This window comes from Nocardia panacis, from assembly GCF_003598715.1.
In the GTDB taxonomy this organism is placed as follows: domain Bacteria; phylum Actinomycetota; class Actinomycetes; order Mycobacteriales; family Mycobacteriaceae; genus Nocardia; species Nocardia panacis.
In genome coordinates this window covers 56,009-113,679 of sequence record NZ_QZFU01000019.1, presented here as the reverse complement: position 1 = coordinate 113,679, position 57,671 = coordinate 56,009, and the positions used below count along the sequence as shown (strand labels likewise).

The window sequence follows — 57,671 nt, the reverse complement described above, 5'->3', positions numbered from 1 at the left end:
CCGCGCCGCCTCCGAGCGCGCGTCATTGGCATGCTGCGGTGCGACCGTGCACAGCTTGGCGGCCTGTTCCTGGATGGCCGCGATCACCTTCGGATGCTGGTGGCCGATATTGGTATTCACCAGCTGCGAGGAGAAATCCAGCAGTCGATGCCCCGCGCCGTCCCACACGTAGCAGCCCTGGGCCGCCGTGATCACCATCGGTGTGAGTGCCTTCTGGGCCGACCACGAATGGAATACGTGGCGTCGATCCAGTTCGTAGGCGCGGGCCGCCGCTTGCCCGGCCGCCTCCTGTGTCAAGCCATTCGGGAGCGTCATGCGCGAAATCCTTTGCTGGACAGCATTACTTGTTCTGCGGGAAACCCAGTTCCAACCCGCCGTGGCTGGGGTCGAGCCAGCGGCTGGTGACGGCCTTGGCGCGGGTGAAGAAGTGCACTCCCTCGGTGCCGTGCGCGTGCGAATCGCCGAACAGGGAGTTCTTCCAACCGCCGAAGCTGTAGTAGGCCATCGGAACCGGGATCGGCACATTGATGCCGACCATGCCGACCTCCACCTCGTTGTGGAAGCGCCGGGCCGCGCCGCCGTCATTGGTGAAGATGGCGGTGCCATTGCCGTAGGGGTTGCCATTGATCATGGCAAGCGCGTCATCGTAGCTGTCGACCCGCACCACCGACAGCACCGGACCGAAGATCTCATCGGTGTAGACGCTCATCCCGGTGCCCACGTGATCGAGGATGGTCGGGCCGAGCCAGAAGCCGTCGGCCGCGCCGTCGACCTCGATGCCGCGTCCGTCCAATACCAGTTTCGCGCCCTCGGTCTCGCCCGCGGCCACGTAGGCGGCCACCTTGTCCCGATGGGCGCGGGTGACCAGCGGACCCATATCGGTGCCCCTGGCGCCGTCGCCGGTTTTGATGGTCAGCGCGCGCTGCTTGATCTTGTCCACCAGTTCGTCGCCGACCGTGCCGACCGCGACCACCACGCTGATCGCCATGCAGCGCTCGCCCGCCGACCCGAAGCCCGCGTTCACCGCGGCGTCGGCCGCCAGATCGAGGTCGGCGTCCGGGAGCACCACCATGTGGTTCTTCGCGCCGCCCAGCGCCTGCACCCGCTTGCCCGCCGCCGTGCCGCGCTCGTAGACATAGCGCGCGATCGGTGTGGAACCGACGAACGAGACCGCCTTGATACTCGGATTTTCCAGCAGTTCGTCGACCGCGACCTTATCGCCCTGCACCACATTGAATACGCCCGCGGGCAGCCCGGCCTCGTGCCACAGCTCGGCCATCCACAGCGAGGATGACGGATCCTTCTCACTCGGCTTGAGCACCACGGTATTGCCCGCCGCGATGGCCAGCGGGAAGAACCACATCGGCACCATGGCCGGGAAATTGAACGGCGAGATGATGGCCACCGGACCCAGCGGCTGGCGGATATTGAACACATCCACCTTGCTCGACGCGTTCTCGGTGAAACTGCCCTTGACCAGATGCGGTATGCCGCACGCGAATTCCACCACCTCCAGACCTCGGGTCACCTCGCCGAGCGCATCGGAGGCGACCTTGCCGTGTTCGGCGGTGATGAGCGCGGCCAACTCCTCCTTGCGGGCGTTGAGCAGTTCCCGGAAGCGGAACAGGATCTGGGTGCGCCGGGCCAGGGAGGTGTCGCGCCATTCGGGGAAGGCCGCGGCGGCGGAGGCTATCGCGGCCTGGACGTCGGCGGCCGTGGCGAGGTGCACCTGACCCGTCACCACGCCCGTCGCCGGATTCGTCACCGGCAGCGTGGCCGAACCGGTGCCCGTGAACGCCTTGCCGTCGATCCAGTGCGCGATTGTCTGCATATGTCCCTCGTTTCGGTCTGAGGGTCGCGCGGCGGCTGGCTGCCGCGACGACCAGATCTCACTGTGCCGCATCGAGCGTGCGCCTCCAGCCGACGATCTGTACGTGTTTTCCGAGTTCGTATTACGATTCGTCGGGTGTTGCCCTCCGTCGCCGATGTGCTCGCCATGCCCGTGGTGCGGGCGGGCGCGCCCGAGGTGGTCGGCGGTGGTCCGCTGGATCGTCCGGTGCGGTGGGTGCATGTCATCGATGTGCCCGAGGTGGCGCGACTGCTGGTCGGCGGGGAATTGGTGCTCACCACCGGGCAGGCGCTCGGTCGCGGCCATGGGGCCACCGTCGAATATCTGAACGCCCTGGCGGCGGCAGGGGTTTCGGGCCTGGTGGTGGAACTCGGGGACTATGTGCGGCATTTGCCGCCGATCGTCGCGAAAACCGCCGACGCGCTCGGTCTTCCGGTCATCGCACTGCACCGGGTCACCCGGTTCGTGGAGATCACCGAGGCGGTGCACCGGATGATCGTGGCCGACCAGTACGCCGAACTCGAATTCGCCCGCACCGTGCACGAGACCTTCACCGAATTGAGTGTGCGCCGCGCCTCGCTCGCCGAGATCGTCAAGACGGCGGCGGGCATGCTCGACGCCTCGGTGGTGCTCGAGGATCTCGCGCATCGGGTGCTGGCGGTCGCGGCCAAGCACACCACCGCGTCGGTGCTGCTGGAGAACTGGGAGACCACCTCCCGGCTGCTGCCAGAGAATGCCGATGTGGTGGCCGTCGGCCCGCACACGCAGCCGTGGGGTCGACTCATCCTGCGCGCGCAGGGAATTCCGACGCCGCGGGCCCGCATGGTGCTCGAGCGGGCCGCGCAGACCCTCACCCTGCACCGCATGATCGACCGGGACCGGTTCGGACTGCACCTGCAGGCCCAGACCGGTCTCATCGACGATCTGGCCAACGGGCGCGTCATGGACGAGCGCGAGGCGCAGGCCAGGGCCGCAGCGCTCGGGTTGGCACGCCGCGCCGCCTATGTGCCCGTGGCGATCAATGTGGCCGCCCGCGCCGAATCCGATCCGGTCGCCGCGCAGCGGCGCGGCGCGGGCATTCTCGACGCCGTCACCCACGGGCTCGGCCTCGCCGGAGCCACCGCCCTCACCGCCGCCGAGCACGGCGACCGGGTGGGCATCATTCTCGCCGTGCCGCGCACCGCCGACGTGGAGGCGAGTCTGCGCGCCGTCTGCACCGCCCTGCTCGGCGAGGTGCGTCGCGTCGACGGGGTGCGGCGCGCCGTCATCGGCGTCGGCGCCGAATCGGACGCCCTGCTCGACACCGCCCGCGAACTCCCGCAGGCCGCCCATATCGCCGAGGTCGCGCTCTCGCTCGCCGATCCGGTGCCCCGCCCCTTCTACCGCAGCGGCGATGTGCGGCTGCGCGGGTTGCTCTCGCTCATCCGCGATGAACCCGGTGTGCAGCGCTTCGCCGAGACCGAACTCAGCGCCCTGCTGCGGCACGATATCCGCCACCGCGCCGATCTCACCCGGACCCTGCGCGAATTCCTCGATCTGGCGGGCAATAAGACCGAACTGGCCCGCCGCCTCAATATCAGTCGCCCCACCCTCTACGACCGACTCTCGCGCATCGAACGCATCCTCGGCGTCGACCTCGACAGCGGCGAATCGCGCACCTCGCTGCACACCGCGCTGCTCATCCGCGACCTCACCACACCCCGGAACCCGTAATCCCAACCCCACCAACAAGTTCCCAGCGAAACCCCCTGGCAATCCGCCTCTTTCGCCTCCGATTTCCGCTACCTTGTTCGCAGGCCGCGAATCGCGACCGGAAACCTTCTGGACCACATCGTGTCGTCCGCCGCCAACACGGAGTTCGGATGATGAAACGCCTCGTGCATTGGCTCTGCCGAGTCACCCGGCCCCGCGACACCACCGTCTCGGTCCTCTGGCTCCGCTGCTGACGCCCTTATGTCCGGATGACCCCGGTAGTCGCGGCAGGTGATTTCAGGCGTCGTCGAGCAGGTCGTGGATGGAGTCGGCGTAGGTTTTGAGGGCGGCGCGCAGGTGGGGGGTGTCGGCGTAGTCGGATTCGGCTTGGGTGAGCAAGCGGCGCATATCGTCGGAGAAGTGTTGGGTGCCGGGGGATTCGGCGTAGCGCTGGGTTTGATCGGATTGGGGGGACCAGCGCAGGGTGGTGGCGGCGAGGAATTGGTCTACCGCGAGCAGGTGGCGCAGTTGGGGGGCGAGGGTGGTGGCGTGCGGGCCATAGATCTCGGCGGTGGGGGAGTCGGTGAGGAGGGCGGCGAGATCGTTTGGGGTGGCGTGGGATTCGGCTGTGTCGATGGCGCCGTCGCCGGTATTGATGTCGCTATCGGCGAAGGCATCCCAGATGGCGTGGGCGATGAGGGCGAGGAAGACAGGCTCGCCGTCGAAGGTGGCGACGGCGGCGGATCTGTCGTCCAGTGCGTCGTAGTTGCGTTCGAAACACTGGAACAGTTCTTCGATGTGCAGGCGTTCGGTGGCGCGGGTGAATCCGGTCCACTCGGCGCGCACGGCGAAGCGGCCGTCGCGTAGCCGGGCCAGGAAGTAGTCGGCGAGCACCTCGGTGCCGTGATCGGCCAGCACGCCGTCGACGCAGCCGTAGCGATCGTATTGACCGATCACGCCGAGACTCAGTGGACGGTAGCCGTTTTGGACCGGGCGCAGCGCGACCGCCACCGCCTGCGCCCCGCGCAGACTGACTCCGCTGATCATGCACCGGTAGTCGTAGAAACCCACGGCGGCAGAATACTGTCGGATGCGGTCCGGATCAAAGGTTCTGCGGGGGAGCGGATTTCGGCGGGTCGAATCAGGTGAGGACGAGCAGTTGATCCGGTGCGGCGATCTCCACCCGCAAACCGGCCTTGCTCGCCACCCGCGCGAGGCCGCGAATATCGTCGGGTTCGGCCCTGGTCAGCACCAATGCCCTGGCCAGCAGCCCCTTGTGGTGTTTGTTGAAGTGGCTCACCACGGTTCGGCTGCCATCGGGATGTTCGGTGAGCACATTCGCGGTGACGGCGCCGGGCACCCGACCCAACTGCTGATACACCCCGGAGCGCAGGTCCACCACCAACTCGCCCGCGGCCTGTTCGGCCAGCGCCGGTCCGAGCTCGTCGCGCCAGATCGCCGAAAGGGTGGGCAGGCCGGGCAGTTTCGTCCCACCGGAGAGGCGATAGGCCGGAATCGGATCGCCCGCCCGCACCGCGCCGAACAGCGCGGAGCCGATACCCAGCCGGGCCAGCGCCTTGGCGCGCTGCGCCTTGGTGAACCCGCGCGCGTCGAGCGCGGCGTAGAGCACCCCGGTGTAGCGCTCGAGCGCGGGTCGAGTCGGCGCGGTGCGCAGCGCCGCATTGCGCGCGATCTCGACCTCGGCCCCCTTGCCCAGTCCGAGCACGGCCCGCGCCGCCTCCGGGTCGGCACTGAGCTTGCCGAGTTCGTCGAGCAGTCGCGCGCGGGTGGCGGTGAGTCCCGGCATGGCCAGCGCCGCCAGGTCGAGGGGTGCGGCGGATCCGCCGTCGGACTTGGTTTCGGAGGGAGGCAGCAGCACCAGCACGGGGAATAACGGTAATGCGCTGCGAAGACCGCTCGGCCGGGGACTACCCTGTGCTGTCGTGATCACCCGCCTGTCCCGCCTGTTCCTGCGCACCCTGCGCGACGATCCCGCCGACGCCGAGGTGCCCAGCCACAAACTCTTGGTGCGCGCGGGCTACGTCCGCCGCATCGCCCCCGGTGTCTATTCGTGGCTGCCGCTCGGGCTGCGGGTGCTGCGCCGCATCGAGGATGTGGTGCGCGCGGAGATGGATGGCATCGGCGCGCAGGAGATCGCGCTGCCCGCCCTGCTGCCGCGCGACCCGTACGAAGCCACCGACCGCTGGACCGAATACGGCCCGAACCTATTCCGCTTGCAGGACCGCAAGGGTGGAGACTACCTGCTCGGCCCCACCCACGAGGAACTGTTCGCGCTCACCGTCAAGGGTGAGTACAGCTCGTACAAGGATCTGCCGGTCACGCTGTACCAGATCCAGACCAAATACCGCGACGAGGAGCGCCCCCGCGCGGGCATCCTGCGCGGGCGCGAATTCGTCATGAAGGATTCGTACTCCTTCGACCTGGACGAGGACGGCCTGAAGGCCAGCTATGCCGCGCACCGCGAGGCGTACCGGCGGATCTTCGACCGCCTCGGCGTCGACTACGTGATCGTGGCCGCCACGGCGGGCGCGATGGGCGGCAGCGCCTCGGAGGAATTCCTGGCCGACAGCCCGGTCGGCGAGGACACCTATGTCCTCTGCCGCGAATCCGGTTACGCGGCCAATGTGGAGGCGGTGGTCACGCCCGCGCCCGCACCGCTGCCCATCGAGGGTCTGCCCGCGTCGGTGGTGCACGACACCCCCGACACCCCCACCATCGCGGCCCTGGTCGAGTGGGCCAATGCGGCCGCGGTGCTGGATCGTCCGGTCACCGCCGCCGACACCCTGAAGAACGTCATGGTGAAGCTGCGCCACCCGGACGGCAAGACCGAGATCCTCGGCATCGGCGTCCCCGGCGACCGCGAGGTGGACGGCAAGCGGCTGGGCGCGGCCGTCGAGCCCGCCGAGGTGGAACTGCTGACCGAGGCCGATTTCGCCGTGAACCCGTTCCTCGTCAAGGGCTACATCGGCCCGAAGGCGCTGCGGGAGAACGGTGTTCGCTACCTGGTCGATCCGAGGATCGGCACCGGCACCGCGTGGATCACGGGCGCGGACAGTCCGGGTCGGCATGTGGTCGGCTTGGTCGCGGGTCGCGATTTCACCCCGGACGGCACCATCGAGGCCGCCGAGGTCCGCGACGGCGATCCCTCGCCGGACGGGCGCGGCGCGCTGGTCGCGGCGCGCGGTATCGAGATCGGCCATATCTTCCAGCTCGGCTACAAGTACACCGACGCCTTCGAGGTGGATGTCCTCGGTGAGAACGGCAAGCCGGTCCGGTTGATCATGGGCTCCTACGGCATCGGTGTCTCCCGCATGGTCGCGGTGGTGGCCGAGCAGCGCCACGACGACAAGGGGCTGCGCTGGCCCGCCGAGATCGCCCCGTACGACGTGCACGTGGTCATTGCCAATAAGGACGCGGCCGCCCGCGCGGGTGCGGAGCAGGTGGTCGCCGGACTCGACGCGCAGGGCCTGGATGTCCTGTTCGATGATCGTTCCGCCTCGCCGGGCGTGAAGTTCAAGGATGCCGAATTGCTCGGCATGCCTTGGATTCTCGTCATCGGTCGGGGTTGGGCCGAGGGCAAGGTCGAACTGCGCGACCGATTCTCCGGCGCGAGCGTGGAGATCCCGGCCGAGACGGCGGTCGAGGCCGTCGTGGCGAGGATTCGGGGCTGAGCGAGCCGTCACTGTGATTGGGTCCCCGCCGCCCGCGCGGGGACCGTCGCCGCTGCGCCGCGTTTGTTACCCACTGGTAGTTTGACCGGCATGACAAGCACCGACGCGCTGTTCAATCCGAACACCTACGATCCGGCGCATTTCGACGCCGAGACCCGACGGCTGCTGCGGGCCACCATCGAGTGGTTCGAGTCGCGCGGCAAGGTGCGCCTGCTCGCCGACGACGCGGCGGCGGTGTGGACCGGGGAGTTCCTCGACTTCGTGAAGAAGGAGAAGCTGTTCGCGACCTTCCTCACGCCCGCCGCCTACGCGGACGGCGACCCGAATCGCCGCTGGGACGCCGCCCGCAACGCGGCCCTGTCCGAGATTCTCGGCTTCTACGGTCTGGCCTACTGGTACGCCGAGCAGGTCACCATTCTCGGTCTCGGTCCGATCTGGCAGAGCGACAACGAATCCGCCAAGCGCCGCGCCGCCGACGATCTGGCCGCGGGCGAGGTGATGGCCTTCGGATTGTCCGAGCAGACCCACGGCGCCGATATCTACAACACCGATCTGGTGCTCACCCCGTCCGAACCGGGCAGCGCCGATGCCGAGGCGGGAATCCTGTTCCGCGCCAACGGCGCCAAGTACTACATCGGCAATGGCAATGTGGCCAGCATGGTCTCGGTGTTCTCCCGCCGCGCCGATATCGAGGGCCAGGACGGCTACATCTGGTTCGCCGCCGACAGCAGGCACGAGAACTACCGCCTGCTCGACAATGTCGTGCACCAGCAGATGTATGTCAGCACCTTCCGGCTCGAGGACTACCCGGTGCGCGCCGAGGACATCCTGCACACCGGACCCGAGGCGTTCTCCGCCGCGCTGAACACCGTCAATGTCGGCAAGTTCAATCTGTGCCACGGCGGTATCGGCATGGTCGAACACGCCTTCTACGAGGCCATCACGCACGCGCACAACCGCGTCCTCTACGGCAAGCGGGTCACCGAATTCCCGCATGTGCGCACGAATTTCGTGGACGCCTATACCCGGATCACGGCGATGAAGCTGTTCAGCGATCGGGCCGTGGACTACTTCCGCGACGCGAGCCTCGAGGATCGTCGGTACCTGCTGTTCAATCCGATGACCAAGTCCAAGGTGACCTCCGAGGGCGAGACGGTGATGACCCTGCTGCTGGATGTGCTGGCCGCCAAGGGATTCGAGAAGAACACCTATTTCGCCGAGGTGCAACGCCTGATCAACACCCTGCCCCGGCTGGAGGGCACGGTGCACGTCAATGTCGGGCAGATCCTCAAATTCATGCCCAACTACCTGTTCAACGCGCAGGACTATCCCGAGGTCGGCACCCGTCTGGACGCGGCCGACGACGCGTTCTTCTGGCGGCAGGGTCCGGCGCGCGGCGCGGGCAAGGTGCGCTTCGCGGACTGGACCCCGGTCTACGAAAAGCATTCGGACCTGCCGAATGTCGCGCGCTTCTACGAGCAGGCGCTGGCGTTGCGCACCCTGCTGACCACGGCGGCCCCCGATGCCGAGCAGCAGCGGGACCTCGATTTCATGTTGACCATCGGCCACCTGTTCTCGCTGGTTGTCTACGGGCAGTTGATCCTGGAACAGGCGGCGATCACCGGTCTGGATCGCGATCTGCTCGACCGCGTCTTCGACTTCCAGATCCGCGACTTCAACGCCCACGCCACCGCGCTGCTCGGCAAACCCGCCGCCACCGCCGCACAGCAGCAGTGGGCGCGCGATGCGCTGCGCACCCCGGTCGCCGATCGCGCGGCCTTCGATCGGGTGTGGGCGCGCGTCGAATCGTATGACGGTGCTTACGAGATGCGTCCGTAGCGCCCGATCCCGGCCGGGCGCGGGTTACTGCGCCCGACCGGGGAAGGGGATCGTCGGCGGGTTCGCGCCCAGAATCGACTGCCAAGTCGCAAGCCGCACAGCGCATTCCGTCAGCGCGTCGAGCGCGAGTCGACGGACCTGCGTCGAGGCGGTGCTGTCCAAACCTTCGATGACCGCGCGCCAGGCGATGGCCGTATCCGATTCCACCGTGGCGGCGAGCCGGGCCGCCGGAATCGGATCGTCGATCGGGAACGGTGTCAGATAGGCCGCGTCCGGCGGCGGCACGCTCACCCCGGCGGTCTTCAGGGTGTCGATCGTGGTGTCGCGGCGCGCCCGATGGGCCGCGCCCGCCTCGGCGATGAGCCGGGTCCGGTCCGGCGCGGCATAGGCGGCGATCACGCCGTAGGCGTAGACGGCCGCGTATTCGGCGTGCAGCGCGGCCAGCAGAACCTGCTTCTCGGCGTCGGTCATGACTCCATCTCACTCGTGCGTGATCGGGGTGGTCCCGGTCAGGCCAGCAGTACGGCGGTCTGCGCCGCGCAGGCCGCGCTGATCGAGGCCAGCAGGGCGGCCCGGTAGCCGGATTGGGTCAGCGCCAGGTCGGCGGCGGCGCGGCGGGATCCGGTCAGCCGCAGGCGCACCGCGTCCACGGTCTGCGGTTGGGTCGGCGCGGTTTGCTGGGACGTGTCCGGCGCGGCGGCGCCCTCGACGGCGGGCTCGACCGTGCGGGTGCGGTGCACGGGTGTGGTCCCGTCGCCGTACACACCGATGACGCGGTTGATCTCGGCGCGCAGCGCCTCGGCGTGTTGGGTGCGCTCGGCGGCGATGGCGCTCAGCGCGGCATGCCGCTGCGGTGCGACCGCGATCGCCGCGGTGGCCGCCTGCGCGTCGGCGCGGGCCGCGATCTCTTGGGCGGCAAGCGGATCCGGTTCGTGCACCACATCCTCGGCGCCGCATCCGGCGACAGCCCCGAGTGCGAGCGCCCCCGCGGCCGCGCCCCCGGCCAACCGCAATACGCTGCGACGATTCGGAGTCTCGGCGGGGATGCCGGAAATGCACCCGGCGCGCGGCGGGGCGGTGAGGCGGAGGGGCACGCACCCATCGTGCCAGATTCATCCCTTCGGTCCCGCATGCGCACTCGCGGCGGCGGCCGTGGCGGGTGCCGGGCCTGCCCGCTGGTCCTTTACACTCTCCGGGCGCGTTACGCTAGACCTCCGGTAGAGAATTTTCCCGCCGCGTCACAACTGAACCAGGAGCCGCCCATATGCCGATGCCGACCGAGGAAAGGGTGAGCCAGCTCGTTGCTGAGCTCGTCGAACGCCGGGGATTCGACCTCGAGGGCGTCGAGATCTCGACGGCCGGAACTCCCGCCAGGGTCAAGGTCGTCGTCGACAGCGATACCGGCTCGAATCTGGACACCGTCGCCGAGTTGAGCACCGAGATGTCGCTGGCACTGGACGACGCGGGGGATTTCGGCGAGACGCCCTACCTGTTGGAAGTGACCACTCCCGGAATCGACCGCCCGCTGACGGCCGACCGCCACTGGAGGCGCGCACAAGGGCGCAAGGCGCGCATCGCCCTGCGGGAGGGTGTGGTTGCGCCCGATCCCGGAATCGAGGGCGCGTTCGAGGCCAGGATCGGCGCGCTCGACGGTGCGCGAATCACCCTCGTCCTACCCGACAGACGCGCCCCGCGCGCCATCGGTGTCGCACTCGACGATATCGACCGCGCCGTGGTCCAGGTGGAGTTCAATCCGCCGAACGCACGGGAAATGGCGTTGGCGGGCGGCGTGGCCCCCGGCAGGCCCGAACCCGGCCAGGGCGCCCAGTCACTCGACGAAGAAATCTCGGAATCAGCTCTTTCAAACGAAACAGCGTCCGATTCGACCGAAGGGATCGTGGAATGAACATCGAAATCGAAGCCCTGCGCGCGATCGTCGCCGACAAGGGGATCTCGATCGAGACGGTGATCTCCGCGATCGAGTCGGCGCTGCTGACCGCCTATCGGCATACCGAGGGCCACCAGCCGACGGCCCGCATCGACATCAACCAGAAGACCGGCGTGGTGCGGGTGATGGCCCGCGAGATCGACGCCGACGGCAATGTCATCTCCGAATGGGACGACACCCCGGAGGGTTTCGGCCGCATCGCCGCGACCACCGCGCGCCAGGTGGTGCTGCAGCGGCTGCGCGACGCCGAGAACGAGAAGTCCTTCGGCGAGTTCGCCACCCACGAGGGCGATATCGTCGGCGGTGTGGTGCAGCGCGACGCGCGCGCCAACGCCCGAGGCACCGTGGTGGTCCGCATCGGTAGCGAACTGCACGGCACCGAGGGCCTCATCCCGCCCGCCGAGCAGGTGCCGGGGGAGACCTACGAGCACGGCGACCGGATCAAGTGCTACGTCGTCGGTGTCTCGCGCGGTCAGCGCGGCCCGCAGATCACCCTCTCGCGCACCCACCCGAATCTGGTGCGCAGGTTGTTCGCGCTCGAGGTGCCCGAGATCGCCGACGGATCGGTGGAGATCGTGGCGGTGGCCCGCGAGGCGGGGCACCGGTCCAAGATCGCGGTCCGCAGCATGGTGTCCGGTGTGAACGCCAAGGGCGCGTGTATCGGCCCGATGGGGCAGCGGGTGCGCAACGTGATGAGCGAACTGGCCGGGGAGAAGATCGACATCATCGATTACGCCGAGGATCCGGCCACCTTCGTCGGCAACGCGCTCTCGCCCTCGAAGGTCGTCTCGGTGACCATCGTCGATCCGGAGGCTCGGGCGGCCCGCGTGGTGGTGCCGGACTTCCAACTGTCGCTGGCGATCGGCAAGGAGGGGCAGAACGCCAGGCTCGCCGCCCGGCTCACCGGATGGCGCATCGATATCCGCAGCGATGCGGCCCCCGATGTCGGTGGCGGTATGCGCACGGAAGCGCACCGGAGTTGACTCGAACGAGTCTGCCCAGGTCGCGCGGGGTTGCCCGGCGTCGGGATGACATCTCGGTAACTTCGAGAGGGGACGGGTTCGGCGATCCGAGCGGGTCGGCGGTAGAGTGGTCCAAGGTTCAGCACGCGTCGCCCATCCGGACCTGTATCGGATGTCGCAAACGCGAGTTGGCCGCCGATCTGTTGCGGATCGTGGCGCAGGAGCGGGAATCCGGAGACGGTGCCCGCATCGTCGCGATCGTTCCCGATCCGTGGCGCAGACTTCCCGGACGGGGTGCCTGGTTGCACCCCTTTTCGGCTTGTTTGAGCACGGCAGAGCGGCGCCGAGCTTTCGGCAGAGCACTACGAGTGTCCGGACATCTGGATATCTCAGCCCTGGAGCGTTACCTCGAGAACAGGCACGAGCACTCATGAGCACACCGTGAAGTACCAACGATGAACGTCCATCGGAGATAACCCGAGGTCGTGCGGGTCACCCGTCCCAGCAGACGGGCTGCCGCGCTCGACCTCTCAGTAGAGGAGAGCAGTGGCAGGCAAGGCCCGCGTGCACGAGTTGGCCAAAGAACTCGGTGTCACGAGCAAGGAACTACTCGCGAGGCTCAAGGAGCAGGGCGAGTTCGTGAAGTCGGCGTCCTCGACGGTGGAGGCACCCGTCGCGCGTCGACTTCGGGAGTCGTTCGCGGCGAAGTCCGCCCCGCAGAACGGCAATAAGTCCGGGTCGCGTCCCGGTCCGTCCGGGGGCCGCCCGTCCCCGAAGCCCGCCGGTGAGGGTCCCCGTCCCGGCCCGCGCGTGCCCTCGCCCGCCCCGGTGCAGGCGCAGGCCGCCACTCCGGCGCAGGCCGCCGTGTCCAGGGAGCAGCCCGCCCCCGCACCGCGTCCGGCCGAGTCCGTGCGTCCCGGCCCGATGGTCAAGCCCGGTCCCAAACCCGCGCCCGCTCCGGCCCCCGCCCCGGCGGCCCCGGCCGCGAAAGCGCCCGCGCCGTCGGCTCCGCATCCCACACCGGGCGCCCCGCGTCCGCAGCAGCAGGGCGGTCCGCGTCCCGCAGGCCCGAAGCCGGGTCCGAAGACCCCGCGCGTCGGCAACAACCCCTTCACTTCCGCCCCGGAGCAGGAGCGGCGTTCCGCGCCGCGTCCGGCCCCGCAGGGCGAGCGCGGCCCGCGTCCGGGTCCGGGCGAGCGCGGCCCCCGTCCGGGTCCGGGCGATCGTGGCCCGCGTCCCGGCCCCGGTGATCGCGCTCCGCGTCCCGGTCCCGGTCAGGGTGGTCCGCGTCCGCCCGCCGGGCAGGGCGAGCGTCCCCCGCGTCCCGGTGGCCCCCGGCCGAGTCCGGGTTCGATGCCGCCGCGTCCCAATCCCGGCGCCATGCCCGCGCGTTCGGCGCGTCCGGGTCCCGCCGGTGCGGGTCGACCGGGTGGCGGCGGCGGTCGTCCGGGTGGTCCCGGTGGTCGTCCCGGCGGCGGTGGCGGTGGCGGTGGCTACCGCGGCGGCGGCGCGCCGGGCGCAGGTGCGGGCACGGGTGCTCCCGGTGCCGGTGGCGGTGCGGCCGGTGGTTTCCGCGGTCGTCCCGGTGGCGGTGGCGGCGGTCGTCCGGGTGGTCCCGGCGGTCGCGGCGGCGCGGCGGGCGCGTTCGGTCGTCCCGGTGGCGCGCCCCGGCGTGGCCGCAAGTCCAAGCGGCAGAAGCGCCAAGAGTACGACTCGATGCAGGCCCCGTCGGTCGGCGGCGTTCGGCTGCCGCGCGGCAATGGCGAGATCATCCGGTTGGCCCGCGGCGCCTCGCTGTCGGACTTCGCCGAGAAGATCGACGCCAATCCGGCCTCGCTGGTCCAGGCCCTGTTCAACCTGGGCGAAATGGTCACCGCGACCCAATCGGTGAACGACGAGACCCTCGAGCTGCTCGGCAGCGAGATGAACTACGTCGTGCACGTGGTCAGTCCGGAGGACGAGGACCGCGAGCTGCTGGAATCGTTCGACCTCACCTACGGCGAGGACGCGGGCGGCGAGGAGGACCTGCAGGTCCGTCCGCCGGTGGTCACCGTCATGGGTCACGTCGACCACGGCAAGACCCGACTGCTCGACACCATCCGCAAGGCCAACGTCCGCGAGGGCGAGGCGGGCGGTATCACCCAGCACATCGGCGCGTACCAGGTGTTGACGCATGTCAATGCCGATGATCGGCTCATCACCTTCATCGATACCCCCGGTCACGAGGCGTTCACCGCCATGCGTGCCCGCGGTGCGAAGGCCACCGATATCGCGATCCTGGTGGTCGCCGCCGACGACGGTGTCATGCCGCAGACGGTGGAGGCCATCAACCACGCCCAGGCGGCCGACGTGCCGATCGTGGTCGCGGTCAACAAGATCGATAAAGAGGGTGCGAACCCGCAGAAGATCCGCCAGCAGCTCACCGAATACGGCCTGGTCGCCGAGGAGTACGGCGGCGAGACCATGTTCGTCGACATCTCGGCCAAGCAGGGCACCAATATCGAGCAGTTGCTCGAGGCCGTGGTCCTGACCGCCGACGCGGCGCTGGATCTGCGGGCCAACCCGGATATGGACGCCCAGGGTGTCGCCATCGAGGCGCATCTGGATCGCGGTCGCGGTCCGGTGGCCACCGTCCTGGTGCAGCGCGGCACGCTGCGCGTCGGCGATTCGATCGTGGCGGGCGACGCCTACGGTCGCGTCCGGCGCATGGTCGACGAGCACGGCGACGATGTCACCGAGGCGCTGCCCTCGCGTCCGGTCGAGGTCATCGGCTTCACCTCGGTGCCGGGTGCGGGTGACAACCTGCTCGTCGTCGACGAGGACCGCATCGCCCGCCAAATCGCGGACCGGCGCAATGCCCGCAAGCGCAACGCGCTGCAGGCGCGCAGCCGCAAGCGGATCAGCCTGGAAGATCTGGACGCGGCCCTGAAGGAGACTTCGGAGCTGAACCTGATCCTCAAGGGCGACAACTCGGGCACCGTCGAGGCGCTCGAGGAGGCCCTGATGGGTATCGAGATCGACGACGAGGTGCGCCTGCGGGTGATCAGCCGCGGCGTCGGTGGCGTCACCGAAACCGATGTGAACCTGGCCTCGGCCTCGAATGCGATCGTGATCGGATTCAATGTCAGGGCCGAGGGCAAGGCGACCGAACTCGCCAACCGCGAGGGTGTCGACATCCGGTACTACTCGGTCATCTACCAGGTCATCGACGAGATCGAGAAGGCCCTCAAGGGCATGCTCAAGCCGATCTACGAAGAGGTCGAGCTGGGTCGCGCCGAGATTCGGCAGATCTTCCGCTCGTCCAAGATCGGCAATATCGCGGGCTGCATGGTGCTCTCGGGTTCGGTCAAGCGCAATGCGAAGGCGCGTCTGCTGCGCGACAACGTGGTCGTCGTGGAGACGATGACCATCTCGTCGCTGAAGCGGGAGAAGGACGATGCCACCGAGGTCCGCGAGGGCTACGAATGCGGTATGACGGTCACCTACTCCGATATCAAGGAGGGCGACGTCATCGAGGCGTTCGAGTTGCGCGAGAAGCCGCGCGACTGATCGGTCGCTAGTTCCGTGCCGGGGTCGGGATCTCCCGGCCCCGGCACGGAATCCGGCGCGGCGTGGTTTCGTCGTGGAGGTGGGGAAATGTATTTGGGTGCATTGGAATTCGACATCCTGCTCGGGGATGTGCATTCGCTCAAACAGAAGCGGTCGCTGATCCGACCGGTGCTGGCCGAACTGCAACGTTTCGGGGTGAGCGCGGTCGAGGGCGGGGAGCAGCAGCTGCACAGGCGGTCGCTGCTGGGCGTGGCCATGGTCAGCGGTGAGATGAGTCACCTGACCGAGGTGCTCGACCGCTGTGAGCGGCACGTCGCCGCCCGTCCGGAGCTACAGTTGCTGGCAGTGCGCCGCCGGATCTTCGGACCCGAAGACTGACAATAATTGGGTAGTGAGGAGGAACAGCCATGGTGGATCAAGCCAGGGCCCGCCGACTCGCCAAGCGGATTTCCTCGATCGTGGCGACAGCGATCGAGTACGAGATCAAGGATCCGCGGCTGCGTTTCGTGACGATCACCGACGCCAAGGTCACCGGGGACCTGCGCGAGGCGACGGTCTACTACACGGTCATGGGTGAGACCGTCGACGCCGAACCGGATCTGACGGCCGCGGCCGCCGGTCTGGCCAAGGCGACGGGTGTGCTGCGTTCCAAGGTGGGCGCGGGCACCGGGATCAAATTCACCCCGACGCTGAGCTTCGTGCTCGATACCGTGCCCGATGCGGCGCGGCAGATGACGGAGCTGCTCGAGCGTGCCCGTGCCTCCGACGAAGCGGTCGCCAAGGTGGCCGCCACGGCCACGCACGCGGGCGAGGTAGATCCGTACAAGGTCGAGTCCGACGAAGAACAGTGATGCGGTAGCCCCATGACGACGACGCCCGATGCGGTCGGACTCGATCCGGTCGACGTCCAGGCCGCGGTGGCCGCCTTGGCGCGGGCGCGTTCGGTCACCGTCGTCTGTCATGTGCAGCCCGATGCCGATACCGTCGGCAGCGGGCTGGCCTTGGCGCTGGTGCTGCATCGCCGGGGTGTCCCGGTGTGGGTGTCCTTCGCCGAACCCGCCGAATTGCCCGCCTCCATGCGGACGCTGCCGGGTGTGCGGTATCTGGTGCCGCCCGCCGAGGTGCCGCGCGCGGTGGACGTGCTGGTGGCGGTGGACTGCGGCGGAGTCAATCGACTCGGCGCGCTGGCCGACCGAATCGATGGCGCCGCAACCACGTTGGTCATCGATCACCATCGCTCCAACACCCGTTTCGGCGCCATCAACCTGATCGATCCGAGCGCGGAGTCCACCACCAGCGTCATCACCGGACTGCTCGATGCGTGGGGTGTGCCGATCGATGCCGAAGTGGCGCACTGCCTCTACGCCGGACTGGTCACCGACACCGGTTCGTTCCGGTGGGTGCGGCCCGGTACGCACCGGTTGGCCGATCGATTGCTGGCCACCGGTATCAATGGCGCGGAGATCGCGCGGGCGTTGCTCGATACCCACCCGTTCGGGTGGTTGACCATGCTGTCGCGGGTGCTGGGTGGCGCCCGGTTGGCGCCGGGGGTGCGCGGGGTCGGACTGGTGTACGCGTTCGTGCGCGCCGCCGATGCCGGCGAGTTGGATTCGGAGGAGGTGGAGAGCGTCATCGATATCGTGCGCACCACCGCCGAGGCCGGAATCGCCGCGGTTTTCAAGGAATCCGGCACGGTGCCGGGCAGGTGGACGGTTTCGCTGCGGTCGCGCGATACCGGTCCCGGTGCGGCGGATGCCGTCGATGTGGCGCGAATCGCGACCGGCCTCGGGGGCGGTGGGCATCGATTCGCGGCCGGATATACGGCTTTCGGTTCGCCTGAGGATTTGATCGCCGGGTTGCTGAACGCACTCGGTTGAGTGCGCCGGGTATCCCTCATCGGTCGTTCCGGTCGGGATTCATGCGATCTGCTGTGTCCGGCAACGTCATTGGGCGCGATGACCGCGATGGCTGTGGGGGTGGACGACGATATCGGGGTCGAATGCGGAGTCGTCCGGCTCCACGTGGGCGGCGAGGTGCTTACCGGCGGAGATCGCGCTGGAATTGTCGTGGGTCCGTGCGAGAGTGGTCGGATACGTGCGGAGGGACGGCTGACCTATGGGCGCTGAGAGTAGTAACGGGACGGTCGGGCCGAGACGGATGCTGGCTCTGGCCCTGCCCACGCTGGGCGTGCTGATCGCCGAGCCGCTGTACCTGCTGTTCGATATGGCGGTGGTCGGTCGGCTCGGGGCGTTGGCGCTGGCCGGGCTCGCGGTGGGCGGTCTGCTCTTGGCGCAGGCGAGTACGCAGTTGACCTTCCTGTCCTACGGGACAACGGCGCGGGCGGCGCGCAGACACGGCGCGGGGGATGAGCGCGGCGCGGTCGAGGAGGGGGTGCAGGCGACGTGGCTCGCGCTCGGCGTCGGCGCGGCGATCCTCGTGGTGGCGCAGTGCGTCGCGGCGCCGGTGACCAATGCGGTGGCTGGCGGCGGGGATATCGCCGCGGCGGCGCTGGACTGGGTGCGGATCGCGCTGTTCGGGGTGCCGCCGATTCTGGTGTCGATGGCGGGCAATGGCTGGTTGCGCGGGGTGCAGCAGACGCGGCGTCCGCTGCTGTATGTGGTGGCGGGACTGGCGGTTTCGGCAGTGCTGTGTCCGGTCCTGGTGCACGGGTTGCTCGGTGCGCCGCGCATGGAGCTGCCAGGTTCGGCGGTGGCCAATCTGGTCGGTCAGTTGGTGATGGCCGGGTTGTTCCTGAACGCGCTGGTGCGCGCGCGGATTTCGCTGCGCCCGCGCTGGTCGGTGATGCGGGCGCAGTTGACGCTCGGTCGGGATCTGATCGTGCGCAGCCTGGCTTTCCAGGCGTGTTCGGTGTCGGCGGCGGCGGTGGCCGCCCGGTTCGGCGCGGCCACGGTGGCGGCGAACCAGTTGGTGCTGCAACTGTGGTTCTTCCTCGCGCTGGCATTGGACGCGCTGGCCATCGCGGCGCAGACGCTGGTGGGCGCGACGCTCGGGGCCGGTGACGCGGCGGGCGCACGGGAACTGGCGCGTCGGGTCACGCTCTGGTCGGAGCTGTTCGCCGTGGCGCTGGCCGCGATTTTCGCGGCGGGTGCGGGTGTGATCCCGCACCTGTTCACCGCCGACCCGGACGTGCTGGATCGGATGCGGGTCGCCTGGTGGTTCTTCGTGGCTCTGATTCCGGTGGCAGGGCTGGTATTCGCCCTCGACGGGGTGCTGCTCGGCGCGGGCGATGCGGCCTACCTGCGCAATATCACCATGGGGTCGGCGCTGCTCGGCTACCTGCCGCTGACCTGGCTCGCTCTCGTCTTCGGCTGGGGTATCGCCGGAATCTGGTGGGGTATGGCGGGATTCATGGTGCTGCGGGCCGCGGCCGTTGCGGTGCGGGCGCTTTCGGGTCGCTGGGCCAGGGTCGGAGCCGAAGTTCCGGTCGGCGCTTAGGGCCTGCGCCTTCGCTGCGGCCATGCGCGGGTGCAACGACGGCTTCGCCTGCAACGTCTGTTGGGGGCGGAGGTCAGGGTCGGCCTGCGGGCGGTGGGGATGGTGTGCCAAGGTGGATCCGGTGATACCCAAGTTGATGGCGGTGAGCGATATCCACGTCGGCCACCAGGGGAATCGGCCCGTGGTGGAGCGCATCCGGCCGGACTCGCCGGAGGATTGGCTGATCGTCGCGGGCGATGTCGCAGAGAAGTCCGACGATATCCGATGGGCGCTGGAACTGCTGCGCGGCCGTTTCGCGAAGGTGGTCTGGGTGCCGGGCAACCACGAACTGTGGACCACGCCGAAGGATCCGGTGCAGTTGCACGGCGCGGCGCGCTATGACCACCTCGTCGGGATCTGCCGCGACCTCGATGTGCTCACTCCGGAGGATCCGTTCCCGGAATGGTTGGGCGCGGGCGCGGAGCAGTTCGGCGGCCCGGTGACGATCGCCCCGATGTTCCTGCTCTACGACTACTCCTTCCTGCCGGATGGTGCGCGCACCAAGGCGGAGGGGTTGGCCATCGCGCGCGAGCGCAATGTGGTGGCCACCGACGAGTACCTGCTCAGCCCGGACCCGTATCTCACCCGCGACGCCTGGTGCCACGCGCGGGTGCAGTACACCCAGCGCAGGCTCGACGCGCTGCCTTCGGGCGCGCCGGTGGTGCTGATCAATCACTTCCCGCTGCTGCGCGAACCCACCGATGTGCTGTTCTATCCGGAGTTCGCGCTGTGGTGTGGCACCGATCTGACCGCCGACTGGCATATCCGCTACAACGTGGTGTGCTCGGTCTACGGGCACCTGCACATTCCGCGCACCTCCTACCACGAGGGTGTGCGCTTCGAGGAGGTCTCGCTCGGTTATCCGCGCGAATGGGAGCGCCGCGGCCTGCCCGACCAATTGCTGCGGCAGATCCTGCCCGTGCCGGAGTATCCGCCGGGCGCGCTCAACAAATGGGGCGGGCATTTCCAGATCACCCCGGCCATGGAGGCGGCCGCCGCCGAGATGCGCGCGCGGGCCGATCGCCGTCGCGGCCTCGGCGCCGACTAGGCTCGGCGGACGATGATCGAGAAAATCCTGAACTCGGGTGTGGCATCGGCCGAATTGCTGGAGTACCCGCAGGGTCTGCGGGCGCATCCGGCCGAGGAGCACCTCATCGAGAAGGCCGTGGAGAAGCGCAGGCGCGACTTCATCGGGGCGAGGCATTGCGCCCGGCTCGCGCTCGAGCAGTTGGGTGAGCAGCCGGTGGCCATCGGCAAAGGGGAGCGTGGCGCGCCGGTCTGGCCGCGCGGCATCGTCGGCAGTCTGACGCACTGCGAGGGCTACCGCGCCGCCGCGCTCGGTCATGCGGTGCTGTTCCGCTCGATCGGCATCGATGCCGAACCGCACGGCGAACTTCCCGAGGGTGTGCTGGATTCGGTGAGTCTGGCGCCGGAGCGGGAGTGGTTGCGCGCCAATGCCGATGCGGGCCTGCACCTGGATCGGCTGCTGTTCTGCGCGAAGGAGGCCACCTACAAGGCATGGTGGCCGCTGACCTCGCGCTGGCTCGGTTTCGAGGACGCGCACATCACCTTCGAGATCACCGAGCGCGGCCTGGATTCCGGCGCGGGCACCTTCCACAGCAGCATCCTGGTGCCCGGTCAGGTGAATGACGGTGGCGCGCCGCTGGTCTCGTTCGACGGGCGGTGGGAGATCACCGACGGCCTGATCCTGACCGCGATCGTGCACGCCTGATGGACGCGCTCGGCGGATTGCTGATCATCGACAAGGACGGTGGTTGGACCAGCCACGATGTGGTGGCCAAGTGCCGGAGGCTGTTGCGCACCAAGAAGATCGGCCATGCGGGCACCTTGGATCCGATGGCCACCGGTGTGCTGGTGCTCGGGGTGAAGCGCGCCACCAAGCTGCTCGGTCTGCTCACCCTCACCACCAAGGCGTATACCGCGACCATCCGGCTCGGTCGGGCCACCACCACCGATGACGCGGAGGGCGAGGTGCTCTCGACCGCACCGGCCGCGCACCTCACCGATGCCGAGATCGCCGCGCGCATAGCGGATCTCACCGGCGATATCCAACAGGTGCCCGCCACCGTGAGCGCCATCAAGGTCGACGGTGAGCGCGCCTACGCCCGGCATCGTGCGGGCGAGGAGGTGCGCCTCGCGGCCCGCCCGGTCACCGTGTCCCGCTTCGAAGTGTTGGCGCGGCGTGATATCTCGGATTTCGTGGATCTGGATGTGGTGGTGGAATGCTCCTCCGGCACCTACGTTCGGGCGCTGGCCCGTGACTTGGGCGCGGCGCTCGGCGTCGGCGGCCATCTGACGGCGTTGCGTCGCACCGGAGTCGGCCCGTTCACTCTCGAACATGCCCGCACCCTGGACGAATTGGCGAAATCGGCCGAGGACGGCGCGCCGCTGCTGAGCCTGGATATCGATGCCGCCGTGCGCACCGCCTTCCCGCAGCGTCCGATCGAGGCGTCCGAGGCCGAGGATCTGCGCAATGGGCGCTGGTTGGAGCCCATCGGGCTGCCCGGCGTGTATGCCGCCGTCGACCCCGATGGTCGGGCCATCGCGCTGCTGCAGGAGAGCGGTCGTCGTGCCGCCTCGGTCATGGTCGTGCGTCCGTCGAATCTCTGAACAACTCCGGTCCGAGCAGCGGTGCCAGCGCGCCGAACAGGGCGCCCGAGCTGATCTCCAGCATCTCGGCGCGGGTGAGGGCGCCGTGCTCCAACCATTCGACGGTGAGCACCCGGACGAAGGTGAGCCAGCTGTCGAGCACCTGGGTGGCGATTTCCCTGGTGCGCCCCTCGGCGCGGGTGAATTCCAGCAGGCGGGTGCGCAGTTCGCCGAGTTGGCCCGCGATGATCGACTGCACGGTGGGATCGGTGGCGAGCACCTTGTTGGCGGCGAGCACCGCCTGCGGATTGGCCGCGAAGTAGTCGAAGTGCGCGGCCAGTCCGGCTGAAAGCTGTTCGGGCAGTGGCTTGTTCGGATCCAGTTCGGTTTCGACCAGCAGTTGTGCCGAGGCATGTTCGTAGACGGCGACGAACAGTTCGCGCTTGTTGGGGAAGTGGCGGTAGAGCAGTGCGCGGGAGACGCCCGCGGCGGCGGCCACCTCTTCCATGCGGACCGCGTCGTAGTCGTGTTCGGCGAACAGTTCCGCACCCGCCGCCACGAGCAGGCGGCGGCGTTGCGCCGGGGCGAGACGTTGACGGGTCATGTCAGCACCTTAGTTGACGCGCGTCTACTACCCCCCGTAGGGTTTAAGTAGACGCGCGTCAACTTACCCTCCTCCGATCGGAGAATCTCATGACCGCATGGCTCAAAGGGCTCTCGTGGACGTTGGGCGTCGCGTGCGTGGGCATCGGCTTGCTGCACCTGGCCGCCGGAACCCACTGCCTGCCCGATATGGGAGTGGCCACTGCCACCGCCGACAGTCAGGCCCGCTTCCTCGGCGCGATCTTCGCGGGCTACGGCGCGGCCTGGATCTGGGCCGTTCGGCAGAACCCCATCCCCGCGTGGGCGATCCGCTGGTTGGCGGGCATCTTCCTGCTCGGCGCCCTGGGCCGGTTCGTCTCGCTGGCCCTCGACGGTGTGCCGCACTGGTTCATCCTCGTGCTGACCGCATTCGAGGTCGTGCTGCCGCCGGTGTTCTTCTGGCTGGCCGCCGCCGACGAGCGCCGGGCGTCGCGAGATGGGCAGTACGCGGGCGCCGTCTGAACCCGAGGACCTCGCGCGGGCCGGTGGGCGGGGAATCGGTCGGCGCGCAGATGATTCGGGCCTCGATCCCGGCGCGCCGGTCGCGGCCCGAATTCGGTCGAGGGTGCGTGCTGCGACCCTGGCCGATTTCCGCGCGGCACGGCGCGTGAAATACGCGCGCCCGCGCGGATTCCGAGTAACGTATGGCTTCGCTCGGGCAGCGACGCCGGACGGGACGCGGGTGGGGACCGACGGCTTCGGCGCTATGGCAGTGGAGGCCGGCAACGATGATAATCGGTGGAATCGCCTGGGCGACAGCGGGATTCGCTGCCGCAGCGGTGATGGCGGGCTGTGCGGTCGGGCATTCGCCCGGTGCGGCGCAGGGCGCGCGTGCCAACCCGGCGGTGGCCACCGTCGCCAGAGTCGACGCCGCCGCCGTCGGATTCTGCGCCGCCGAGATCATCGCCAAGGATCTGGGCATCATCGGCGAATTCGACGCCGCATGGGCCGAGGTCACCGAATGCGACGGGCACTGGGCCTTGATCGCCTGGGACCAGGTCGGCGACACCCGCCGCGTCATCCGGCGCGATCCCATCGACGGGTGGAAGACCTACGCCTATACGGCGCACAGCATCTGCTGGACCAGTGCGGTCACCGATGGTGTGGCCCCGCGATTGCAGCGGTACTTCCTCGGCTGCTGAGCGCCGCGCGTCGACCTCGGCTATCGGGTGCCGCACGCCGCGTGTTCCGCCGGACCCTATCCTCGCGCTACCGTCCTCGATTCACGCGGTGAGCCAAATGGCCTCGGCCGCCGGACGACCCAGATCCGTCGGCGCCTGCGCCGCACCGATCCGCACCGCGATGGTGCCCGCGAAATCGCGGCGCTCCACCACCTCGATGGTGGTGTCCAGGGCGATCCCGACCGAGTCGAAATAGCGCAGCATATCCGGGTCGGCGTCGGAAATCCTTGCCACCCTTCCGGATTCGCCCGCGTGGAAATGGCTGAGCTGCCTGGCGGGCGGGGTGGGCACGGCACCGTCCACCGAGGGGATGGGATCGCCGTGCGGATCACGGTCGGGATAGCCGAGTTTGGCGTCGATACGGGACATGAGCAGTTCGGAGACCGCGTGCTCGAGCACCTCGGCCTCGTCGTGTACCTCGTCCCAGCCGTAGCCGAGTTCGTTGACCAGGAAGGTCTCCAACAGTCGATGCTTGCGCACCATGGCGACGGCGGCGCGGCGGCCGCCCTCGGTCAGGGTGATCGATCCGTAGCGGGCGTGCTCGACCAGACCCTGGTCGGCGAGTTTGCGCACGGCCTCGGACACGGTGGAGGCCGAGACACCGATCCGTTCGGCCAGCAATTTGGTCGACACCTTCTCCGGCGACCACTCCTGGGCCGTCCAGATCACCTTCAGATAGTCCTGGGCGACCGCCGACAGAGCCGGAGCGATGGTCGCGGTGCCGCCCGGATCAGGGCGGGCGGCGAGGTCACGTTTACCGGGCACATACTCGAGCCTAGTGGGCGCGGCGGGCTGCGGCCTTCGCAGACCCGCGCATGGCGACCCGCCCGCCATCGGCGGATCCGGTCGCGGGTGCGTAGGCTTCCCACTGTGCAGAGATGGCGAAGTCTGGACGATGTCCCCGCCGACTGGGGTCGCTGCGTCCTCACGATCGGTGTGTTCGACGGAGTCCACCGCGGGCACGCGCAACTCATCAGCCGCGCGGTGAAGAAGGCCGCGGCGCGCGGCGTCCCCTCGGTGCTGATGACCTTCGACCCGCACCCCATGGAGGTGGTGCGCCCCGGTTCCCATCCGGCGCAGCTCACCACGCTGACCCGCCGCGCGGAACTGGTCGAGGAGTTGGGCGTCGACGTGTTCTGCGTCATGCCCTTCACCCAGGACTTCATGAAGTTGACCCCCGCCAGGTACGTGCACGACCTGCTGGTCGAGCGGCTGCACGTGACCGAAGTGGTGGTCGGGGACAATTTCACCTTCGGCAAGAAGGCCGCGGGCACCGTCGAGACCATGCGCGAGTTGGGCACCCGCTTCGGTTTCGAGGTGGACGGGGTCAAACTGGTCGGCGAGCACGCGGTCACCTTCTCCTCCACCTACATTCGCTCCTGTGTGGACGCGGGCGATATGGCCGCCGCCGCCGAGGCGCTGGGCCGCCCGCACCGGGTCGAGGGCGTGGTGGTGCACGGCGATGGCCGCGGTCGCGAATTGGGTTTTCCCACAGCGAATGTCGCGCCGCCCATGTATGCGGCGATTCCGGCCGACGGTGTCTACGCGGGCTGGTTCACCGTACTCGGTCCCGGCCCGACCATCGGCACCGTCACACCGGGGGAGCGGGCCATGGCAGCCATCTCGGTGGGCACCAATCCCACCTTTTCCGGCCGCGCCCGCACCGTCGAGGCGTATGTGCTCGACGGCGAGGCCGACCTCTACGGTCAGCACGTCGCGGTCGATTTTGTCGATCATGTGCGCGGGCAGCGCCGATTCGATTCGGTCGACGAACTCATCGCGACCATGGGCCGCGATGTGGGAACCGCCCGCGAGATCCTCGCCGCCGACCGGCTGTGACCCGCGATTGGTATGCGTATCGGCCCGTCCGGTAGGGTAGCTCCTCGGGTTTGCTGCGGTCCGCGGTGGCGCCCGCTCCGGTTCGCCGGAATTCCGAGCGCGGAACTGAGATACAGGAGTGGATGCCCCATGGCGCTGACCACCGAGCAGAAGACGACGATCCTGGCCGAGTACGGCCTGCACGAGAAGGACACCGGCTCCCCGGAGGCGCAGATCGCGCTGCTGTCCAAGCGGATCGCCGACATCACCGAGCACCTCAAGCAGCACAAGCACGACCACCACACCCGCCACGGCCTGATGGCGCTGATCGGTCGCCGCAAGCGCCTGTCGAAGTACCTGGCCGCCAAGGACATCGCGCGCTACCGCACGCTGATCGAGCGCCTGGGCCTGCGCCGCTGAGCGAAGTTCTCCGGCCCCGCGCCCAATGCAGGCTCGATCCCTCGATGCTCAGCCCCACGGGAGCGAGTCTTACGAGCGACGTTCGCGGCCGGTCCTGATTTCCGCGTCCGCAGCGCATGCGACGCAGTCACGAGTCGCGGACGCGGAAATCAGGAGCCCAAGGGCCGCGAACAGCCGAGCGAAGCGAGGCCAATCGAACACAGCCAATGGGGAGACGTACAATCTCCCCGTTGGCTTCTTGTGTATCCGGGTCGGATCAGTTCCCGATCCACTGAAGATGCACTACAACATTGCACAGCCGTATGCACCCGCGCCGCGTGGCGTCGGTCTTCGGTAGTGGCCTTTCGGCAGGGTTGGTCCGCCGGTGGGCTTCGATCGATGACCGCCTCCGCGTCGCCGTATCCAAGGGGATTCGGCCGGGTGTGCGCACCGCAGCCGTATTCGCTGCCGCGCGCCCATCCCAGGTACGGCTGACGAGAGCTGGATCGCGCCGACGAGTGCGCTTGATCCGGCGAAGACGAGAGGTTGAGAGCAGGCAATGACCGAAACAACTGAACGCAAATCCACGGCCATCGAGGTCGAGCCCGGTGTCTTCGAATCCGTGGCGCTGATCGATAACGGTGCGTTCGGCACCCGCACCATCCGGTTCGAGACCGGACGCCTCGCCCGCCAGGCCGCCGGTTCCGTGGCCGCCTACTTGGACGACGAGACCATGCTGCTGTCGGCCACCACCGCGGGCAAGGCCCCCAAGGACCAGTTCGACTTCTTCCCGCTGACGGTCGATGTCGAGGAGCGCATGTACGCGGCGGGCCGCATCCCCGGCTCGTTCTTCCGCCGCGAGGGCCGCCCGTCCACCGACGCCATCCTGACCTGCCGCCTGATCGACCGACCGCTGCGTCCGTCGTTCGTCGACGGCCTGCGCAACGAGATCCAGGTCGTGGTCACGGTGCTCAGCCTGGATCCCAAGGATCTCTACGACGTGGTGGCCATCAACGCCGCCTCCGCCTCCACCCAGATCGCGGGCCTGCCGTTCTCCGGTCCGGTCGGTGGCGTGCGGGTGGCGCTGATCGATAGCCAGTGGGTCGCCTTCCCGACCGTCGAACAGCTCGAGGGTGCGGTCTTCGACATGGTCGTGGCCGGTCGAGTCGTGGAATCCGGCGATGTGGCGATCATGATGGTCGAGGCCGAGGCCACCGACCGCGTGATCGAACTGGTCGAGGGCGGTGCGCAGGCCCCGACGGAGGCCGTGGTGGCGCAGGGCCTCGAGGCCGCCAAGCCGTTCATCGCCCGGCTGTGCCGTGCGCAGGCGGATCTGGCCGAGCTGGCCGCCAAGCCCACCGAGGAGTTCCCGCTGTTCCCGCCGTACCAGGCGGATGTGTTCCAGGCCGTGGAGGGCACCGCCAAGCGCGAGCTGGCAGAGGCGCTGAGCATCGCGGGCAAGCAGGAGCGCGAGGAGAAGATCGACGAGATCAAGCTCAACGTGCTGTCGAGCCTGGCCGAGGATTTCACCGGCCGGGAGAAGGAGATCGGCGCGGCCTTCCGCTCGGTCACCAAGAAGCTGGTGCGTCAGCGCATCCTGACCGACGGCTTCCGCATCGACGGTCGCGGCCTGGCCGATATCCGCGCCCTGTCCGCCGAGGTGGCCGTGGTGCCCCGCGCGCACGGCTCGGCGCTGTTCGAGCGCGGTGAGACCCAGATCCTGGGCGTCACCACCCTCGACATGGTGAAGATGGCCCAGCAGGTCGACTCGCTCGGCCCGGAGACCTCCAAGCGCTACATGCACCACTACAACTTCCCGCCGTTCTCCACCGGCGAGACCGGTCGTGTCGGCTCGCCCAAGCGCCGCGAGATCGGGCACGGCGCGCTGGCCGAGCGGGCGCTCATCCCCGTGCTGCCCAGCCAGGAGGAGTTCCCCTACGCCATCCGGCAGGTGTCGGAGGCGCTGAGCTCCAACGGTTCCACCTCCATGGGTTCGGTGTGTGCCTCGACGCTGTCGCTGCTCAATGCCGGTGTGCCGCTGAAGGCTCCGGTCGCGGGTATCGCCATGGGTCTGGTGTCGGACACCATCACCAATGAGTCCGGTGTGGAGGAGGTCCGCTATGTGGCCCTCACCGATATCCTCGGCGCGGAGGACGCGTTCGGCGATATGGACTTCAAGGTGGCGGGCACCCGCGAGTTCGTCACCGCGCTGCAGTTGGACACCAAACTCGACGGTATCCCCTCGCAGGTGCTGGCGGGCGCGCTGAGCCAGGCGCACGACGCGCGCACCACCATCCTGGACGTGATGGCCGAGGCCATCGCCACCCCGGACGAGATGAGCCCGTACGCGCCGCGCGTCACCGCGATCAAGATCCCGGTCGACAAGATCGGCGAGGTCATCGGCCCGAAGGGCAAGGTGATCAACCAGATCACCGAGGAGACCGGCGCGAATATCTCCATCGAGGACGACGGCACGGTGTACATCGGCGCGACCGACGGCCCGTCGGCGCAGGCGGCGATCGACCAGATCAACGCCATCGCCAACCCGCAGTTGCCCAAGGTGGGCGAGCGCTTCCTCGGCACGGTCGTCAAGACCACCGCCTTCGGCGCGTTCGTCTCACTGCTGCCGGGCCGCGACGGTCTGGTGCACATCTCCAAACTGGGCAATGGCAAGCGGGTGGCCAAGGTCGAGGACGTGGTCAACGTCGGCGACAAGCTGCGCGTGGAGATCGCCGATATCGACAATCGCGGCAAGATCTCGCTGGTGCCGGTCGAGGACGCCGCGGAGGAGACCACCGAGTCCGCCGACGCCGTCGATGCGGGTACGGCCGAGACCGAGTAGTACTTGTCTCTGTGACAAAGAAGAAGACGACAACCCCTCTGCTCCGTGGTGGGCAGGGGGGTTCGTCACTGAAGAAGCTGCGGACCGCCGATGCGCGCGCCGATGATTCGGGTGTGCGGCGCACCGTGCTGCCCGGCGGGCTGCGGGTGGTCACCGAGCATGTGCCCGGCGTGCGCTCGGCCTCCATCGGAGTGTGGGTGGGTGTCGGTTCGCGCGACGAGGGCCGCACGGTGGCGGGGGCCGCGCACTTCCTGGAGCATCTGCTGTTCAAGGCGACGCCCGCGCGTTCGGCGCTGGATATCGCGCAGGCCATGGATGCGGTCGGCGGTGAGTTGAATGCATTCACCGCCAAGGAGCAGACCTGCTACTACGCGCATGTGCTGGACGAGGATCTGCCGCTGGCGGTGGATCTGGTCACCGATGTGGTGCTGCGCGGGCTGTGTCGTGCCGTGGATGTGTCGGTCGAGCGGCAGGTGGTGCTCGAGGAGATCGCCATGCGCGACGACGATCCGGAGGACCTGGTCGGCGACTCGTTCCTGACGGCGCTGTTCGGTGACCATCCGATCGGTCGCCCGGTGATCGGTTCCATCGAATCCATCGAATCGATGAGCGCGTCCCAACTGCGCGGCTTCCATCTGCGTCGTTACCGTCCGGACCGGATGGTGGTCGCGGTGGCGGGCAATGTCGAGCACGAGCACACGGTGGAGTTGGTGTATCGGGCCTTCGGCGACCGGCTCGATCCGGTGGCCGAACCGGCGGCCCGGCGCGAGGGCCGGTTCCGCCCGCACGGCGAGCCGGAACTGCACTGGAGCCACCGCGACAGCGAGCAGGCGCATCTGGCGTTCGGCGTGCGCGCCTTCGGGCGGCACGAGGGGGAAAGACGTTGGCCGCTCTCGATTTTGAACACCGTGGTGGGCGGTGGATTGAGTTCGCGCCTGTTCCAGGTGATTCGGGAGGAGCGCGGGCTCGCGTACTCGGTGTACTCGGGTGTGGACACCTTCGCCGATACCGGCGCGTTCTCGGTCTATATCGGGTGTCAGCCCGAAAACCTCGGCAATGTGGCCGGTTTGGCGCGCGGCGTGCTCGAGGAGGTCGCGGCGAACGGGATCACCGACGCCGAATGCGCGCGGGCCAAGGGGTCGCTGCGCGGCGGACTCGTACTGGGGCTGGAGGATTCGGCCTCCCGGATGAACCGCATCGGCCGCAGCGAACTCAGTTACGGCAATCATCGCAGTGTCTCCGAGACGCTCTCGCGTATCGACGCGGTGACCACCGATGAGGTGACGGCGGTGGCGCGCACCCTGCTGGCCCGTCCGTTCGCGGCCTCGGTCGCCGGACCGTATCGCCGCACCCGCGACCTGCCCGCCGCGGTGCGGCGTCTGGTTGCGAAGTAGACTCGAAAGTCTTTGTGTGACAAGGCGATAGGGGAGATCGCATGCAGGACGTGGAATCGGCGCTCGACCGTGCCCGGATCGCGATGGACTTGGAGCGGCCCGCCGAGGCCAGGCGGATCCTCGGCAAGGCTTTGATCGACGCGCCGCAAGACTATCGACTGCTCGACTCTCTGGCGGCCGCCAGTTCGCAACTGGGCGATACGGCCGAGGCGTTCGATTTCGCGCGGCGGGCGGTCGCGGCGGCGCCGGATGCGTTCGAACCCCGGTTGACCCTCAGCACCCTGCACTTGGGAGCCGGCGAGACCGTGGCGGCGATCGAGCAGGCCAGGATCGCCGTCGACATTGATCCGGATCACCCCAGGGCGCTGCTGACACTTGCCTGGATACTCGCCAAACCGGGACGTTCGGCGGAGGCCGGAGTCGAGGCGCGGGCGCTGGTCGAAGCCGCGCTCGAACTGGTGCCCGACGATCCGGACACGGTAAACATGTCCGCGCATGTCATGGAGCGGTTGGGAGATCGATCGCGGACCAGGGAACTCGTCGATGCCGGGCTCGCGCTCAATCCCGGTTCCGTGTCGCTGCTTCTGCTGCATGCCCAACTGAGTATGCGGACCAGGCAGTCCCGCTGGCGTGCCGCGGGCGTGCTGCGGGCCTTGCTCGCGGAGCGGCCGGGCGAGGAGGACGCCCGCATGATGCTGGCGGAGGTGCTGTGGCGCGCGATGCTGCGGCTGCCGGAGTTGGTGTGGTTCGTCGCCGGGGCCGCCGGGCTGGGGTCGATGTGGTTCGGGCCGACGATGCTGCGGGTCTCCTGCTTGCTGCTGCTGGCCACGATTCCGTTGGCTTGGCTGCGAATAGTGCTGCGTCTGCGGCCGCAGCTTCCCGCCGGGTACGCCAGGCGCAGGATATTGCGGCCGGTCCCGGTGATCGCGCTGCTGACGGTGGCGGTGGCGAGCGGACTCGTCCATATCGGGGCGTTCGGCTTGCATTTGGAGTCGGCGCGTGCAATGCGGGCCGGGCACCACCTGCTGGTCATCGCGGCGATCGCGGCCGGGCTGGGGCATCTGTTCCTGATGTTGTCCTGGTCGAACCGGCGCGTCGACGAAGCCGAACGCGGGGCGAGCGGCCGCCGCATGGTGGCAGGCCTGGTCAAGTCGGGCGGTCTGCTGCTGCTGGTGGGAGTGCTCGCGGCACTGCGAAATTGGTCGACGCACCCGCTGGGATTCTGGACCGTTGTCGCGATATTCGGTGTGGTCGCCGCGACATCGCTGCTGGAGTTCGCGGTGGACACCTATCGGCAGGCGCCGAACGTGGCGCGATTCTTCGGTATCGCCGTGGTTTTCGGCCTACCGCTACTACTCGCCGTGCTGGTTGTGCAGTGGAGTCTCGGACATCTCGACCGTGACGCGCTGCACCGCGAGACAACCGCTCCGGTCGATACCGTGGTTCCCACGACGACCGCTCCGGTCGAACCCACCACGACCCACGGGGCTGTGCCGACGACCACACGGCCGAACCATCCCACCGGCCTCTTCAAACCGTCGATGCCCGGATTCCCCGGCTATCCGACGCGCACCTTGCCTTTCGATCTGCCGCCGGGTTTCTTCGAGCGTCCGTCGTTCATTCCACTCACCGGGTTCCCCAATTTTCCCCGGCCACAGTGACGTTTCTCGGCACCGATCCGAAAATGCATCGCGCTCAAGCCGATTCGGCACGGCGTTCCCGGCGTTCGAGTTCCACCGCGCGGCGCATGGCGGCGCGGGCGCGGGTGCGGTCGCCCGCGTAGTCGTAGGCGCGGGCGACCCGGTAGGAGTTGCGCCAGTCGTCCGGAGCGGCCTCCCACTCCTGTTTGACCTGTTCGAACAGGGTGTCGGCGGCGGCGCGCTCGATGCGGCCGGAGGCGCGACGCGGCAGGTCGGAGGTGTCGAGTTCGCGGCCCTCGTCGTGCATGCGGCGGGCCAGGTGCTGGTGGGCCAGGGCGGCGCGAATGCTGGTCGCCACCACCCAGACTCCGAGGAACGGCAGGATGAGAATGCCGATACCGAGCAGTGTGAGCGCGAAATCCCCCTGCTGGAACAGCCAGATCGCTTTGCCACCGAGCCAGACGAAGTAGTAGGCCATCGCCGCGACCAGGAAGGCGAGATAGAGGATGGCCATGACGATGCCGCGGCTCGGCCGCGCGGTGGCGTTCACAGGTCGAGTAGGGGGTCCAGGCCGACGGTGAGGCCGGGGCGGGCGGCGATCGAGCGCACGCCCAGCAGGACGCCGGGGACGAAGGACGTGCGGTCGATCGAGTCGTGGCGAATGGTCAGGGTCTCGCCCTGGGTGCCGAACAGCACCTCCTGGTGGGCGACGAGGCCCGCCAGCCGAACCGAGTGCACGCGCACCCCGTCGACATCGGCGCCGCGCGCGCCGTCGAGTTCGGTGCTGGTGGCGTCGGGGCTGCGGCCGGCGCCCGCCCGCGCCCTGGCGGCGGCGATGAGTCCGGCGGTGCGGTAGGCGGTGCCCGAGGGCGCGTCGGCCTTGTTCGGGTGGTGCAGCTCGATGACCTCGACCGATTCGAAGAAGCGGGCGGCCTGTTCGGCGAAGCGCATGGACAGCACCGCACCGATGGCGAAGTTGGGGGCGATGAGCACGCCGACCTCCGGTTTGCCCGCCAGCCAACCGCGCACCTCGTCCAGGCGGGCCGCGTCGAAGCCGGTGGTGCCGACGACCGCGTGGATGCCGTTGGCCACCAGGAACTTCAGATTGCCCATCACCACATCCGGGTGGGTGAAGTCGATCACGACCTCGGTGCCCGCAGCGGTGAAGGTTTCCAGCGAGTCGTCCTTGTCGACCTCGGCGACCAGCTCGAGATCGGGGGCCGCCTCGACCGCCGCGCAGATGGCCCGGCCGACTTTGCCGCGCGCCCCGAGCACTCCGACCCGAATCGTCACCGCACCTCCCAGTTCCGCATGTCGCGCGCGACCCCGCCCGAGCAGGGCGCGCGATGGTGGCTCCAGCTTATCGAGCCGGGTCGGCGGCGAATCGGCGGGCGGTAGGAGGTCATGCCTGGCGGATGTTCTCGGCCATGTGCTCGAGGACGCGCACGGTCGCGACGTACTGATCCTCGGTGAGTCCGCGCACCAGATCCCGGCGTCGGGCATCGGCGAGGATCGCCGCCTGCCGGTGGGTCGCGCGTCCGGTGTCGGTCAGTTCGATGGTCGCGCTCCCGGCGGCGGAGCGCATCGGCCGCAGGCGCGCGATGGCCGCCGCCATGGCGGCGTGGACCCCGCGCGAACGCGCCGAATTCGCCCGGCTGCTGGTGCGTTTCGTCGACGCGATGGATGGATAGGCCCTGTGTCGAAGTCCGACCCAGGGCCTCTGTGATCAGTCGAACACGATGACCTGCCGCAGGGCGTGCCCGGCGGCCAGTTCATCCATGGCGCGGTTGACCTCGTCGAGTCCGATATGGGCCGAGACGAGCCGCTCCACCGGCAGCGTCCCCGCCCGCCACATCCGCACGTACTCGGGAATATCGCGCGCGGGCACCGCCGAGCCGAGATAGCTGCCGACGATCGAACGCCCCTGAGCCACCAGCGCCAACGGCGAGATAGTGGCCCGCGCGTCCGGCGCGGGCAGTCCGACCGTGACCGTCGTCCCGCCGGGCGCGGTCGCGGCGACGGCGGTCTCGAAGGCGCGCACATTGCCCGCCGCCTCGACCACCACTTCCGCCTGCACGCCGAGTTCGGCCACCGCTGCGGGCGTGTGCGCCGCCGTGGCGCCCAACTCTTTCGCCAGTGCCAGTTTTTCCGGCACGGTGTCGACCGCGATGATCTCCTTGCCGCCCAGTGCCACCGCGACCAGCAGCGCGGCCATCCCCACACCGCCGAGCCCCACCACCATGATGCGATCCTCGGGGCCGGGGCGGGCCGAATTCAGCAGTGCGCCACCGCCGGTCAGCACCGCGCAGCCGAGAACCGCCGCCACCTCGGGTGGTACGTCCGCCTCGACCGGCACCACCGAACGTCGATCGACCACCGCGTGGGTGGCGAAGGCGGACACGCCCAGATGATGGTGCACCTCGGCGGCGTCGCGGTGCAGTCGTCTGCCGCCGCCAAGCAGTTCACCCGCGTTATTGGCGACACTGCCGGGACCGCACGGCGTCTTTCCGTCACTGTGGCAACCCGCGCACGCCCCGCAGCGCGGCAGGAACGTCATCACCACGCGCTGTCCGACCGCGAGATCCGAGCCGCCGGGGCCGACGGCCTCGACAATGCCCGCCGCCTCGTGGCCGAGCAGCATCGGCACCGGACGCACCCGATTGCCGTCCACCACCGACAGATCCGAATGGCACAGTCCGGCCGCCTCGATGCGCACCAGCAACTCACCGGGACCGGGCGCGTCCAGTTCCAGTTCGCACACCGTGATCGGCGCCGAATCGGCGAAGGGGGCGGGCGCGGCGATGCGCTCCAAGACGGCTCCACGAATCCTCATGTCCCGACGCTACCTGCCGCGGCGCGCGTCCCGCGCGGGCCTTCGGTGTTGTCAGCACCCGACTCCGCTCACTAATCTGGAAGTGCGGCGATGCTCCCAGCGCTCGTTCACCCCCGTAGGCCGACTCGCACCGGTCCGGGGTCGGGATCGTCACTACTCTTAGGAGAATTCCACTGTCCGTTCAGTTCAATCACACGATTGTCGGATGTCACGATAAGAGGGCGACCGCCGAATTCTGGGGCGATATCCTGGATTTGCCGGTCGGCGCGGAGTTCGGGCCGTTCATTCCGATCAAGGTGGCCAACGGTGCGACCTTCGATTTCGCGCAGGTGCCCGCAGCGTCCTCGGAAGATCAGGTCACCGAGATCGCGCCCCAGCACTACGCATTCCTGATCTCGGAGGCCGAGTTCGACGCGGCCTACGCCAAGATCCAGCGGTACGGCCTGCCGCACTGGGCCGATCCGCGCCGGGTCGGGGTCAACGAGATCAATCACAACGATGGTGGTCGAGGGGTCTATTTCGCCGATCCCAATGGCCACTTCCTGGAATTGCTCACGGTCCCGTATGGGGGTTGGCCCAGCTGACCGATCGCGGGGCGGCGTTCGCGGACACTGCCCCGCGCCGTGGTCATCGGGTCGGATCCGTCGGTGTCGGCGGCCACGGATTCGGTTTCACCACAGCCGGTTTGGCCAAGGGATTGTCATCCCAGTCGAAGCGGGTCCCCACCCACGCCTTCGGTCGATCGAAGCGGATATCGGTGGCCGCGAACTTCGTTTGGGCGAAGGAGATCTCGCCGAAGAAGTCGGCCTCGGTGAAATCCACCGCGCGGCCCGCGAAGACGGTGCGGGCGAAGGTCAGCGAGCCGTGGAATTCGGCGCGGCGGAAATCGGTCTCCCTGGTGGCCCGTGCGCGCAGGCGCGGCGCGGCCCCAATCCTGGCCTCGTCGAATGTGGTGGTGGCCGCGTAGAACTGGGCTCCGGTGAAGGTGATGGTGGCGCCGGAGAATTCGGCGGCGCGGAAGACGATGTGCTCGCCGTCGAGGCCCGCGCGTTCGAAGGAGGTCTGTTCGGCGCGGAATGCCGTCTCCAGGAAGGCTGTTCGGGAGCCGAGGAATCGGGTCCCCTGGAACTGGGTGCGCGGACCTCGGAAGATCGCCCCTTCGAAGGAGACCTGACCCTCGAAGACGGCCTCGTCGAAAATCGTTCCGGTGCCGCGCGATTCGCTCCGCTCGGGGCGAGCCGCACCGAAGCGGGCCTGTTCGAAGCTCACCGGGCCGCCTTTGAAGACCGCACCGCGAAAGGTGGTGTGTGGGCCGTCGAAGGTGGCGTGCTCGAACTGGGTCGCGCCCAGGAATCGGCAGCGCGCGAAGGAGATATGCCGTCCCGACAGCACCGCGTGCCGCAGATCCAGCTGATCGAGCACCGCGCCGGTGAAATCGAAATCGCAGTGCGACCAGGAGATCTCGGCCGAGCGGAGCAGCCGGGCCGCGATCACCCGCACGATGGTGCCGCGCACCTCGCTGTCGTTCTGACGGAACTGGTAGGTCCGCTCGACCTTGACTTCGGACTCCTCGACCGATTCCTTGCGCGAGACGAGGTGATCGGCGCCGCCCTCGGCATCGAAGGGCAGGCGCAGATATCCGCACAGCACATCCACGCACTGCTGTCTGCGGCCGTGGGAGCGGAACTCGTCCGCGACACCGGCCATCGCGTAGACCCCGGCGATGCGCACGGCGACATCGGTATCGCCGAGTTGCTTGGCCGCCGCGCCGAATATCTGAGCGAAACGTCCCCGTTCGGAATCGCGCTGGCGGCGGTAGGTCACAACCACGGTGACCAAGCCGAAGACCGCGACCACGACGGAGCCCACGATTCTGAGCAGCTCTCCCGCGCCGGCAGGCTCGGGACGCACCCCGTAGGTCCGCGAGAACGCCCACCAGATCGTCACCCCGAAGCACAATCCACCCGTGATCATGCCGAGCACCGAGTACAGCAGACCCGAGTGATGCAGCCGGTTGTCGAACCGCCCCCATCTCATGTGCGCATGGTAGCCGCGCGGGCGCGCGGGCGAAACAAGATCAGGTATGCGCGGCTTGGTGATTCGCCAGATCCAGCGTCATCTCCACGTCGAATCGATCGTCCTGTTCGCGGGTCATGCGCCGTCCGGTCATGGCGAATCCGTGTCGCTGATACACCTTCTGGGCGCGGACGCTGTCCTCCAGGACCCACAGCGCGACCAGGGCGAAGCCGGACTCGCGCGCCCAGTCCAGCACCGCTCGCACCAGCAGATCGGCCGCGCCGCGGCCGCGCTCGCCAGGGGTGACCCACATGGAAACCAGTTCGGGTGGTTCGGATTGCGCGACCCACGCGCCCGCCGTCCCGATGGGCACGTCGTCGCGGAAGGCCGCGTACATGGTCAACTCGATCAGCTTGTGTCGCCACTGGGTCTGCGAGCGCCGCGCCGCCTGGTCGTAGGTGACCCGCGCGGCCCACGGCGCGTCGAGCAGACAGGCGAGTTGCAGGTCGCGGAATAGTTCCCAATCGGATTCGCCGAGTCGGCGTGTGGTGATCATCTCCGTATTCTCGCGCGAATCACCAAGGGGCTCAGACCCTCCGGTTGCCGCGCGCGCCCAGACCGGCCGCGAGCAGGCAGGCGAGGGCGACGACCACGACGAACCACGGGAACACTCGGCTCAGCCCCCAGGTGGTGGCCGCCCAGCCCGCGATCAGGGTGGGCAGCGCCATCGCCGTATAGGCCAGCAGGTAGTAGGCCGACATGGTCTCGCCGCGCTTGTGCTGGGGCACCACATCGGCCAGGTGCCGCAGCGATCCGCCGAAGCCGAGTCCGAAGGTGATGCCGAGAGCGAAGCCCGCCGCCAGCACCGCGACCCAACTGTGCGTGGCGAGTGCCGGAATGGTGGCAAGCAGCGCGACCGCCATCCCGATATCGCCGATCACGGCCGCTCGCCGCGCCGGGATGCCGGTGGCGAGCAGTTGGGAGATGGCGCCCGCGGTGGCGGTGGAGGCGACCACCGCGCCGCCGAAGACGAGGTTGTGGATGCCGGTCTGCTGCGACGCCAGCGACGGATACAGCGACAGCAGCACGCCGAGCACCGACCACGCCGCCATCACGCCGATCGCGGCGAACCAGAAGTCGGCGCGAATCTCCTGCGGTACGGCCGGTTTGGCGATGGTGATGCGTCCGGCGGCGCGGGCGGTGTGCGGTTCGCGCAGCGCCAGCACGCCGATGCCGGTGAGCAGGCACAGCACTGTGATGACCAGGTACGGGGTGCGCAGCGGATGCGGCGCGTACTGCGCCAGCGCCGCCGAGCCCAGAATGGCCACGGCCATACCGACATTGAAGGCCACGCCGCTGAGCTGTCCGGAGCGCGCGCCGTGTCCGGGCCGCATGTCCAACAGCGCGGCGGCGCCCGCCACCACCGTCGCGCCGACGGCGAAGCCGTGCAGCGCTCTGGCCAGCAGCAGCATGGCGACCGAGTCGGCGAGGACGAATACGACCAGTCCGGCGACCATGGTGATGAACGCGCCGAGCAGCACCGGTTTGCGGCCGATCACATCGGAGATGCGCCCGGAGACCAGGACGGCGGCCAGTGCCGCGAACGCGTAGACGGCGAAGACGAGGGTGGTGGTGAGCGGTGACAGATGCCATTCCCGCTCGTAGATCCCGTAGAGGGGGGCGGGAGCGCCGGAGACGCCGAGTGCGACGCCGCTGGCGGCCAGCACCAGCGCATAGGCCCAGGGTTGTGCGGTGCGGTGTCCGGCGCCGAGGGCGGTCGTCGCGACCATCACGGCTCCCATCAGGTAGGTTTGATAGTGATCGAACTCCATTGAGCCTATAGTCAGTACGATGATCATCAAACTCCGGAGTGAGGTAGATCATGATCCAAGCTGAGGAGATATCGCCGGTGGCCCCGGTTTCGGTCGTGCTCGGCGCGCTACAGGATCCGGTCCGCCTGGAGATGGTGCGAAGACTCAGCAATCGCGGCGGCCCCATGCGCTGCGGCGCCCTGTACGAGGCGATCAACAAGTCCACCGCCACCCACCACTTCAAGATCCTGCGCGAGGCGGGGGTCGCCGAGCGCGTCGTCATCGACGGCCAACCCCACCTGCGCCTGCGTGCCGCCGAAGTGGAGACCGCACTACCCGGTCTGCTCGGCTCGGTCGTCGAAGCCGCCAACCGCGCCCACCAGGACTGACGTTGGGTCCGAGACAGGGCCTACCCTCTTGGACGTGCCGACACTGCTGCTCGTCCACCACACTCCGTCACCGTTCACGCAGGCGATGTTCGAGGCGGTCGTGGCAGGCGCCACCGACCCGCAGATCGAGGGCGTGACGCTGGTGCGTCGCCCGGCCCTCACGGTGTCGCCCGCCGAAATGCTCGCGGCCGACGGCTATCTGCTCGGCACCCCCGCGAACCTGGGCTATATCAGCGGCGCGCTCAAACATGCCTTCGACTGCGCCTACTACCAGATCCTCGACAGCACCCGCGGTCGTCCGTTCGGCGCCTACCTGCACGGCAACGAGGGCACCGAGGGGGCCGAACGGGCGATCGACGCGATCACCACCGGACTCGGCTGGAACAAGGCCGCCGACTATGTCGTAGTCTCGGCGAAACCCACCAAGGCGGATATCGAATCCTGCTGGGAGTTGGGGGCGATGATCGCCGCCCAACTGATGGCGTGAGCGGTAGGTTCGAGGCGTCGCGTTGCGGCACAGGCGATTCCGCTCCGGAATGCCGGCGGGTAGCTGTGGCGGCGGCGCTGTCGCGGCAACCCGCAGGCGCGGCCCCAGATTCTGGTGGCTGACCACGCGGGCGGTCGGCCCGGCATACTGACCCAAACAGTGTTCGGGTGGGGACTATCCGAGTTGCTCGGGATTGGAGTGTCGAGGTGACGAGGGCAGAAGGGGGCGAAGGCACCCCACGGCGGATCGGACTGGTGGAGGACCACGAATCGGTCGCCATCGGATTGGCCGCCATGTTGGCCCCGCAACCGGATCTGAACCTGGTGCTCACCGCGGGCACCGTGCCGGAGTTGTTGGCCGCCGCGGAAACCGAATCGCCACTGGATCTGGTCGTGCTGGATCTGCGGCTGGCCGACGGCTCCGCACCCGAGGACAATGTGCGCGCCCTGCGCGACCGAGGGGTCGAGGTGCTGGTCTTCACCGGCGCCGACAACGCGTTCCTGGTCCGCTCGGCCGCGCGGGCCGGGGTGCTCGGCGTGGTCCGCAAATCCGAGGACGTGCCGACGGTGGTCGCGGCGGTGCGCCGGGCCGCCTCCGGCGAGCAGGTGGTCACCACGGACTGGGCCGCCGCCATCGACGGTGATCCGCAACTGCCCGACGTGGGCCTGAGCCCGCGCCAGGAGGAGGTGCTCATGCTGTACGCCTCCGGGGAGAAGGCCTCGCGGGTCGCGCGCCTCACCGGCCTGTCCGAACAGACGGTCAACGACTATCTCGGGCGCATTCGGCAGAAGTACGCCGATGCGGGTCGTCCGGCGCCGACCAAGACCGATCTCTACAAACGCGCGGTGGAGGACGGCTGGCTACCGGTTCCCGAGCGAAACAGTCGTTCATGATCGCGTCCAGCATGCTGGACGCCCCACGCTCCGCGCTGTTCGAGCGCCTGCGCGCCCATGGCGGGCGGGTCGAGGCGCCGGTCCGCGAACCCACTCTCGGCGTGGCCGCCTCCGACCGCATCCAGCGTCGAATGGGTCTGGTGATCGGGATCGGCGGCACGTTGGCCGCGGTGGTCGAATTGCCGGAGATACTCTCCGAGAGCATCGGGGTCAGCATCGGCTGGATCGCGCTGACCATGCTGCTCACCTTCGGATTGTGCCCGGTGCTCGCGGTGGTGTCGGTGCGTATGCGCAGCCAGGTCATCGCGGCCGTCGCGGCCGCGGCGGCGACGGGATTCCTGCTGGCGTCGGTGGTGGCGCCCTTCGCCTATCGGGTTCCGGCCGAGGATATGGCCAGTCTCTGGTTGTATCGGCTGTTGGTCTTGGGTGTGTTGATGGCGGTGCTCGCTTGGCCGCCGCGCTACGCCGTCGCCTACCTGATACTGGGCAGCACGGTGGTGACCATCGCGAATGTCTTCGTGGTGCAGCGCGTTTCGACCTGGACGGTGGTCGGCGATTTCAGCAGGGCCATGGGTTTGGCCGCGCTGTTCCTGTGGTGCGCGATCTACGCGCGGGCGGCGGCGGCCAGGGTGGATCGGGAATCGGCGCTGGAGAGCAGGCGCGCGGCCGCCGTGGCGGGCGCGGCCGCCCGCGACCGGGAGCGAGCCCGTTTCGCCGCGCTCATCCACGACGCGGTGCTGTCCACTTTGCTCGACGCCTCGCGTGCGGGCACCGAATCACCGGTGCTGCGCAGGCAGGCCGAGCGCACCCTCGGTCAACTCGACGAGGCCCGCGGCGGCGATATCGAACCGGATCTGCTCGACGCCCAGTCCGCCATCGGCTTCCTGCGCGTGGCGGTGCACGAATTGAATGAGGGCATCGACTTCAGTGCCCGCCGCTGGCCCGGATTCGATGATCTGCGGTTGCCGGTGGCCGCCGCGTCCGCGATCGCCGCCGCGCTGGCCGAGGCGGTGCGCAATAGCCTGCGACATGCGGGCGTGCCGGGACAGGTCGTGCGGCGCGCGGTCACCGTGACCGTCAGCGCGGGCGGTATCCGAGTGGTGTTCCGCGACGACGGCGTGGGTTTCGAGATGGGTCGGGTCTCCCCGGATCGGCTCGGCATCTCGGTCAGCATCCTCGGGCGGATGCGCCAACTCTCGGGTGGTGCGGGATTCGTCGAATCCGCGCTCGGCGACGGCACCACGGTCACGCTGGTGTGGGGCAGCGATGGCTGATCCGGACGCCGAATTCGGTCTGCGCGATCTGCTCGGCCTGCGCGATCGATCGGCTTGGCTGTTCCTGCTCATCCTCGAGGCCACCATCGCGCTGTACATGATGCGCAATTTCGGCACGGGCGCCTTCGGCTGCTCGGCCGCGGCGCTGGTCCTGCTGGCATTGGCCGGTCTGGTCGTGCTGGTGCTGCCGATCGATCCGCTGTCGTGGCCCGCGACGGTTTTCGTCGTCGCCTCCGCTCCGGTGGCTACGGCGTTGACCACTATCGGATTGAAACAGGGCACGCCGCAACAGGTTTGGACCATGTTCGCCTCCTCCTACGTCCTCGCCGTCCTGGTGCTGCGCGGCCGGGTCGCCGCGGCCTGGGTGGGCGTGGCGGGCGTCGCGGTGGTCGTGGGGGTGACCGGTGTGCTGAAGGGCGCGGCGACCGGAATGCTCACCGGTTCGGTGCTGCCGATCGTCACGGTCACGGGTCTGTCGCTGTTCGCGGCGATCATGCGGCCCACCCAGCGCTCGCTGCGGCTGCTGCGCGAGGAGGCGACCATGCGGGCCGCCGCCGAGGCCACCATGGCGGCGGAGAACGGCGAGCGCGACCGGCAACTGGCCCGGTTGGACAAGGTGGCCCGTCCGATCCTGGAGCGCATCGCCGACGGTGTGGAACTCGCCACCGCCGAACGCGAACAGTGCCGCCTGCTCGAAGCCGAACTGCGCGACGGACTGCGCGCCCCGCAGTTGGTCTGCGACGAACTCAACAGCGCCGCGCGCGGGGCACGTTCGCGCGGGGTCGAGGTGGTGCTGCTCGACGACGGCGGATTCGCCGGGGTGCCGCGCTGGGTGCGTCAGCAGGTGATCGACGCAGCCACGCACGAACTCGACGCCGCCAACGCGGGTTCGGTCACCATCAGGGTGCTCCCGATGGGTCGGCGCATCGTGGCCACCGTCTTGGCGAACGCGCCGGTGGCGGACCGGCGCACCGAGATCGACGCCGCCGGCGTGGTGACCGTCTCCACCTGATCTGTCGGTGCCTGCCGGCATCGTTGGTCGGATGCGGAAGATGAGCGCGGCCGCCGCGCGGCGGACGGCGTTGGCGGCGCAGGGTTTCGGTCGGCGCAGACCCGCCGCCGCGGGCAGGCGGGCGGTGCTCGATGTGCTGTCCAGAACCCGGCTGTTGCAATTGGATTCGGTCTCGGCCGTGGTGCGCGCGCACTACGCCCCGATTTTCAGCCGCATCGGCGCCTACGACCGCACCCTGCTCGACGAGGCCGCCTGGACCGACGGCGCGCGCCGTCCGCGCAGGTTGGTGGAGTACTGGGCGCACGAGGCGGCGCTGCTGCCGGTCGAGGATTGGCCGCTGCTGCGCTGGCGGATGGTGGAGTACGAATTCGGTCGCTGGGCGGGTATGCGCCGGGCGATGGAGCGAAATCCCACCCTGGGCAAGGACATTCTGGCGGTGCTCACCGAATTCGGGGCCTGCACCGCGGGCGAGGTGGAGCGGCATCTGGAACTGGATCGCCCGCGCGCCAAGGGTTCCTGGTGGAATCTCAGCGATACCAAACTGGCCTGTGAGGCGCTGTTCGCGGCGGGCGCGCTCTCGGTGCCCAAGCGGGTGGGTTTCGCCCGCCACTACGACCTGACCGAGCGGGTCATCCCGCCGGAGGTGTTCGCGCGCACCGTCTCCGAGGCCGAAGCGCTGCGGGAGTTGGTGCGGCGCGCGGCCGCCGCGCACGGTATCGCCACCGAGGCCGACCTGGCCGATTACTACCGGCTGCGGCGCGCGCAGATCAAACCCGCCGTGGCCGAACTGGTCGACGCGGGGGAGTTGATCGAGGTCGCGGTCGTGGGTTGGGAGCGCACGGCGTATCTGTGGTCCGAGGCCGCGACACCGCGCGCGATCACGGGTGCGGCGCTGCTGTGCCCGTTCGATCCGCTCATCTTCTACCGCCCGCGCACCGAGCGCGTGTTCGACTTCCACTACCGCATCGAGATCTACACGCCCGAACCCAAACGCGTGCACGGGTATTACGTCTTCCCGTTCCTGCTCGACGGCGCGCTGGTCGGTCGGGTCGACCTGCGCGCCGAGCGGTCCACGGGCCGGCTGCTGGTGCCGGGCGCGTTCGCCGAACCCGGTCGGGGCACGGCGCGCACCGCGCACGCGCTCAACGGTGCGCTGCGCGAAATGGCCGATTGGCTCGAGCTCGATGAGGTGGTCATCGGGGAGCGGGGCGATCTCGCACCGCTGCTGTGACCGAGATAACGCGGTCGGGGGTCGAAATGGCGTTGCCCGCAGGGAGATTCAGTCGTCGGAGCGCGGTCCGTAGTTGCGCCGCATCTGATCGCGCAGCGCGCCGTTCACCGCGCCGGACAGCCATGAATTCAGCGATTGGCCGCTCTGCGCGGCGGCATCCTCGGCGCGCGATTTGAGCTGTTCGACGAGTCGGAGTGTGACGCGGCTGATATCGCCGGTCATCTCCTCGAAGGAGGGGTTGTCGTCCGGTTCGGGGCGCGCGGTGCGGCGGACGTCGACCGCGGCGTCGGTGCCATCGAGGGCGATGTGCACGCTGTGCTCGTCGAGCGCGGCACTCACCTCGGCGGCCAGATCCGACAGTGCGGCGAGCAGGGTCAGTCGGGTCGAATTCTCGGTGGCCGCGGCCAGCGCGGCGGCCGTGGCCTGGGTCTTCTCATCGCCGAGGGCGGCGGCGGCGATGAGGTCGGCGCGCAGGCGGTCGGTGTAGTTGTTCAGATCAATGACGTGTCGAGGTTGTTCCATGACACCATTGTGACGCCAAACATGACGTCATTCAAGGAAGTCGTGCTGTCATCGCCGCCGGCGAACTTCTGGCATCCGCGCCGATGCCGCGATGTCGAGGACCCCCTACCGACCGGGTAGCCTTGCTGACCATGACGAACGCTGAATCGACGCGGGCGGAGCTGCACGCGTCCGGCACGGTAGGTGTGGCGATGGTGACCCCCTATACGGCCGAGGGCAAGCTCGACGTCGATCGCGGCGTCGAGCTTGCGGCGCGGTTGGTCGAGCGCGGTGTCGATCTGCTCGCCATCTCCGGCACCACCGGCGAGTCGCCGACCACCACCGATTCGGAGAAGTTCGATCTGCTGCACGCCGTGGTCGACGCGGTCGGCGCGCGCGCCACCGTCATCGCGGGTGCGGGTACCTACGACACCGCGCATTCCATTGAGCTGGCGCGCAATGCCCAGCGTGCGGGCGCGCACGGCCTGCTGGTCGTCACCCCGTACTATTCGCGGCCCAGCCAGGAGGGTCTGCTGGCGCATTTCACCGCCGTCGCCGACGCGACCGACCTGCCGGTCACCCTCTACGACATCCCACCGCGCTCGGTGGTCCCGATCGCCACCGAGACCCTGCGCCGCCTGGCCGAACATCCGCGCATCGTCGCGGTCAAGGACGCCAAGGGCGATTTGAACGCGGGCGCGGAGTTGATCGCCACCACGGATCTGGCCTTCTACTCCGGCGACGACACCCTGAACCTGCCCTGGCTGTCCCTGGGGGCGACCGGATTCATCAGTGTCATCGGACATCTGGTGCCGGAGCGGCTGGTCGCGTTGCGCGCGGCCTACCTCGCGGGCGATGTGGTCCGTGCCAGGGAGATCAACGCGAGTCTGCTGCCCATCAACGCGGCCATGGCCCGCATCGGGGGAGTGGCACTCAGTAAAGCGGGCCTGCGCCTGCTCGGGGTCGAGGTCGGCGAGCCGCGCCTGCCCCAACTCATGCCCGATGCCGAGCAGATGGCCGCGTTGACCGCGGATCTGCGTGCGGCGGAGGTGCTTTCGTGAACGAACGGAGAAAGTCAACCATGTCACAGCCCGCTTCGGATCTGCCGAAGTCGAGTGTCAGCGAGGTGCGGGAATGACCGAGACACCCGCACGCCGTCCGCGTCGGACCGCCTCCAGAACCGCCGGTCCGCCCGCCCCGGAGTCGGAGCGCTTCGAGCGCGCCGCCCGTGTCGAACAGGTCGCCGAGGTCGAGAAGGTCACGGTCGCCGCAACTTCCGAGCCGGTGGAGCCGAAGAAGTCCGCGCGGACCGCCCCCCAGGCCAAGAAGGCGCAGCCCAAGCGCGCCGAGGCGAAGAAGTCCGAACCGAAGAAGTCCGAACCGAAGAAGTCCGAGGCCAAGAAGGCGGAGGTCAAGAAGGCGGAGGGCAAGCGCCCGGCGCGAGGCAAGGCAGCCGAATCGGCTCCGGCAGTGGCGGATTCGGCCGCCAACGCGCGGCCGCGGCGGACCCGGTCCGCCGGACGTCGTGCGGAAGCGCCTGCCGCGAAGCAGGATTCGGGCACCATCCTGGCCCCGGCGGACCGGCTCGGTCCGCCGCCGCCACTGCCCAAGCACGGGCTGCGCGTATTCGCCCTCGGCGGTATCGGCGAAATCGGCCGCAATATGACGGTTTTCGAGTACGCGGGCAAGCTGCTCATCGTCGACTGCGGTGTGCTGTTCCCGGAGGATCAGCAGCCCGGCGTCGACCTGATCCTGCCCGACTTCCGCCCCATCGAGGACCGGATGGCCGATGTGGTGGCCATCGTGCTCACCCACGGCCACGAGGACCACATCGGCGCGGTCCCGTTCCTGCTGCGCATGCGCGGCGATATCCCGGTGGTCGGCGCGCGATTCACCCTGGCGCTGGTCGCCGCCAAGTGCCGCGAGCATCGGCTCCAGCCCAAGCTGGTCGAGGTCGCCGAGGGCCAGAAGACCGAGCACGGCCCGTTCGAATGCGAGTACTTCGCGGTCAACCACTCGATTCCCGATGCCATCGCGGTGGCGATCCGCACCCCGGCGGGCGTGGCGCTGCACACCGGTGACATCAAACTCGATCAGTTGCCGCTCGATGGCCGCCTGACCGACCTGGCCGGTTTCTCCCGCCTCGGTGACGAGGGTGTCGACCTGTTCCTGGTCGACTCCACCAATGCCGAAGTGCCCGGTTTCGTCACCCCCGAGCGCGAGATCGGCGGCGTCCTCGACACGGTCATCGGCAAGGCGCGCAACCGGGTCATCGTCGCCTCCTTCGCCAGCCATGTGCACCGCATCCAGCAGGTGGTCGACGTGGCCCAGAAGTACGGCCGCCGCGTATGTTTCGTCGGCCGCTCGATGGTCCGCAATATGCAGATCGCCCAGGACCTGGGCTACCTGTCGGTGCCGGACAATGTGGTGGTCGACCTGGACGTGGCCGCCACCCTCCCCGGCGACAGGCTGGTGCTCATCTCCACCGGATCCCAGGGCGAACCGCTGTCCGCGCTCTCGCGCATGGCGCGCGGGGAGCACCGCCAGATCAATATCCGCGCCGACGATCTGGTCGTGCTGGCCTCCTCGCTCATCCCCGGCAATGAGAACTCGGTCTTCGCCGTGGTCAACGGTCTGGCCCGGCTCGGGGCCACGGTGATCACCCAGCAGAACGCCAAGGTGCACGTCTCCGGGCACGCCTCGGCGGGTGAGCTGCTGTTCCTCTACAACGCGGTGCGACCCACCAATGCCATGCCGGTGCACGGCGAATGGCGGCACCTGCGCGCCAATGCCGCGCTCGCGGTGTCCACCGGCGTCCCCGAGGAGCGGGTGGTGCTGGCAGAGGACGGCGTGGTGGTCGACCTGGTCGACGGCATCGCCTCGATCGTGGGTCGGGTGCCGGTCGGCCACGTGTACGTGGACGGACTGTCCGTCGGCGATGTCGGCGAGTCGACGCTGTCGGATCGTTTGGTGCTCGGCGAGGGCGGGTTCATCTCCATCACCGTCGCCATCGACGAGACCACCGGCAAGGCGGTCACCACGCCGGAGGTCAACGGCCGCGGCTTCTCCGACGACCCGACGGCGCTCACCGAGGCGGGTGAACTCGTGGAGGCGGAACTGCTGCGCCTGGCCACCGAGGGCGTCACCGACACCCATCGGATCGCGCAGAGCGTGCGGCGGGTGGTGGGCCGCTGGGTCGCCGAGACCTACCGGCGCAGGCCGATGATCGTGCCGACGGTCATCGGGGTCTGAGATATCGCGTGAAAGCCGCCGGGTTCCGGCGGCTTTCACATTTGTGCCGGGCGAATCGGCCGCGCGCGGGTGAACCCGCTGGATAACCTCGTTCGGTGGTGGGCAGGGCGCAACTCGACGGTCTGGTGGTGCTGTACACGTATTTGCAGCGAATCTCCGTGTACGACAGGGTCATCGACGGTTTGGGTGCGGGCCGTCGCGACGACGGGTGGTCCGGGCCGCTCGGCGAGGTGGGCGCGATCATCGGCCGCTTCGATCGCGGTACCCGGCTCGACGCCGCCGAGGTCGCCCACTTGCTCGACATCCTCGATACGGTGCGCGCGGCCATGCGACGTCGACGTCCCGATCCCGACGCCTCGCTGCCCGAGCGGCTGGCCGTCGTCGCCGGGGATCTGCACGGCGGTCTGCACCACAGCGAGGGTGTGGTGCGCTGGGGCGAGATCTACGATGCCGCCGCGGCCCGGCGGCATCGGCAGCGCGCCGTTGCGCACCGGGGGTTGGTGAACACCGTCAACGAGTATGTCGCGCGGGCCGGTGCGGGCGGTGTGCTCGGCGCGGAGGAGTTGGCCAGGATCGATGCCTGGTTCACCAAGGTGTGCACGGGATCGCCCGGTATCGAACGGGATCTGCGGCGGGCTGGGGAGGCGCTGCGCGGACAAGGCGGCGGGCGCTCGGTATGTTGACGGCGTGAGTCTGGCACAGCGCGAACGTCGATCCCTGGTGGCGACGATGTCCACCGTCGGACCGGAGGCGCCCACCCGCTGCGGTTCGTGGACGGTGCGGGAGTTGGCCGCGCACTTGGTCGTTCGCGAGCGCCGTCCCGACGCCGCGCCCGGCATCATGGTGCCCGCGCTCGCCGGGCATCTCGCCGCCGTGCAGGCGAGCTATGCGGGCAGGCCCTTCGCGGACCTGCTCGAGCAGATCCGCACCGGGCCGCCGTGGTGGTCGCCGCTGCGTCCGGTCGACGCGCTGGTCAATACCGCCGAGTACTTCGTCCACCACGAGGATGTGCGGCGGGGCGCGCCCGGTTGGCGCCCGCGCGAGCTGCCCGCCGCCGACGAGGCGCAGCTGTGGCGGACACTGCGGCGAATGGCCGCGTTGAGCTACCGGCGTGCGCCCGTCTCGGTGGTGCTGCGCACGCCCGAGGGGGATGAGTTGGTGGCAGGCGCGAAATCCGGCGCCGCCGTGACGCTGACGGGTCCGCCTTCGGAGCTGCTGCTTTACACCATGGGGCGGGATGAGGTTCGGGTCGAGACGACGGGTGCGCGGGAAGCGGTCGCGGCGCTGACGGCCTTCGACCGATCGGTCTGACGGTTCGGTCCTATCGGTCCGAGTCCGGCCGATATGTCGGGGGCCGGCGTGACCGACCGGATGCGCCCGGATCGTCCGGGAACTTCCGCCCGACCGGTGCGCGAGGTCCGGTCGGATCGGCGTGAGCCGATCGGCTCCGTCGGTCCGCGACTCGAAGATCGACCAGCGGATATGGCGGGTTCCGGCCGCTGAGACTGGCGATACACGTGTTGCGAATGGTCCGGATGGGGCGTTTGCGGCTAGCCTGAAGCCCATGGCAGGTAAGTCCCGCAGCACCACGAGCTCTCGTGCGCGGGCGGGATCGGCGCGGGGGCGGACCACTGCGGCACGGCCCCGCACCGGCAAGAGCACCGGCGGCACCGGTAAAGCCGGCACCGGTAAGGCCGCCGCAGGCAAGACCGGCACGGGCGCCGCGCGGGCGGGCGCGGCGCGCGGCCGCACCGCACCGGTGCGCCGTCCGGCCCGTCGCCGGACCGGCACCGCGCCGCTGGCCGTGCTCACCCGAGGCGTCGGTGGCGGCTGGACCATGCTCGCGCGCGGCTTGGGCGCGACCACCCGCACCCTGAGCCGGGCGAGCGAGATCGAACACGGTCACCGCCGCGACGGGATCGCGCTGGGCCTCATCGCGCTCAGCGCCGTCGTCGCGGCCGCGGTCTGGTTGTCGGCGGGCGGCCCGATCGGGCACTGGGTCGAGGATGTCATCCGGGCCGTATCCGGTTCGGCCGCCAGCCTTTTGCCCTTCGTGGCCACCGGGATCGCCATCGTGCTCATGCGCACCGAACCGCATCCGGAGATCCGGCCGCGACTGGTGCTCGGCGCGCTACTCGTCGGTCTGCCGGTGCTCGGGCTGTGGCATATCGGTTCGGGCACCCCGCACGACGCGCACGGGCGCGCGTTCGCGGGCGGATTCGTCGGCTTCGTGGTCGGCGGTCCGCTCACCGACGGACTCACCGCCTGGCTCTCGGTGCCGATCCTGCTGCTGTGCATGGCCTTCGGTCTGCTGCTGCTCACCGGGACGACGGTGCGCGAGGTTCCACACCGATTGCGCGAGTACTTCGGCGCGATGGGCGAATACGAGGACGACCACTACGATCCGGCCGACTACGACAGTCACTACGACGCCGACGGATTTCCCGAACACCGCCCCAAGCGCTCACGCGGGCGCGGCAGTCCGGAGGAGAACTACCCGACCGACGAATACGGCGCCGCCGCCACCGAGGCCCTCGCCGAACCGCCGCTGCGCGATGCCAAAACCCTGGCCACCGCACAGGATTTCGATGCCGAAGCCCCGGCCGAGACGCCCGCGCCCGCGCCGGTCGCACCGCGCAGGCGTCCGGCCAAGGTGCAGGACCAAACACCCCCTCCGCCACAGCAAATGGAGTTTGTCGCCGACCGGGTAGTGGAGGGCGACTACACACTGCCGCCGCTGTCGCTGCTCACCGACGGCAATCCGCCCAAGAAGCGCAGCGCCGCCAACGAATCCATGATCGAGGCCATCACCGAGGTGCTGGTGCAGTTCAAGATCGACGCGGCCGTCACCGGATTCGTGCGCGGCCCGACTGTCACCCGCTACGAGGTGGAACTCGGTCCCGGCGTGAAGGTCGAGAAGATCACGGCGCTGGCCCGCAATATCGCCTATGCCGTTGCCACGGAGAATGTTCGGCTGCTCGCGCCGATTCCGGGCAAATCGGCCGTCGGTATCGAGGTGCCCAACGCCGACCGCGAACTGGTTCGCCTGGCCGATGTGCTCAAGGCGCCTTCGACCCGAAACGACCACCACCCCTTGGTGATCGGACTCGGCAAGAATATCGAGGGCGATTTCGTCTCGGCCAACCTGGCGAAGATGCCGCACCTTCTCGTCGCGGGCTCCACCGGCTCCGGCAAGTCGAGTTTCGTGAACTCCATGCTGGTCTCGCTGTTGCAGCGGGCCACACCGGAGGAGGTCAGGATGATCCTGATCGACCCCAAAATGGTGGAACTCACCCCGTACGAGGGCATTCCGCACCTGATCACCCCCATCATCACCCAGCCGAAGAAGGCGGCCGCCGCGCTGGCCTGGCTGGTGGAGGAGATGGAGCAGCGCTATCAGGACATGCAGGCCAACAAGGTTCGCCACATCGACGACTTCAACAAGAAGGTGAAGTCCGGCGCGATCACCGCGCCGCTGGGCAGCGAGCGGGTGTATCGGCCCTACCCGTACATCCTCGCGATCGTCGACGAGTTGGCCGACCTGATGATGACCGCGCCGCGCGATGTGGAGGATGCCATCGTCCGCATCACCCAGAAGGCCCGCGCCGCGGGCATTCACCTGGTGCTGGCCACCCAGCGCCCCTCCGTCGACGTGGTCACCGGCCTGATCAAGACCAATGTGCCCTCCCGGCTCGCGTTCGCCACCTCCTCGCTCACCGACTCCAGGGTCATCCTGGATCAGCCCGGCGCGGAGAAGCTGATCGGTATGGGCGATGGCCTGTTCCTGCCCATGGGCGCGAACAAGCCGACCCGACTGCAGGGCGCGTTCATCTCCGACGAGGAGATCCACGGCGTCGTCGAATTCGCCAGGAACCAGGCCGAACCCGACTACCAGGAGGGTGTCACCGTCGCCAAGGCGGGCGAGCAGAAGGATATCGATCCCGATATCGGCGACGATCTCGATGTGCTGCTGCAAGCCGTGGAGCTGGTCGTCACCTCGCAGTTCGGCTCCACCTCCATGCTGCAGCGCAAACTTCGCGTCGGCTTCGCGAAAGCGGGCCGTCTCATGGATCTGATGGAAACCCGAGGCGTCGTGGGTCCCAGCGAAGGTTCCAAAGCCCGTGACGTGCTGGTCAAACCCGACGAGCTCGAGGGCCTGCTCTGGTCCATCCGGGGCGGCGGTCCGGCCGAAGGGTCAGCCGCCGAGTAGGCGAGTTCGACTACAGCTCACCGGCTTTCCGCTACCTGTGCGCGGCGGTCCAGCGCTTCGGGTGGGAGCAGGGCGCGGATCTGTTTGCGCGAGTTGATCATCAGCTTGGACAGGATGGCCGCGACCTGGGCGTCGACGGTGCGGGTCGAGGTGCCCCTGCTGGTGGCGATGGCGGTGTTGGTCAGACCGGAGGCCGCCAGGATCGCCACCGCCTGTTCGGCGCGGGTGAGTTCGTGCCAGGCGGCAGGCGTGGGGTTCGGGGGTGGAGTCGGCGTGTCGGGAGTCGACGGGGCGGTGCGCGATCGGTGTTCGATGGGGTCGAAGGCATTGTCGCCGAGCACCTTGCGGGCGATTGCCACCGCGTTGTCGGTCCGCTCGGCCCACGGACCCAGATTTCGCAGATCCAGGCCGAGGTCTCGACGCAGCGCGTCGGTGCGGCCCGCCGCGACGGCGATCTCGCCGGCCCAGCGTGTCGCTCGCAGGTGGTCCCCGCGACCGGGACCCGCGATGAGTGCGGCCAGAATCCAGGAGCGGATATGCAGACCCCACACCCCGCCCCAGCGGTCGCGCATGGGAATCTGCCAAGCCGCCGCGGCGTCGCAGAGCGCGAGCGCCTCGTGCGGGTCGCCGTGCCTGCACAGCGCGATCGCCCTGGCGAAACGCGCCCACGAGGCCGACCACTGCGGACCGGCCGCGACAACGCGATCGAGGTGCCTGGCCGTGGTGGCGAGGGCGATCTCGGCCGTCCCGTGGAAGGCCGCCGACAGCGCCTCGAACAGTTCGGCCATGAGCGCGCCGACCGCGTCGCCGACCGCGGCGTACTTGACCCGCGCGCGTGCCAGGACCGCCGTGGCCCGCGCGTCGCTGCTCGACAGCATCAGCACACTGCCCCACAGGTATTCGACGTCGGGTGGCAGTCCGAGATCGACGGTGGGGTCCTCGCGCCAACCCTCCACCGTGTCAATGCAGGCGGTGACGCATTCCGCCAGCATGTCCTCGGCGAGATCGGACCGGCCCTGACACACCGTCACCATCCCGATCATCGCCCGCGCGGACACCCGCAACTCGGTGGGGCAGTGCGTCTGCGCGGCCGCCAAACTGCGTTCGGCCAGTCCGCGCGATTCCCGCAGCGAGCCGATCAGGAAGGGCAGCCCCACCGCGATGAGGTCCGCGGCGATCGCGGCGCCCACGACCGCGTCGCGCGGCTCGCGCAGGCTGCGGTCGACGGCCCAGCGAATGTTGTCCCACGCGCTTCCCAGCCCGTCCAGCAGTTCCTGTTCGCGCGGTCCGACCCGGTTCGCGCGGGCCGTCGACACTTGGTCGCGGTAGTAGCGGCGATGGCGGGCGGCGAATTCCCGCGCGTGCTGCGCACCCGATTCGCGCAGTCGGGCGCCTGCGAAGACGCGAAAGCTCTCCAACAGCGAGTACCGCACCGATTCGGCGCCGATATGCAGGGCGATGAGGGAGCGATCGGCCAACCGCTCCAACAGCCCCTCGACCTGCTCGGCCACCAGATCGGCATCGGCGCAGACTGTTTCGATCGCCGTGAGGTCCGCGCCGAGATCGGTCGGGTCGTCGCGGGGTTCGATGGCGTGGCCGGGAGCGAACACCGACATGCGCTGGAACAGCAGTCGCTCCTGCGGGCCGCACAGTGCGTAGGACCACGCGATGACCGCGTCGATGCTGCGATGCCGTTCGTCGACGCCGACCCGGAAACCCGGTGACCAGTGCAGTCGTCGATCCGTGTCGGACCCGTCGAGATCGCGCACGATCCGCGCGGGCGACTGATAGCGCAGCCGCGCCGCCGCCAATCGAATGTGCAGCGGGTAGTAGTGCAGGTGTCGACAGATCGGTTCCGCCTGGCGCTCAGAAATCGGGCGACCGACCAATTCCGCGCGCTGCCGCAGTAGTGTCACCGCATGCTCGCGCGAGAGCGGCGGGACCTCCACCAGGTGCTCGTCGACCCACCCGATCGCCGTCCTGCTGGTGGCCAGGATGGTCAATCCCGGTAGCGCGGCGAGCAGGTCGGCCGATACCGCGCCGACTCCGTCCAGGACGTGCTCACAGTTGTCGAGGACGAGTACGGCGCGTCCCGTCGCGTCGGAGCGTCCGAGGGTGTCGAGCAGGATCTGTCGTTCGGTCCGGTCGGAGAAATCGCCGTCGACCACTTCGGATACGAGCAGACGCGACACGATGCCCGCGTCGGCATTGCGCGGCAGGCGCGCCAGATGCGCCCAGTACACCGGCTGCCGTGTCGCCTCGCGCGACCGCGCGGCCACCGCCATCGCCAAACGCGTCTTGCCGATCCCACCCGGCCCTACCAGAGTCACCATCCGAGCCGGGGATATCAGCACCGCGACTATTCGTTCGAGCTCCCGCCCCCTACCGACGAGCTCCTCGCCGTGCGGCGCAGCACCGTCGTATGAACCAGACCCGGTCGACACATCGGCAAAGCGTACCGACCGGGCCTACTACGGTCCTCGCTCGCACGAGTGATGTCCGTCTAGGTAGATCGTCCAGGTACCTGCCGATGCCCGCCCGCGTCCGCTTCGGGACAGCGTGGGAACCCACAGTCGCGACATGGGCTTCCGCTTTGTTGCCCTTTCCATATCGGCTCGCGCCCGCGATCACGAACCCCCTGCCACCATCGAATTCGATACCCACCCCGCTCGCGGAACGAGGCGCGAAATGCCACTGCTTGTCGAAACCCGCACTGCGACCGAAGTATTCGAGGTGTGACCGCTATGGCGTATATCGATCTCGGCTTGGACGAGCACCAGTATCCCGGAGTGCGGGGTCTATTGTCCTACCGCTCGGATACGGGACTGCTCCTGTCCGGTCTGGCCGAGGCGCTGCTGCGCGGCCCGAGCACACTCGACACCGGTGAGCGCGAACTCATCGCCGCCTATGTCTCGTCCCGCAACGAGTGCGTCTTCTGCTGTAGCGCGCACACCGCGATAGCCGCGGTCCAGATCGACGGCGGCTCGCACCTGGTCGACGCCGCCGTCCGCGACCCCGCGACCGCACCCGTCTCCGCCAAGCTGCGCGCGCTGCTCGCTATCGCGGCGGCGGTCCAGCGATCCGGCCGCCACGTGACTGCCGAGCTGGTCACCGCGGCCCGTGACGTGGGCGCGAGCGACCGCGAAATCCACGACACGGTTTTGATCGCGGCGATGTTCTGCCTTTTCAACCGCTACGTGGACGGCCTCGGCACCAAGACACCCACCGATCCCGCCTCCTACCTCGCCGCGGCGGAAAACATAGCCGCTCACGGCTATCTGCCGGAGCAGGCCCGCGGCGCTGCGATGCACCGCTGATTCCGGTCTGTCGGAAACCTGCTGGTCCGCATGTTTGACCCGGTCCGGACCGCAGGCGGACAATAGGTTCTGCCGAGCGCCTATAGCGCCGCAGCGGTGCCGATAGCCACGGGAGGGGAGACATCGTCTCGCCGAGAGGGCGGGTGCGGCGGACCTCGGCGATACTCGTCTTCTTCGCGCAATGGATGATTTTCTGGACGTGACAGGCGGATTCTTCGCCGACGGAAATTTCGGAGATCGCTTCAGCAACGTGAAGGGAGATTCTGATGACCCAGTCCGCGGTGACCTCCTCACAGAACATCACTCGCACCAAGAAGAGTGAACTGGTGTATGACGGCGATCCGGGCGATGAGAAATTCCCGAAGTCCAAAGGCGGGACCGAGAAGACCTACAAGCAGAACAATTACGAGCCGGCGACCGAGACCGAGAAGTTCTCGTACACATCCGCGCGCGTGGCCAAGCGGGTCTACAACAAGTACAGCGCCACCTCGGCGGGGACTCAGGTGTTCGGCTACTACCCCGACTGGCCCCAGTACGATGGCCGCCTCGACGGCGACTACGAGAACAATCACGTGGGCCGCGGCACCGACCTCATGCTGCTCGATGCCGCCGCGTACGACCGCCTGATCATCGGCTTCGCGGGCATCGTGGGCGATCAGGGCGAAAAACGCGACACAATCGACAGAGCCGCAACGGATTTCAGCAGAAAGACGAACGAAGCCACGTTCACCGATGCTTGGGGGGATGTGGCAGCATATCGCAACGTAGGTTTCGACAAATGGATCAGCAATGACTACAGCCAACTTTTCGACCAGGCTCATGCGCAGGGCATGCTGGGTGGACTGGCCAAGCTGCAGAAGCAGAATCCGAATCTGAAACTGGCCTTCAGCCTGGGCGGCTGGACGATGAGCAACGCGTTCCACGCTGTCACGGCCGAGGAAGCCAAGCGAAAGACGCTGGTCGACAGCATCGCCGACCTTTGCAAGCGCTTCCCCATGTTCACCGAAGTCGATATCGACTGGGAATATCCGGGTGTCGCGGGCAACAATAATCCGTTCGGCCCGGAGGACGCGAAGAACTTCCAGGCGCTGGTGCGCGAACTCAAGAAGAAGCTGCCGAAGGTGCGGGTCAGCATCGCGGCCGGTGCGTCGATGGCCGCGTTGCAGACCTCCGATATACCGGGCATGATCGCCGCGGGCGTGGAAGGCATCAATCTGATGACCTACGACTTCTTCGGCACGCCATGGGCAAAGGGGCTGGCCCATCACACGAGCCTGTACCCGGCCATCGATGACGCCGTGAAGTACCTGCTTGACCATAAGGTGCCTTCGGGCCAAATATTCCTCGGCTACGCGGGCTATAGCCGCAGCGCCCGCAACGCGGCCATCGCGTCGTGGTCGCCGCTGAAGGGCACTTACGATCCGGGCCCCGATAAGACGACCACCACCGGTACCTACGAATCCGGCGCCTCGGAGTACTACGACATCCTCTACAACTACCTCGACCTCGAAAACAAGTGCGGCCTCAACGGTTTCGACATCTACACCGACGAGCAGGCCGATGCCGACTATCTGTACAGCGCCAAGAGCAAGCTGTTCCTGTCGATCGACACGCCGCGCTCGGTGAAGGCCAAAGGGGAGTACGCACTGAAGAACAAGCTCGGCGGCCTGTTCACCTGGACGATCGATATGGACAACGGTCTACTGGTGAACGCCGCTCGCGAGGGTCTGGGTGCTGAACCGCAGGGGTCCGTGAAGGTGGATATGACGCCGTTCTACTTCAAGGGCAAAACCAAGGGTTGAGATCGGCGTTCATCGACTGCGCGCCACCGTGGTGGCGCCCGGTGGCACTGGCTTGGAATTGTCTGTGGTGCCGTGGGATCGGTGCGCGGGCACGCGGCGCCACAGGAGTCGCGGCAGCGCCGTGACGGATCGAAGGTTCTTGCGGTAGACCCTATTTCCGGTGTGGGAATGCTTCTTGCCCGCAGCGGCTATATCATCGTGCCGTCCCGGCGCGGTGACTCGCGGCAGTGCGGTCCCGGCGCGGGGAACGGTAGCCAGCCGCCGAGCAGCGCACACGGATCCGTTTGGAGATTTGCCCTTGAGTTCGCCGCAAACACGGGCCGCGTCGTGCCCGGTCGTCCACGGTTCGCCGACCGATACCGACGACCCTCGGGTGCCGATGTACCGGCCCGAATTCGCGGCCGACCCGCACGGCGCCTACCACGAGATGCGCAGGCGCTATGGATCTCTGGCGCCGATCGAGCTGGCGCCGGGCGTACCCGCCACCTTGGTGATCGGGTACAGCACCGCCGTGCGGATCCTCAACGATCCCGAACACTTCCCGGCCGACCCGCGGGCCTGGCAGCAGGATATTCCGGCGGACTGTCCGATACTTCCGCTGCTGGAGTGGCGGCCGATGGCCAGTCGCAGCGCCGGAGCCGACTTCACCCGCTATCGCGGGGCGATCACCGCGGGTATCGATGAGATCGACCTGTATGCCCTGCAGGCGGTGGTGGCGGACCTCGCGATCCCGCTGATCAACTCCTTCTGCGCCGACGGATCCGCCGACCTGATCCAACAGTATGTATTCCCACTGATATTCGCGGTGGTGAACTACCTGCTCGGCTGCCCGCCGGAGATCGGCGGCCAGGTCGCCGCGGGCACCGCCGCGTTGCTCGAGGGCGTCGACGCCGAGAAGGGCAATCGAATGGTGGGGGAGGCGCTGATGCGTCTCGTGACACTCAAACGCGCCGAACCCCAACGCGATATCACCTCGGTGCTGCTCGGGCACCCTGCCGGACTCACCGATGTGGAGGCATCGCACCACGTCTCCCAGATCTACGGCAGCGGAATCGAATTCGAACTGAACCTGATCACCAACACGCTGCTGC

General features: G+C 68.5%; 53 protein-coding genes (2 of these 53 running past the window's edge). 36 read left to right on the top strand and 17 right to left on the bottom strand.

Annotated features, from left to right (window positions below; genetic code table 11):
- A protein-coding gene (locus D5S18_RS15155) for an aspartate aminotransferase family protein (protein ID WP_120041442.1) crosses the window boundary here: on the bottom strand, positions 1–315 show its start. Its footprint begins 1,053 nt before the window's first position; 315 of the gene's 1,368 nt are visible here — the first part of the coding sequence; the start codon lies at positions 313–315; the stop codon falls past the left edge of the window.
- Between the two features lie 25 nt (positions 316–340).
- Complete coding sequence (locus D5S18_RS15150) at positions 341–1,831, bottom strand: CoA-acylating methylmalonate-semialdehyde dehydrogenase (RefSeq protein WP_120041440.1); 1,491 nt, start codon at positions 1,829–1,831, stop codon at positions 341–343.
- Positions 1,832–1,966: 135 nt separating this feature from the next.
- Here D5S18_RS15150 and D5S18_RS15145 point away from each other — a divergent pair, with 135 nt between their 5' ends.
- On the top strand, positions 1,967–3,562 hold the full coding sequence (locus D5S18_RS15145) for a PucR family transcriptional regulator (RefSeq protein ID WP_120041438.1): 1,596 nt from the start codon (positions 1,967–1,969) through the stop codon (positions 3,560–3,562).
- Positions 3,563–3,838: 276 nt separating this feature from the next.
- On the opposite strand, the gene D5S18_RS36120 is transcribed toward D5S18_RS15145, so the two are convergent.
- Both D5S18_RS36120 and yaaA read right to left on the bottom strand, forming a co-directional pair.
- On the bottom strand, positions 3,839–4,612 hold the full coding sequence (locus tag D5S18_RS36120) for a hypothetical protein (RefSeq protein ID WP_120041436.1): 774 nt from the start codon (positions 4,610–4,612) through the stop codon (positions 3,839–3,841).
- Positions 4,613–4,682: 70 nt separating this feature from the next.
- A complete protein-coding gene (gene yaaA / locus D5S18_RS15135) occupies positions 4,683–5,426 on the bottom strand; it encodes a peroxide stress protein YaaA (RefSeq protein ID WP_120041434.1) in 744 nt (247 codons plus the stop codon).
- A 58-nt stretch (positions 5,427–5,484) separates the two neighbouring features.
- On the opposite strand from yaaA, the gene D5S18_RS15130 reads away from it, so the two are divergent.
- Together D5S18_RS15130 and D5S18_RS15125 are read left to right on the top strand one after the other, a co-directional pair.
- Positions 5,485–7,233, top strand: coding sequence for a proline--tRNA ligase (locus tag D5S18_RS15130; protein ID WP_120041432.1), 1,749 nt, complete (start codon positions 5,485–5,487; stop codon positions 7,231–7,233).
- A 90-nt stretch (positions 7,234–7,323) separates the two neighbouring features.
- Positions 7,324–9,072 carry an acyl-CoA dehydrogenase family protein gene (locus D5S18_RS15125; RefSeq protein ID WP_120041430.1) on the top strand — a complete coding sequence of 583 codons (1,749 nt, stop codon included), beginning with the start codon at positions 7,324–7,326 and terminating at the stop codon, positions 9,070–9,072.
- Between the two features lie 24 nt (positions 9,073–9,096).
- On the opposite strand, the gene D5S18_RS15120 is transcribed toward D5S18_RS15125, so the two are convergent.
- Positions 9,097–9,543: a ferritin-like domain-containing protein gene (locus D5S18_RS15120; protein ID WP_120041428.1), complete on the bottom strand. Its 447-nt coding sequence runs from the start codon at positions 9,541–9,543 to the stop codon at positions 9,097–9,099.
- Positions 9,544–9,581: 38 nt separating this feature from the next.
- A complete protein-coding gene (locus D5S18_RS15115) occupies positions 9,582–10,166 on the bottom strand; it encodes a hypothetical protein (protein WP_239003776.1) in 585 nt (194 codons plus the stop codon).
- A 170-nt stretch (positions 10,167–10,336) separates the two neighbouring features.
- On the opposite strand from D5S18_RS15115, the gene rimP reads away from it, so the two are divergent.
- The 11 genes from rimP (at position 10,337) to truB (ending at position 21,657) form a co-directional block, all read left to right on the top strand.
- Positions 10,337–10,978: a ribosome maturation factor RimP gene (rimP, locus tag D5S18_RS15110; RefSeq protein ID WP_120041426.1), complete on the top strand. Its 642-nt coding sequence runs from the start codon at positions 10,337–10,339 to the stop codon at positions 10,976–10,978.
- The gene (gene nusA / locus D5S18_RS15105) at positions 10,975–12,003 is read left to right on the top strand and encodes a transcription termination factor NusA (protein WP_120041424.1); all 1,029 of its coding nucleotides are present in this window, start codon (positions 10,975–10,977) and stop codon (positions 12,001–12,003) included. The genes rimP and nusA overlap by 4 nt, the downstream gene beginning before the upstream one ends.
- A gap of 134 nt (positions 12,004–12,137) precedes the next feature.
- On the top strand, positions 12,138–12,416 hold the full coding sequence (locus D5S18_RS15100; RefSeq protein ID WP_120042158.1) for a YlxR family protein: 279 nt from the start codon (positions 12,138–12,140) through the stop codon (positions 12,414–12,416).
- Between the two features lie 112 nt (positions 12,417–12,528).
- Positions 12,529–15,531 (top strand): translation initiation factor IF-2, encoded by a 3,003-nt coding sequence (infB, locus tag D5S18_RS15095; RefSeq protein ID WP_120041422.1) that lies wholly within the window; start codon positions 12,529–12,531, stop codon positions 15,529–15,531.
- Positions 15,532–15,618: 87 nt separating this feature from the next.
- Positions 15,619–15,909, top strand: a complete 291-nt coding sequence (locus tag D5S18_RS15090) for a DUF503 domain-containing protein (RefSeq protein WP_120041420.1) — start codon at positions 15,619–15,621, stop codon at positions 15,907–15,909.
- A gap of 29 nt (positions 15,910–15,938) precedes the next feature.
- Positions 15,939–16,382, top strand: a complete 444-nt coding sequence (gene rbfA, locus D5S18_RS15085) for a 30S ribosome-binding factor RbfA (protein ID WP_120041418.1) — start codon at positions 15,939–15,941, stop codon at positions 16,380–16,382.
- A gap of 12 nt (positions 16,383–16,394) precedes the next feature.
- Positions 16,395–17,408: a DHH family phosphoesterase gene (locus D5S18_RS15080; RefSeq protein ID WP_120041416.1), complete on the top strand. Its 1,014-nt coding sequence runs from the start codon at positions 16,395–16,397 to the stop codon at positions 17,406–17,408.
- Between the two features lie 238 nt (positions 17,409–17,646).
- On the top strand, positions 17,647–18,987 hold the full coding sequence (locus tag D5S18_RS15075; RefSeq protein ID WP_120041414.1) for an MATE family efflux transporter: 1,341 nt from the start codon (positions 17,647–17,649) through the stop codon (positions 18,985–18,987).
- A gap of 136 nt (positions 18,988–19,123) precedes the next feature.
- A complete protein-coding gene (locus tag D5S18_RS15070) occupies positions 19,124–20,074 on the top strand; it encodes a metallophosphoesterase family protein (RefSeq protein WP_439651143.1) in 951 nt (316 codons plus the stop codon).
- Positions 20,075–20,086: 12 nt separating this feature from the next.
- Complete coding sequence (gene npt / locus D5S18_RS15065; RefSeq protein ID WP_120041412.1) at positions 20,087–20,758, top strand: 4'-phosphopantetheinyl transferase Npt; 672 nt, start codon at positions 20,087–20,089, stop codon at positions 20,756–20,758.
- Entirely contained in the window at positions 20,758–21,657 is a 900-nt protein-coding gene (gene truB, locus D5S18_RS15060) for a tRNA pseudouridine(55) synthase TruB (RefSeq protein WP_120041410.1), read from the top strand. Before npt ends, truB begins: the two co-directional genes overlap by 1 nt.
- Here truB and D5S18_RS15055 read toward each other — a convergent pair.
- Entirely contained in the window at positions 21,629–22,240 is a 612-nt protein-coding gene (locus D5S18_RS15055) for a TetR/AcrR family transcriptional regulator (RefSeq protein ID WP_120041408.1), read from the bottom strand. The two genes, truB and D5S18_RS15055, sit on opposite strands and share 29 nt — an antisense overlap.
- An 89-nt stretch (positions 22,241–22,329) precedes the next feature.
- On the opposite strand from D5S18_RS15055, the gene D5S18_RS15050 reads away from it, so the two are divergent.
- Both D5S18_RS15050 and D5S18_RS15045 read left to right on the top strand, forming a co-directional pair.
- A complete protein-coding gene (locus D5S18_RS15050) occupies positions 22,330–22,740 on the top strand; it encodes a DUF4345 domain-containing protein (protein WP_120041406.1) in 411 nt (136 codons plus the stop codon).
- Between the two features lie 266 nt (positions 22,741–23,006).
- Positions 23,007–23,420 (top strand): hypothetical protein, encoded by a 414-nt coding sequence (locus D5S18_RS15045; RefSeq protein ID WP_120041404.1) that lies wholly within the window; start codon positions 23,007–23,009, stop codon positions 23,418–23,420.
- An 81-nt stretch (positions 23,421–23,501) separates the two neighbouring features.
- Here D5S18_RS15045 and D5S18_RS15040 read toward each other — a convergent pair whose 3' ends face one another.
- Positions 23,502–24,224, bottom strand: coding sequence for a metal-dependent transcriptional regulator (locus tag D5S18_RS15040; protein WP_239003775.1), 723 nt, complete (start codon positions 24,222–24,224; stop codon positions 23,502–23,504).
- A 105-nt stretch (positions 24,225–24,329) separates the two neighbouring features.
- On the opposite strand from D5S18_RS15040, the gene D5S18_RS15035 reads away from it, so the two are divergent.
- From D5S18_RS15035 to D5S18_RS15015, 5 genes are all read left to right on the top strand, one after another.
- Entirely contained in the window at positions 24,330–25,298 is a 969-nt protein-coding gene (locus D5S18_RS15035; protein WP_120041401.1) for a bifunctional riboflavin kinase/FAD synthetase, read from the top strand.
- A 129-nt stretch (positions 25,299–25,427) separates the two neighbouring features.
- Positions 25,428–25,697: a 30S ribosomal protein S15 gene (rpsO, locus tag D5S18_RS15030; protein ID WP_120041399.1), complete on the top strand. Its 270-nt coding sequence runs from the start codon at positions 25,428–25,430 to the stop codon at positions 25,695–25,697.
- A gap of 538 nt (positions 25,698–26,235) precedes the next feature.
- Entirely contained in the window at positions 26,236–28,518 is a 2,283-nt protein-coding gene (locus tag D5S18_RS15025; protein ID WP_120041397.1) for a polyribonucleotide nucleotidyltransferase, read from the top strand.
- A 68-nt stretch (positions 28,519–28,586) separates the two neighbouring features.
- The gene (locus D5S18_RS15020) at positions 28,587–29,912 is read left to right on the top strand and encodes a M16 family metallopeptidase (protein ID WP_120042155.1); all 1,326 of its coding nucleotides are present in this window, start codon (positions 28,587–28,589) and stop codon (positions 29,910–29,912) included.
- A gap of 41 nt (positions 29,913–29,953) precedes the next feature.
- A complete protein-coding gene (locus D5S18_RS15015) occupies positions 29,954–31,573 on the top strand; it encodes a tetratricopeptide repeat protein (protein WP_120041396.1) in 1,620 nt (539 codons plus the stop codon).
- A gap of 34 nt (positions 31,574–31,607) precedes the next feature.
- Here the strand turns inward: D5S18_RS15015 and D5S18_RS15010 are convergent, their stop codons facing one another.
- The 4 genes from D5S18_RS15010 to D5S18_RS14995 form a co-directional block, all read right to left on the bottom strand.
- Positions 31,608–32,066 (bottom strand): hypothetical protein, encoded by a 459-nt coding sequence (locus D5S18_RS15010; protein ID WP_120042154.1) that lies wholly within the window; start codon positions 32,064–32,066, stop codon positions 31,608–31,610.
- 32 nt (positions 32,067–32,098) lie between these two features.
- On the bottom strand, positions 32,099–32,845 hold the full coding sequence (gene dapB / locus D5S18_RS15005) for a 4-hydroxy-tetrahydrodipicolinate reductase (protein WP_120041394.1): 747 nt from the start codon (positions 32,843–32,845) through the stop codon (positions 32,099–32,101).
- 109 nt (positions 32,846–32,954) lie between these two features.
- A complete protein-coding gene (locus D5S18_RS15000) occupies positions 32,955–33,137 on the bottom strand; it encodes a hypothetical protein (RefSeq protein WP_120041391.1) in 183 nt (60 codons plus the stop codon).
- Positions 33,138–33,278: 141 nt separating this feature from the next.
- Positions 33,279–34,385 carry an alcohol dehydrogenase catalytic domain-containing protein gene (locus tag D5S18_RS14995; protein WP_120041389.1) on the bottom strand — a complete coding sequence of 369 codons (1,107 nt, stop codon included), beginning with the start codon at positions 34,383–34,385 and terminating at the stop codon, positions 33,279–33,281.
- A gap of 173 nt (positions 34,386–34,558) precedes the next feature.
- Here D5S18_RS14995 and D5S18_RS14990 point away from each other — a divergent pair, with 173 nt between their 5' ends.
- Positions 34,559–34,969, top strand: coding sequence for a VOC family protein (locus D5S18_RS14990; RefSeq protein WP_120041387.1), 411 nt, complete (start codon positions 34,559–34,561; stop codon positions 34,967–34,969).
- A gap of 43 nt (positions 34,970–35,012) precedes the next feature.
- Here the strand turns inward: D5S18_RS14990 and D5S18_RS14985 are convergent, their stop codons facing one another.
- Genes D5S18_RS14985 through D5S18_RS14975 form a run of 3 tightly spaced genes read right to left on the bottom strand, consistent with a single transcriptional unit; the run spans position 35,013 to position 38,191 of the window.
- A complete protein-coding gene (locus tag D5S18_RS14985; RefSeq protein ID WP_120041385.1) occupies positions 35,013–36,422 on the bottom strand; it encodes a pentapeptide repeat-containing protein in 1,410 nt (469 codons plus the stop codon).
- A gap of 40 nt (positions 36,423–36,462) precedes the next feature.
- Entirely contained in the window at positions 36,463–36,957 is a 495-nt protein-coding gene (locus D5S18_RS14980) for a GNAT family N-acetyltransferase (protein ID WP_120041383.1), read from the bottom strand.
- Between the two features lie 31 nt (positions 36,958–36,988).
- Positions 36,989–38,191 (bottom strand): MFS transporter, encoded by a 1,203-nt coding sequence (locus tag D5S18_RS14975; protein ID WP_120042153.1) that lies wholly within the window; start codon positions 38,189–38,191, stop codon positions 36,989–36,991.
- A 92-nt stretch (positions 38,192–38,283) separates the two neighbouring features.
- Here D5S18_RS14975 and D5S18_RS14970 point away from each other — a divergent pair, with 92 nt between their 5' ends.
- The 6 genes from D5S18_RS14970 to D5S18_RS14945 all read left to right on the top strand — a co-directional run bounded on the left by D5S18_RS14970 (position 38,284) and on the right by D5S18_RS14945 (position 43,498).
- Complete coding sequence (locus tag D5S18_RS14970; protein ID WP_120041381.1) at positions 38,284–38,601, top strand: ArsR/SmtB family transcription factor; 318 nt, start codon at positions 38,284–38,286, stop codon at positions 38,599–38,601.
- Between the two features lie 85 nt (positions 38,602–38,686).
- Positions 38,687–39,088 carry a flavodoxin family protein gene (locus tag D5S18_RS14965; protein ID WP_120042152.1) on the top strand — a complete coding sequence of 134 codons (402 nt, stop codon included), beginning with the start codon at positions 38,687–38,689 and terminating at the stop codon, positions 39,086–39,088.
- A 206-nt stretch (positions 39,089–39,294) separates the two neighbouring features.
- Positions 39,295–39,981 carry a response regulator transcription factor gene (locus D5S18_RS14960; RefSeq protein ID WP_120041379.1) on the top strand — a complete coding sequence of 229 codons (687 nt, stop codon included), beginning with the start codon at positions 39,295–39,297 and terminating at the stop codon, positions 39,979–39,981.
- Entirely contained in the window at positions 39,978–41,255 is a 1,278-nt protein-coding gene (locus D5S18_RS14955; RefSeq protein ID WP_120041377.1) for a sensor histidine kinase, read from the top strand. Before D5S18_RS14960 ends, D5S18_RS14955 begins: the two co-directional genes overlap by 4 nt.
- Complete coding sequence (locus D5S18_RS14950; RefSeq protein ID WP_120041375.1) at positions 41,248–42,267, top strand: DUF8320 family protein; 1,020 nt, start codon at positions 41,248–41,250, stop codon at positions 42,265–42,267. Before D5S18_RS14955 ends, D5S18_RS14950 begins: the two co-directional genes overlap by 8 nt.
- 31 nt (positions 42,268–42,298) lie before the next feature.
- Positions 42,299–43,498 (top strand): winged helix-turn-helix domain-containing protein, encoded by a 1,200-nt coding sequence (locus D5S18_RS14945; protein WP_120041372.1) that lies wholly within the window; start codon positions 42,299–42,301, stop codon positions 43,496–43,498.
- 48 nt (positions 43,499–43,546) lie between these two features.
- On the opposite strand, the gene D5S18_RS14940 is transcribed toward D5S18_RS14945, so the two are convergent.
- Positions 43,547–43,999 carry a hypothetical protein gene (locus tag D5S18_RS14940; protein ID WP_120042151.1) on the bottom strand — a complete coding sequence of 151 codons (453 nt, stop codon included), beginning with the start codon at positions 43,997–43,999 and terminating at the stop codon, positions 43,547–43,549.
- Positions 44,000–44,151: 152 nt separating this feature from the next.
- Here D5S18_RS14940 and dapA point away from each other — a divergent pair, with 152 nt between their 5' ends.
- The 5 genes from dapA to D5S18_RS14915 all read left to right on the top strand — a co-directional run bounded on the left by dapA (position 44,152) and on the right by D5S18_RS14915 (position 51,461).
- Entirely contained in the window at positions 44,152–45,060 is a 909-nt protein-coding gene (dapA, locus tag D5S18_RS14935; RefSeq protein WP_120041369.1) for a 4-hydroxy-tetrahydrodipicolinate synthase, read from the top strand.
- 73 nt (positions 45,061–45,133) lie between these two features.
- Positions 45,134–47,251: a ribonuclease J gene (locus D5S18_RS14930; RefSeq protein ID WP_239003774.1), complete on the top strand. Its 2,118-nt coding sequence runs from the start codon at positions 45,134–45,136 to the stop codon at positions 47,249–47,251.
- A 95-nt stretch (positions 47,252–47,346) separates the two neighbouring features.
- Positions 47,347–47,934 (top strand): hypothetical protein, encoded by a 588-nt coding sequence (locus D5S18_RS14925; protein WP_147403961.1) that lies wholly within the window; start codon positions 47,347–47,349, stop codon positions 47,932–47,934.
- Positions 47,935–47,938: 4 nt separating this feature from the next.
- The gene (locus tag D5S18_RS14920) at positions 47,939–48,562 is read left to right on the top strand and encodes a TIGR03085 family metal-binding protein (protein ID WP_120041365.1); all 624 of its coding nucleotides are present in this window, start codon (positions 47,939–47,941) and stop codon (positions 48,560–48,562) included.
- A gap of 253 nt (positions 48,563–48,815) precedes the next feature.
- Positions 48,816–51,461, top strand: a complete 2,646-nt coding sequence (locus tag D5S18_RS14915; RefSeq protein WP_203236749.1) for a DNA translocase FtsK — start codon at positions 48,816–48,818, stop codon at positions 51,459–51,461.
- A 17-nt stretch (positions 51,462–51,478) separates the two neighbouring features.
- Here the strand turns inward: D5S18_RS14915 and D5S18_RS14910 are convergent, their stop codons facing one another.
- Positions 51,479–53,794: a helix-turn-helix transcriptional regulator gene (locus D5S18_RS14910; RefSeq protein WP_120041363.1), complete on the bottom strand. Its 2,316-nt coding sequence runs from the start codon at positions 53,792–53,794 to the stop codon at positions 51,479–51,481.
- Between the two features lie 411 nt (positions 53,795–54,205).
- On the opposite strand from D5S18_RS14910, the gene D5S18_RS14905 reads away from it, so the two are divergent.
- The 3 genes from D5S18_RS14905 to D5S18_RS14895 form a co-directional block, all read left to right on the top strand.
- Positions 54,206–54,778 (top strand): carboxymuconolactone decarboxylase family protein, encoded by a 573-nt coding sequence (locus D5S18_RS14905; RefSeq protein ID WP_120041361.1) that lies wholly within the window; start codon positions 54,206–54,208, stop codon positions 54,776–54,778.
- Between the two features lie 266 nt (positions 54,779–55,044).
- Entirely contained in the window at positions 55,045–56,580 is a 1,536-nt protein-coding gene (locus tag D5S18_RS14900) for a glycosyl hydrolase family 18 protein (RefSeq protein WP_120041359.1), read from the top strand.
- 298 nt (positions 56,581–56,878) lie between these two features.
- A protein-coding gene (locus D5S18_RS14895) for a cytochrome P450 family protein (RefSeq protein WP_239003773.1) crosses the window boundary here: on the top strand, positions 56,879–57,671 show its 5' portion. The gene runs 461 nt beyond the window's last position; the window shows 793 of its 1,254 coding nt (coding positions 1–793); the start codon lies at positions 56,879–56,881; the stop codon falls past the right edge of the window.

Bases quoted from the DNA above. Each gene is read 5' to 3' on its own strand.
- D5S18_RS14970 (WP_120041381.1), top strand. From the start codon at position 38,284: ATGATCCAAGCTGAGGAGATATCGCCGGTGGCCCCGGTTTCGGTCGTG.
- D5S18_RS15010 (WP_120042154.1), bottom strand. From the start codon at position 32,066: ATGGCCATCCTCTATCTCGCCTTCCTGGTCGCGGCGATGGCCTACTAC.
- D5S18_RS15150 (WP_120041440.1), bottom strand. From the start codon at position 1,831: ATGCAGACAATCGCGCACTGGATCGACGGCAAGGCGTTCACGGGCACC.
- D5S18_RS15125 (WP_120041430.1), top strand. From the start codon at position 7,324: ATGACAAGCACCGACGCGCTGTTCAATCCGAACACCTACGATCCGGCG.
- truB (WP_120041410.1), top strand. From the start codon at position 20,758: ATGGACGCGCTCGGCGGATTGCTGATCATCGACAAGGACGGTGGTTGG.
- D5S18_RS15025 (WP_120041397.1), top strand. From the start codon at position 26,236: ATGACCGAAACAACTGAACGCAAATCCACGGCCATCGAGGTCGAGCCC.
- D5S18_RS14975 (WP_120042153.1), bottom strand. From the start codon at position 38,191: ATGGTCGCGACGACCGCCCTCGGCGCCGGACACCGCACCGCACAACCC.
- D5S18_RS15015 (WP_120041396.1), top strand. From the start codon at position 29,954: ATGCAGGACGTGGAATCGGCGCTCGACCGTGCCCGGATCGCGATGGAC.
- dapA (WP_120041369.1), top strand. From the start codon at position 44,152: ATGACGAACGCTGAATCGACGCGGGCGGAGCTGCACGCGTCCGGCACG.
- D5S18_RS15080 (WP_120041416.1), top strand. From the start codon at position 16,395: ATGACGACGACGCCCGATGCGGTCGGACTCGATCCGGTCGACGTCCAG.
- D5S18_RS14905 (WP_120041361.1), top strand. From the start codon at position 54,206: ATGGCGTATATCGATCTCGGCTTGGACGAGCACCAGTATCCCGGAGTG.
- npt (WP_120041412.1), top strand. From the start codon at position 20,087: ATGATCGAGAAAATCCTGAACTCGGGTGTGGCATCGGCCGAATTGCTG.
- D5S18_RS15075 (WP_120041414.1), top strand. From the start codon at position 17,647: ATGGGCGCTGAGAGTAGTAACGGGACGGTCGGGCCGAGACGGATGCTG.
- D5S18_RS14985 (WP_120041385.1), bottom strand. From the start codon at position 36,422: ATGAGATGGGGGCGGTTCGACAACCGGCTGCATCACTCGGGTCTGCTG.
- rimP (WP_120041426.1), top strand. From the start codon at position 10,337: ATGCCGATGCCGACCGAGGAAAGGGTGAGCCAGCTCGTTGCTGAGCTC.
- rbfA (WP_120041418.1), top strand. From the start codon at position 15,939: ATGGTGGATCAAGCCAGGGCCCGCCGACTCGCCAAGCGGATTTCCTCG.
- D5S18_RS14995 (WP_120041389.1), bottom strand. From the start codon at position 34,385: ATGAGGATTCGTGGAGCCGTCTTGGAGCGCATCGCCGCGCCCGCCCCC.
- D5S18_RS15070 (WP_439651143.1), top strand. From the start codon at position 19,124: ATGGCGGTGAGCGATATCCACGTCGGCCACCAGGGGAATCGGCCCGTG.
- D5S18_RS15000 (WP_120041391.1), bottom strand. From the start codon at position 33,137: ATGCGCTCCGCCGCCGGGAGCGCGACCATCGAACTGACCGACACCGGA.
- nusA (WP_120041424.1), top strand. From the start codon at position 10,975: ATGAACATCGAAATCGAAGCCCTGCGCGCGATCGTCGCCGACAAGGGG.
- D5S18_RS15120 (WP_120041428.1), bottom strand. From the start codon at position 9,543: ATGACCGACGCCGAGAAGCAGGTTCTGCTGGCCGCGCTGCACGCCGAA.
- D5S18_RS14915 (WP_203236749.1), top strand. From the start codon at position 48,816: ATGGCAGGTAAGTCCCGCAGCACCACGAGCTCTCGTGCGCGGGCGGGA.
- D5S18_RS14930 (WP_239003774.1), top strand. From the start codon at position 45,134: ATGACCGAGACACCCGCACGCCGTCCGCGTCGGACCGCCTCCAGAACC.
- D5S18_RS15055 (WP_120041408.1), bottom strand. From the start codon at position 22,240: ATGACCCGTCAACGTCTCGCCCCGGCGCAACGCCGCCGCCTGCTCGTG.
- D5S18_RS14955 (WP_120041377.1), top strand. From the start codon at position 39,978: ATGATCGCGTCCAGCATGCTGGACGCCCCACGCTCCGCGCTGTTCGAG.
- D5S18_RS14900 (WP_120041359.1), top strand. From the start codon at position 55,045: ATGACCCAGTCCGCGGTGACCTCCTCACAGAACATCACTCGCACCAAG.
- D5S18_RS14910 (WP_120041363.1), bottom strand. From the start codon at position 53,794: ATGGTGACTCTGGTAGGGCCGGGTGGGATCGGCAAGACGCGTTTGGCG.
- D5S18_RS15050 (WP_120041406.1), top strand. From the start codon at position 22,330: ATGACCGCATGGCTCAAAGGGCTCTCGTGGACGTTGGGCGTCGCGTGC.
- rpsO (WP_120041399.1), top strand. From the start codon at position 25,428: ATGGCGCTGACCACCGAGCAGAAGACGACGATCCTGGCCGAGTACGGC.
- D5S18_RS14980 (WP_120041383.1), bottom strand. From the start codon at position 36,957: ATGATCACCACACGCCGACTCGGCGAATCCGATTGGGAACTATTCCGC.
- D5S18_RS14950 (WP_120041375.1), top strand. From the start codon at position 41,248: ATGGCTGATCCGGACGCCGAATTCGGTCTGCGCGATCTGCTCGGCCTG.
- D5S18_RS14965 (WP_120042152.1), top strand. From the start codon at position 38,687: ATGTTCGAGGCGGTCGTGGCAGGCGCCACCGACCCGCAGATCGAGGGC.
- D5S18_RS15045 (WP_120041404.1), top strand. From the start codon at position 23,007: ATGATAATCGGTGGAATCGCCTGGGCGACAGCGGGATTCGCTGCCGCA.
- D5S18_RS15090 (WP_120041420.1), top strand. From the start codon at position 15,619: ATGTATTTGGGTGCATTGGAATTCGACATCCTGCTCGGGGATGTGCAT.
- D5S18_RS14945 (WP_120041372.1), top strand. From the start codon at position 42,299: ATGCGGAAGATGAGCGCGGCCGCCGCGCGGCGGACGGCGTTGGCGGCG.